The following is a 57,671-nucleotide window of genomic DNA, read 5'->3' as shown; positions in this document are numbered from 1 at the left end:
GGCGCGCAGCGAGGTCGCGAAGTACACCAGCGTGGATTCCAGCCCGTGCAGCTCCATCAGGTCGCTGTCGCGCAGGTCGCCGGCCAGGTTTTTCTCAATGGCCATGCGGCGGCGGTCGATCAGGCGCAGCTCCTGCTGATACATGGTGGCCGCGCGGTACAAAAGCTGGTAGACGAAGCGCATTTTTTTGCGGGTCGAAAACCCGCGCACACGGCAGGCGGCAAAGTCGGCCAGCACGGGGGTGTCGGCGCTGCACACCGTGACGATGACCTGCTGGGTCAGCAAAATGCCCAGAGGAATGGTGGTGTACACACCCTCGGCCGCGTCGGCGACCTTGACGGGGATATCCACGATGATCAAGGTGTAGCCGTCCTCCAGGCTGATGCGGGCAGATTCCTCAGGGTCGGTGGCGGCAAACAGGTCGGCAGGCTCAATGTCCAGCGTGGTCGCCACCTGCCGCACCTCGTTTTCGGTGGGGGAAGTCAGGCAGATCCAGACCCCCTCGTTCATATCGTCGGCGCGGGTCAGTAGTTTGTCCTGCGTGCGGTAAATTTTCATCATAGAAAGTCACACCCAAATCCGTAATATACGCTTATAGTATACGATGTTTGGCGCAAAACCGCAAGTAAAATCCTGCTGTGCGGCGTCTGAAAGGAAAAAGTATGACGTATGACCGCCGAAAACGTGCCTTTTTGCAAATTTTTGAAAAAACTTTGAAAAAGTGCTTGACATTTGGAGGGGTCGGTGGTATTATAATATACGTTCCGCGGCAAACGCGATGGACAAGCGCCGGTAGCTCAGCTGGATAGAGTGTCTGACTACGAATCAGAAGGTCGGGAGTTCGAGTCTCTTCCGGCGCACCAAGGTCACTTACGAAAGTAAGTGACCTTTTTCTTTTTGTAAAAAGCGGGATGGCTTGCGGTTGTGACTTTTTCGTGGTATAATAATACCACGAAAGGAGATGGTTTTGTGCCGGAGATTATTCCCATCCGCGATTTAAAAAACACAAATGGTATCTCACAGCGCTGCCATGAAACCCAAGAACCGATCTTTGTAACCAAAAACGGGTACGGCGATATGGTCATTATGAGCATGGAAGCCTATGAGCGTCAGATGGTGATGAACGAGGTTTATGCAAAGCTGGCGGCAGCGGAGGCGCAGCACGAGATGGGCTTGGGACGTCCGCTGGCGGATATCCTGCGGGAAACGGGCGAGAAGTATGGCGTATAAGGTTTTTATGCTTCCCGCTGCGGAGGAGGATTACCGGGAAATTCTGCAATATTTTGAAAAACAGTATGATTCCCGGCAGGCGATTCAGGGCTTTGTAAAAGAGTTTGGGGAGATTCTGCCCCGGCTTTCGGAAATGCCGACGATGTATGGGTATTCCCGCGATGAAGGGCTTCGGCTGCGCGGATATCGAAAATTTCTGGTCGGCAAATTTGTGGCACTGTTCAAAATTGACGAGCCAAAAACCACCGTGGAAATCTACCGAATTTTCCACGGGTCGCAAAATTATGAGAAGTACCTGTAACGCGGTGCGGGATGGCTTGCATTTTGCGCGCAAAGGACTATAATATAAGCCAAACAAAGCAAAGGAGTGCCGAACCATGAACCAACGTATTGTGCGGGTGCGCGCCGCCATGCAGGCGCAGGGGCTGACCCAGATTCTTGTGTCTGACCCCAAAAGTGTGTGGTATCTGACGGGTGTGGAGGTCGAGCCGTATGAACGGCTGCTGGCCTTGTATCTGCCGCTAAACGGCGAACCTACGCTGTTTTTGAACCGTCTGTTCAACGTGCCGAACCCGCCCTGCAAGGCGGTGTGGCACGACGATGCGCAGGACCCCGTGGCGCAGATCGCCGCTGTGGTCAACACCGCCGAGACTCTGGGCATTGACAAGGAGTGGCCGGCCAAATTTTTGATCCCCCTGATGCAGCGCTGCCACGGCATGGACGTGGTGCTGGCCAGCGACTGCGTGGACGACTGCCGTGCCTGCAAGGACGAGACCGAGCAGACCCTGATGCGCGAGGCCAGCCGCATCAATGACGAGGTCAACGCCGCCGTAAAGCAGTATATCCGCGTAGGCATGACAGAAAAGCAGGCCGCCCGCTTTGTGGACGAGCAGTACCTTGCCCACGGGTGCGAGGGCAACAGCTTTACGACCATTGTCTCCTTTGGCGCCAACGCCGCCGACCCCCACCACGAGCCGGACGACACCGTTTTGCAGCCCGGCCAGTGCGTGCTGGTGGACATGGGCTGCCGCAAAAACCGCTATTGCAGCGACATGACCCGCACCTGGTTTGCGGGTACCCCCACCGAAAAACAGGCCGCCGTGCACGACCTTGTGCGCCGCGCCAACCTGGCCGCCGAGGCGCTGGTAAAGCCCGGTGTGCGGCTGTGCGATGTGGACGCCGCCGCGCGGCAGGTGATCGCACAGGCAGGGTACGGGCCGTATTTTAACCATCGGCTGGGGCATTTTATCGGCCAGACCGACCACGAAAAGGGCGATGTCAGCAGCGCCAACACGGCGGTAGCCAAGCCGGGCATGATATTTTCCATCGAGCCGGGGATTTATCTGCCGGGAGAGTTCGGTGTGCGCATTGAGGACCTGGTCTTGGTGACCGAGACGGGATGCGAGGTTTTGAACCGAGAGGACAAAAACTGGGCGTGCGTAGGGAATGACGAATTAGATAATAGATAAAAGATAATAGATAATAAATAAGGTGGAGTTTGCGCCGTGCGGCGCAAACAAAACAAAGAGGGACGCTGCCGTGGGCAGCGTCCCTCTTTGTTATTTATTTTTACCGCCCTTTGCGCGTCAGCTGCAGCACCTCCACCGTGATGTCGTCCTGTCGGTCTCCTGCGCGGCGCACGGCGGCGTCGGCAATGGTTTCGGCGGCGCGGTCGGGGGTGTGGTCCAGCTTGGCGCAAAGCTGCAGCTGCTGCAAAAGCCACTCGCTGCCGTCGGTCAAAACGCCGTCGCTGACCAGCACCACCCAGTCCCCGCTGTCCAGCGAAAACGCCGTGCTGCGCCCCACCAGCGTGTCCACCACGCCCATGGGCAGGCTGTTGCCCTCCAATGCGTAGGGCGTGCCGCCGCGCACCACAAAGCTGGGCGCCGCCCCCGCCTTGAACAGTCCTGCCCGCCCCGTGTACAGATCCACCGTGAGCAGGTCCAGCGTTGCGCCGGATTCGCGGTCGGCGCTTTTCAGGTTCAGCGCCACGTTGACAAGCCGCGCGGCACTTTCGGCGGCAAAGCCCGCGCGCAAAAGCTGGGCGGTCAGCTTGGCGGCCATGCGTCCGTCCACGGCGGCGGGGCGGCCCGTGCCCATGCCGTCGCACAAAAGCATCTGCGCCCGCCCGGCGGTGTCGCAAAACTGGTCAAAGGCGTCCCCGCTGACCGTCTGCCCCTTGGCGGGGCGGGACGCTGCGCCGAACTGCACGGCAAACAGCGGGCGCTCGCTGAAGGTGAGCGTTGTCACCGTGCGGCAGTGGGAAATTTCCGGCAGGGCCATGTCACGGCGGCACAGGCGGCTGATTTCTGCCGTTAAAGCGTCGGATTCTGTTTCGGTAAAGCGGGTGCGCGGCAGGGTGACGGTAAGGCTGAGCCGCCCTGTCAGGTCGGTGGCGGCGCAGCATTCCAGCGTTTCCAGACCCAGCTCGGCAAAAAAGCGGGCGACCTTTTCCCCGCGGCGCGGGTCGGGCAGCCCCGCCTGGCTCAATTTGGCCGAAAGCTGCGCCAGTGCCCCCGCCAGTGCGCTGTACTGCTCGGTCAGGGCGGTGCGCAGCATGGCGGCCCGCGCCCGCGTCTGGCGGCGGCTGCGCCACAGCCGATACCCGTGGTTGGCGGCCAGGCACAGGTCGCCCGGGTGGATGCAGGACGAAAGCTGCCCCGGCAGGTTTTCGACCTCGACCTTGCCCTGTGTTTCCAGCGTGGGCTTGAGCTGGTACAGCCCGTCCATGGCGGTGGAATACCCGCGCACCCAGCACGCGCTGCGGCGGGTACAGCCCTGGCAGGTGGTGCGGGCGACATGCTCGACCACGAAGTCGAAGTTTTCGCCCTTGGGCGGGGCCTGGCGGTCACAGACGGCGGTGACGGTGTCGGCAATGTCGCTCAGGGCGTCGGCCACCCCCGCCAAACGGCGGGCGGCGCCGTTCAGCGGCTGGGTCTGCAGGGGCGGCGCGGGCGGCGGAAACAACCCCTGCAGCAGGGCTTGCGGCAGTGCCAGGGCGGCCGCAAGCCCCGCACCTGCGGCGGTGGCCAGCGGCAGCAGGGCGGAAAGCTCCGGCAGGGCCAGTGCCCCCACACCGCACCCTGCCGCAAACGCGGCGGCACAGCGGCGGCGGTCCCCGTGGAACATACAGCCCGCTGCCAGCCCGCCCAGCGCCACGGCACAGGCGGCGGGGCACAGGGTACGGTCGGCGGCAGTCAGCGCCGCGCAAAAGGCGATGCACAAAACGGCGGTCTGCTCCAAGGTGCCGTACACCGCACAGCAGAACACGGCGGCGGCAAACAGGGCCAGACCCGGCGCAAAGGCGGCTGCGGCAAAACGCTGCGCACAGCAGGCGGCGACCGCCAGCGCCAGACACAGCCCCTTGGGCTGCTGCAGCGGTAATTTGGCAAACCCCGCGCCCAGCAGGGCGGCCAGCAGGGCCGTGCAAAGCAGCCCTGCCACCTCGGACGGGGCGACCGAGCCGCGCAAAAACCAGAAAACAAGCGGTATGGCCGCCAGCACGGTAAGCCCCGCCCCGACGGCTGCGCGCCGATTGTTTACGGTACAGCGTATTATTGCGGCGCAAAGCGTGCTGCCCGCCAGTGCAATGCCCAAAATGCCCGGCTGCAGCAGCAGGGAGGACGTGGCCGCCCCCAGCCCCGCCGCCAAGGCGTATCCCGACGGGCAGCCCAGCACAAGGGCCGGCCCGAACGGTGCCGCCCCGCCGTACACCTGCCCGGCCCCCAGCAAAGCACCCCCTGCCGCCGACGCGGCCTGCCACAGCCACACCGAGGTGCGAACCCCCGGCACCCACCGCGCGGACGGCGCACCCCCCGCCGAAAGCCGCAGCCGCTGCCTGGTAAAAACAGCCATACAAATGCCCCCTTTATTGGTATGTTGGTTACGGGAAAACTATACCATGCGGGGGATGTTTTTTTGGTGGAAATATGAGGGCTGCGAAGAGTTGAGAGTTAAGAGTTTAGAGTTTAGATAGGGTGTGTCCGCTAGGCGAACACGGTTTTATGGGGGCGGTTTGTTTTTGTTGCTGCGGTATTTCCGGCAGGTTTGTAGGGGACGCATATATGCGTCCCGTGCAGTTTGCCCGTCAGGTCGATTTGCCGGGATGGCTGCGGCGGGCGGCATATATGCCGCCCCTACGGAGTACCCGTTATGTTGTTGCAGCCGTAAGGCGGCAAGGAGGGGTCAAGACCCCTCCCTACATTACTACCCAGAAAAGAGCTTTTTGGGGTGACAGCTTCCCCCAGAGGGGGAAGCCATAGAGGTGGTTTACCATCCTAAAAACTATACAAACCGTATAACTGCCCCTAAAATTATACAAAAAGTCCATAACTTAAATAAAGCCCCCGAAAATCGGGAGCTTTTATACAAAATGTTGAAGTTTTGGGGTCGTTTTACAAATAGCTCATTTCTTCGCGCCGCTGGGTGACAAGGGCGGGGTTATCCAGCACGGCACCCGCGCCCAGCGCCACGCAGTCCAGCGGACTTTCGGCAATGTGGACGTCAATGCCCGTTTCGTTGCGGATCAGGGTATCCAGCCCGCGCAGCAGCGCGCCGCCGCCCGAAAGCATAATGCCGCGGTCGATGATATCGCTGGAAAGCTCGGGCGGGGTGGATTCCAGCGTGTCCTTGATGGCATCCACGATGCGCATCAGGCAGTCGGACATGGCGTCGCGCACCTCGTCGGAGCGGATCATAATGTCCTTGGGCAGGCCGTCCACCAAATTGCGCCCCTTGATCTCCATACCGGTTTCGGGGTCCTGCGGGCAGGCGGAGCCGATCTCAATTTTAATTTGCTCGGCGGTGCGCTCGCCCACCAGCAGGTTGTATTTGCGCTTGATAAAGGCAATGATGCTCTGGTCCAGCGCGTCGCCGGCGCAGCGCACACTGCGGCTGGACACCGTGCCCGACAGGCTGATGACAGCCACCTCGGCGGTGCCGCCGCCGATATCCACGATCATGCTGCCCACGGCGTCGGTGGTGGGCAGACCCGCACCGATGGCGGCGGCCATCGGCTCCTCGATGACGGTGACCTGGCGCGCGCCCGCCTTGGCGGCGGCCTGGCGCACGGCGCGGCGCTCGACCTCGGTGACGCCGGACGGCACGCAGATGACCACGCGCGGGTGGGCCAGCAGTGTGTTGCCGCAGGCCTGGCGGATAAAGCTCTGCAGCATGGCGGCGGTGATGTCAAAGTCGGCAATGACGCCGTCCTTTAAGGGGCGCACCGCCACAATGGAGCCGGGCGCACGGCCGATGACCGCCTTGGCCTCCTTGCCGACGCAGCGCACGCGCAGCTCGTCGGTGCGCGGGTCGACCGCCACAACGCTTGGCTCGCGCATGATGATGCCGCGCCCCTTCATGTACACAAGGGTATTGGCGGTACCCAGATCAATGCCGATATCTTTGGTAAACATAGTGCGAAATCTCCCGATAAAACGTGTAAAAAACTGCGTAAAACGACCCATGGCGGCCTCCCCCGATGCGGGGCGGCCCTTAGCCCAGACGCTGCAAAAGCGCGGCGGTGCGGTAAACGGGCAGCCCCATAATGTTGTAGTAGCAGCCCTCTATGCCGGTACACCACAGCGCGGCGTGCCCCTGAATGGCGTAGCCGCCCGCCTTGTCGTAAGGTTCGGGCGTGCGCACATAGCGCAGCAGGTCGGCCTCGTCGATGGGGGCAAAGTGCACGGTGGTCGTCTCGGCACAGGCGAGTTTATGCCCGTTTTGGCAGACACAGACCCCCGTGTGCACCCTGTGGCTGCGCCCCGAAAGCGCGCGCAGCATACGCAGGGCGTCGGCTTCGTCGTGCGGCTTGCCGAAAACCGCGCCGTCACATTCCACCACGGTGTCAAACCCGCAGACGGTGTCCGTCGGGTGGGCGGCGGCGACGGCCTCGGCTTTGGCGGTGGCCAGGCTTTGCGCCAGATGCGCCGGGGTGTCGGCGGCGATCTCGCTTTCGTCCACGTCGGAGGTGATGACGGTGTAGTCCCGGGTGATCAGCGCCATCAGTTCACGGCGGCGCGGGCTGCCGGAGGCTAAAATCAAGGCCATAGAGGATTGCTTCCTTTCTAAACCAGTATACAGGGGCGGGGTGTCGAAACGGCACGATGCGGGGCGAGACTGGAAAATTTTGGTAATTACAGCTTGCCCGTGGAGCCGAACCCGCCCGCACCGCGCTGGGAGTCGGACAGTTCCTCGGCGGGGGCAAAGTTTGCCTGCCACACGGGGGCGATGCACAGCTGGGCGACGCGCTCACCGGGCTGGATGGTGTAGCTTTCGGTGGAAAGATTAACCATAGGTACGCGCAATTCGCCGCGGTAGTCGCTGTCGATCACGCCGACGCCGTTGGCCATGCAGACACCGTGCTTGATGGACAGACCGCTGCGGGCATACACCAGCGCAACGCAGCCGGCGTCGGGCAGTTCGATGGCAAGGCCGGTGGGGATCAGGGCGCGCTGCATCGGGGCAAGGGTGAGCGGCGCGTCCAGCAAAGCGCACAGATCGGCCGCTGCCGCGCCGGGCGTGGCGTAAGCAGGGACCTGGGCGCGGGGGTCAAGTTTTTTGTATTTTACGGTAGGGGACATGGGGGACCTCCGAATTTTAAGATAATAGATAAAAGATAATAGATAAAAATTATGGTGGCGCGCCGCGCAGCGGCGCTGAAATTTTGTTTTTTGCCGCTGCGCGGAAAAAAACACCACCTTATTTATTATCTTTTATCTTTTCATTTTTATCTAACTAAAATTTTTACAATAAAAATTTTAGTTATTTGTATAGTATAGCCCTCTGGTGAACTCCGCGTCAAAGGGTTGGCGGGCAAAAAGGGCTGCCAATATCTGGGCGGCGCGGGCGGGGGATTCGGTGGTGAAGGCGGCAACCGCGTAATCCACGGGCATTTCGGTCAGGCGTTCGCCCATATAAAGCGGTACGGGGTTGAACACCGTGCGCAGTCCCGCACCGCCGGGGGCGGAGCAGGTCACCGTGAAATCCCGCCCCTTGCGGTCGCGCAGGGTGCCGCCGCCCGTACATTCGGCGCAGGTGTGCACATTGCGCAGCGGGCAGGCGCGGGTCAGCATCAGCGGCAGGTGGCCGTAGCAAAGGGCGGCCGTCGGTACACCGGGGGCAACCTCCTGCATGGCGGAAAGCGCGGTTTCGGGCTGCAAGAGCATCCCCTGCAAGCCCAGCGCCGCATAGCGGGCGGCGCTCATCGGGTTGGTGACATTCAAGCCTAAACCGCCGTACTTACGCCAATTTTTTGTGTAGCGCAGCTGGGCGGGGTTGTTGATGACCAGCCCGCCGAACTCGTCTGGGTCAAGCGAAGCCACGGCGGCCGCGGTCTTTGCCTCGGCAGCGCCAAAGGTGATGCGCGGCAATTCCAGCAGTGTCTTTTTGCGCCAGGCGGCGGGCACGGCGGCGGCCTCGCTTAAGGGAAACACCAGCAGGCTCAGCGGCTCGGCGTATTCGGCGGGGCACTGGGCCACCGTGGCAAACCGCGCCATCAGCGCGGGCAAGGCGCCGACGGGGTGGGCGGCAAAATCGGGCAGGGTGTAGGGCTGCACGGCGTGGGGCGCGGCGGCGCTGCGCTTTTGCAGCAGCTTATCCAGCGCGTCGCGGCGCAGCTCGTTCCAGGCAGAACCCGGCAAAAAGCCGGGGTCATCGGTTTTGACGGCAAGCTCCGCCATCACAAACGGGGTGCCGCCGGTCTTGGCCAGCGCGCGCTCGATGCCCGGCAGCGGGTCCTTTTGGGCGGGCTGCGGCTCGTCGGCGCTGTACAAAATGACCTTGTTGCCGTCCTCGTCGGCGGCGGTCAGCTTGATGCCCCCGTCCTCGACACCGCCCTCCAGCGTGTAGTGCACGGGTACGCGGGGCAGTTCGCGGCGGAACAGCTCGCGCGCCTTGGGCGCGGCGGCCTTGGTGGCGGCGGCGTCGGCCTCGGTGCGCACACCGAACATCGCGCCGTCGTTGCGGTTGCGCAGGTAGCCGTCGGTAAAGCCGGAACGGGAGAAGATATCCCGCACCAGCTGCTCGTCATAGGGCTGCCCCTCGCGCGCGCAGCGGCAGGCCGTCACGGCTGCGGCGGCGTATTCCGGTGTGCGCAGGCGGCCTTCGATCTTTACGCTGGCAACGCCCGCGTCCGTCAAATCCCTGAGGTAGGGAATTAAATCCATATCCTTCAGGCTCAAATGGCAGGCTTTGCCCGGCTTGCCGGGGCGCAGCGCGGGCGAGGCGTCAAACGGCAGGCGGCAAGGCCCGGCGCAGGCACCGCGGTTGCCGCTGCGTCCGCCCAGAAAGGCGCTCATCATGCACTGGCCGCTCACGCTCATGCACAGCGCACCGTGGATAAACACCTCCACCTCAATGGGGCTGGCGGCGCAGACATCGCGGATCTCCTGCAGGGACAATTCGCGCGCAAGGATCACGCGGTCGTAGCCCAGCTCTGCCAGCTCTCTGGCACCTTCGGGCGTATGGATGCTCATCTGGGTGGAGCCGTGCAGATGCAGCGTGGGCGCGATGCTTTTGATCAGCTGCGCGGCGGCAAGGTCGTCGGAAATGACGGCGTCGGCGCCCGCCTCGGCCACGGCGCGCACGGCATCGGCCAGGCCGGGCAGCTCCCTGCCGTAGACCAGCGTGTTTAAGGTCACATGGACCTTTACGCCCCGCGCATGGCAGAACTGCACCGCCTCGCGCAGCTCGTCGGGGGTAAAGTTGCCCGCCGTGCGGCGGGCGTTAAAGCCTGTCAGCCCCAGATAAACAGCATCAGCGCCGCTGAAAACAGCAGCGCTGAGCATCTCACGATTTCCTGCCGGGGCTAAAATTTCCGGCGCGCGGCTCACAGTTCTTCCTGTTCCGGCTTGGGGTCAAGCTCGGCGTCGGGGTAGTTCATGCGGCGCTTCAGCTCGTCGATGCGGCGCTGCAGGCTGGCGTTTTCACGGCGCAGCTCCTCGGCGGCCATCTTGGAGGTGGCGGCGTCCTCCAGATAGTTTTTGATCTGGCGGCGCATATTGTCGGCGCTGCCGCTGGCCTTTTCCAGCTCGTCACGGTAGGACAGGGCGGTCATAACGGCAGCGGTGGTAATGCTGACGGTCTTGGAGGACGACATCAGCTCGTTCATATCCAAATTCAGGCGGTCCGCCAGATTCTGCATATACTCGGCGCTCTCGGTAGTGTTGACAACATAACTGGAACCGCAAATTTCCAGCCGCACCTTGGAAGTGGTCATGCCCATGATAAGATTGAACTCCTCTCGAAAATGTGTGTAATGTCTGCCGACACGCGGCGGGGCAATCTTATAGATTAAGATTATTGTAATACAAATTCACTGCAAAAGAAAGACCTTTTTTATGAAAATTAAGGAATTTCTTTAAGAAACAGGCAAATTTTGCTTGCGCAAACGGCAAGGATTGGCTATAATTGGTAATGTGGCGCAAAACCACATGGCATTGCAAAAATCGGAAACATCCGAATGGCAGCCAATCAGGGAGGAGAAACGATTTTGAAATACACGAAACGCGAGTTTGAAAAACTGCTCAAAGACAAGCTGATGAGCGAGTGCAACGTCACGCTGGATACGGCCTCCGCCGACCAGATCTACCGCTGCCTGGCAGGTGTTACCCGCCAGATCATGTCCGACAAGCAGAAACGTTTCCAGTCTAAAACGCTGGGTGAGGGCAAAAAGCAGGTCTATTACCTCTGCATGGAGTTCCTGATGGGCCGCAGCCTGCGCACCAGCTTGTTCAACCTCGGCCTGAACGAAGTGGCCGAGAGCGTCCTGGCCGACGCCGATATTAAGATCGATACCATCTATGACTGTGAGCCGGACGCCGGCCTTGGCAACGGCGGTCTGGGTCGTCTGGCTGCCTGCTATCTGGACGGCATGGCCACCGACTGCATCCCCGGCACCGGCTATTCCATCCTGTATGAGTACGGCATCTTCAAGCAGAAGATCGTGGACGGCTGGCAGCAGGAGACCGCCGACAACTGGCTGCCCGGCGGCCAGGTGTGGATCAAGAGCCACCCCGATCAGGCGCAGGAAATTCGCTTTGACGGCCAGGCCATCGAGACCTGGGAGGGCGGCTTCCACCACGTCAAGTACGAAAACTACAACTCCGTCATCGCCGTGCCCAACGATATGTACGTTGCCGGTTACGGCAGCGAGGGTGTCAGCAAGCTGCGCCTGTGGCAGGCCAAAGCCCCCAGCTTTGATATGAGCAGCTTCAACGCCGGCAACTACAACACCGCCATCAGCCAGTCTGCCTCTGCCGAGCTGATCTCCAAGATCCTGTACCCCAACGACAACCACACCGAGGGCAAGATCCTGCGTCTGCGCCAGCAGTATTTCTTCTCTGCCGCGTCCATTGCCGACATTCTGCAGAACCACCTGAACCAGTACGGCACGCTGGACAACCTGCCCGACAAGGTCGCTATCCAGCTCAACGATACCCACCCGACCGTTGCCATCCCCGAAATGATGCGCATCCTGCTGGATGAGTGCAGCTATGAGTGGGATGCAGCCTTCGACATCTGCCGCCGTGTGTTTGCCTACACCAACCACACCGTCATGAGCGAGGCGCTGGAAAAGTGGAACGCCGATATCTTCCGCTCCACGCTGCCCCGTATCTGGCAGATCGTCTGCGAGATGGACCGCCGCTGCCGCGCCGACTTGGCAAAGGCATTCCCCGGCGATCAGGGCAAGATCGACTATATGGCCATCGTAGGCGACAACCAGGTGCGCACCGCCAACATCTGCGCCTATGTCTGCCACGCCATCAACGGCGTTTCCAAGCTGCACAGCGAGATCATCAAGGACAGCGTGTTCCACGATTATTTCCTGTACAAGCCCAAGGCATTCACCAACGTCACCAACGGCATCGCCTACCGCCGCTGGCTGCTGGCCTCCAACCCCGGCCTGACCGACCTGCTGGAGGAAACCATCGGCGAGGGCTTTAAGACCGACGCCTCCGAGCTGAAAAAGCTGGAAAAATTTGTGGACGACAAGACCGTGCAGGAAAAGGCTGCCCAGGTCAAGCGCGCCAACAAGGTGATTTTTGCCAACTACCTGCAGAAAGCCACCGGTCAGGTCATCGACCCCGATTCCATCTTTGACTGCCAGGTCAAGCGTATGCACGAGTACAAGCGCCAGCATCTGAACGCGCTGAACATCGCTGCCGAGTACCTGTACCTGAAAAACAACCCCAACGCCGAGTTCACCCCCAAGACCTATATCTTCGGCGCCAAGGCTGCCCCCGGCTACTATATGGCCAAGCAGATGATCCGCATGATCTGCAAGCTGGGCAAGATGATCGACGAGGATCCCGCCGTGCGCGGCAAGCTGCGCGTGGTCTATCTGGAGGATTACTGCGTCACCCTGTCCGAGCGTCTGATGCCCGCCAGCGAAGTGTCCGAGCAGATCTCCCTGGCCGGCACCGAGGCTTCCGGCACCGGCAACATGAAGTTCATGCTGAACGGCGCGATCACGCTGGGCACGCTGGACGGCGCGAATGTTGAGATCGCCGACGCCGCCGGTCACGAAAACGAGATCATCTTCGGTATGCTGACCCCCGAGGTCAACGCGCTGAAGGGTATGGGCTACCATCCCAACGCCTTTATTCAGGGCGACAACACCGCTATGGCGGTGCTGGACCTGCTGGAAAAGGGCTGGAACGGCGAGAACTTTACCGAAATCACCAGCAACCTGCGCAACTCCGACCCGTATATGGTCATGGCGGACTTCAAGGATTACCGCCGCGCCCAGCACGATTTGCAGGAGCTGTACCGCAACAAGCAGAAGTGGAACCATATGAGCCTGATGAATATCGCCAACGCCGGTATCTTCAGCGCCGACCGTTCCATCATGGATTACTCGCGCGACATCTGGGGTGCCACGCCGGTGAAATAAGCCAAAATTGCTGCCAAAGCCGTGCCCCTGCGGGCACGGCTTTTTATTACAAAGGATCAAACCTATGTCGATTTACTTCAACAGCTACGATGCTGCTTACAAAACGCCGTTTGGCGCGGTGCCTGCCGGGCAGGAGGTCACGCTGCATCTGACCGTGCCCGAGGAGATGGGCTATGTGGACCCGCATCTGGTGCTGACCAAGGACCGCGAGCAGCCCGTGCATTACCGTATGCACTTTGACGGGCAGACCCCGCAGGTCAACCATTTCAGCATCACGGTGGCGCCGGGCACATCCGGGCTGTACTTCTACTATTTTGATTTGTACACCGATTTCCGCAAGATTTTCCGCGGTGCGGATAACGAGGGGGTGCTGAGCTGGACGGGCGGCGACTGCTGGCAGCTGACCGTGTATGAGCCGGATTTCCAAACCCCCGACTGGTTCAAAAACGGAACGATGTACCAGATTTTCCCCGACCGCTTCTGCGAGGGTGTTCCCGATAAGCCGATGCCCTTTGCCGACCGCATCTACCGCGCCGACAAAACCGGCGAGCCGTATTTCTGGCCCACCGAGTGGGACGACGGCTATCTGAATATGGACTACTACGGCGGCGATTTTGCGGGCATCCAACAAAAACTGCCGTACCTGCGTGATTTAGGTATAACCTGCATCTACCTGAACCCCATCTTTGAGGCCCACGCCAACCACCGCTACAACACGGCCAACTACCTCAAGGCCGACCCGCTGCTGGGCACCAACGAGGAATTTGCCGCCCTGTGCGCGGCGGCGGCCAAGCAGGGCATCCGCATTATTCTGGACGGTGTGTTCAGCCATACCGGCTCGGACTCGGTGTATTTTAACCGCGAAGGTCGTTACGGACCGGGCGGCGCGTACCGTGACCGCAATTCCCCCTACCGCAGCTGGTACGATTTTGATTCGGGCTATCCCGGCGGCTACCGCAGCTGGTGGGGCTTTGAGACCCTGCCCGAAGTGCAGGAGGAGGACCCCTCCTATGCGGAGTTTGTCTGCGGCAAGGGCGGTGTCATTGACACATGGCTCAACCTCGGCGCGTCGGGCTTCCGGCTGGACGTGGCGGACGAGCTGCCCGATGATTTCATCGAAAAAATTCGTACTGCCGTGAAATCTCACGGCGAGGACAAGCTGCTTCTGGGCGAAGTGTGGGAGGACGCCACCACCAAGGAGGCGTTCGGCCGCCGCCGCACCTACCTGCGCGGCAAAGGGCTGGACAGCGTGATGAACTACCCGTTCCGCAACGCGACGCTGTGCTACCTGCGCGGGGCAAGCGCCGCCGCCGTGGCAGGGGAGCTGATGTCCATCTGCGAAAATTACCCCGCCCCGGCGCTGAACTGCGCGATGAATTTCCTGTCCACCCACGACACCGAGCGCGCACTGACCGCCATTGCGGGCGAGCCTGCCAACGGGCGGGACCGCAACTGGCAGAGCAAGCGCCGCATTTCGCCCATGGAAATGGACGATGCTGTGCATAAATTGCTGCTGGGCTATGCGATGATCTACACGCTGCCGGGCGTACCGTGCATTTATTACGGCGACGAGATCGCCATGCAGGGTTACCGCGACCCCTTCAACCGCGCGTTCTATGACTGGAACTCCACCGAGCAGCGCCTGCGCGGGCCGCTGGCCACGCTGGCGCGTTTGCGCCGCGAGTGCGACGCCTTTGACGGCGGGCGGTTGGAGATCGTTTCCGCCAAGGGCGATGTTTTGCATTACCGCCGCATCGGCAAGACCCAGACGGCGGAAATTATCCTGAACCGCGGGCGGCACCTGATTGCCGAGCAGGCGTTCGGCAAATTTGCCGAGGTCAACCCCGGCGGGTTCACGGTTTTGGTGGAGGAAAACCACCCCGAACATGTGGGGTATTTTTCGGTGTATTAAAACGTGCCCAATTAGTGTACTTTCTTTGGACGCCCAAAGAAAGTACCAAAGAAAGGCGCCGCTACTTCCGAGGCGCGGGGCACGGCCAAGGGGCTACTCGCCCCTTGGAACCCCGAAGTTGTAGGTCACGGACGGGCGGGGCTAAAAAATCGTCAAGACACATTTTTTGACGCCCCGCCCACCCGCTCCCGTCTTACGGCTCCGCCGAAAAATTCACCACCCGGTAGGGGCGGGGCATGCCCCGCCCGCGACAAAACGGCAACGTGAACATTACGGGTTGGCTTGTAGGGGCGGCATATATGCCGCCCGCGGCAGCCACCCCGACAAACCGACCTAACGGGTAAACCCCACGGGACGCATATATGCGTCCCCTACAAACCTGACGAAAATGTCGGGCAACAACAAATAGGAATCGCCATTTATAATACCGTGTCCGCTTTGCGGACACACCAAATCTCAACTCTCCACTCTTAACTCTAGGCAGGGGCTTTACCGCCCCTGCTTTTTTCGCGCAGAATTTTACAATTCCCTGTATTGACATGTGAAATAAAAAACGATACAATGTTGACAAGAACTTGAATTCGTCCCGCAAAGGAGGCGTTTGTCTATGTGGTGGGATACAATTTTGTGGCTGGTGGCCATCGTGCTGTTTATTGCGGTCGAGGCCGCAACCACGGCGCTGGTGTCCGTGTGGTTTGCTATCGGTGCGGCGGCTGCCATGGCGGTCAGCTTTTTCTCGGTCTCGCTGGGGCTGCAGCTGCTGGTGTTCGCCATCGTTTCGGCGGTGGCGCTGGGCGTTATGGTGCCTTCTCTGGCAAAGCACCGCAAGGAGCATCAGCCGCCCGTCACCAACGGCTCGCCGCTGACCATCGGCAAGCAGGGCGTTGTGCTTACCGCCATTGAGCCGGGTCTGCCCGGCCGCGTGCGCGTCGATGGGCTGGACTGGCAGGCGAAAGCCGGTGTCGCCCTTGCCCCCGATACGCGCATTGTGGTAAACGCTGTGGACGGCGCGGTACTTATCGTCAGCCCGGTCACTGAAAAAACAACGGTATAACGAAAATAGGAGGGTCTATTATGCTGCTGGTCATTGCCATTCTCTTGGTCATTATCCTGATTCTTCTGGTGCGGTGCATCGTCATTGTGCCGCAGGCCAACGCCTACGTCACCGAGTGGCTGGGCGTCTACAAGGACACCTGGGGCGCGGGTCTGCATCTGCGCACCCCCTTTGTCGAGCGCGTTTCCCGCCGCGTTTCCTTAAAAGAGGAAGCCGCCGACTTCCCCCCGCAGCCCGTCATCACCCGCGACAACGTCACGATGATGATCGACACCGTCGTGTTCTTCCAGGTGTTTGACGCCAAAATGTACACCTACGGCGTCAACCGCCCCATTCAGGCCATCGAGAACCTGTCCGCCACCACGCTGCGCGACATCATCGGCTCGATGACGCTGGACGAAACGCTGACCAGCCGCGACCTCATCAACACCAAAATCACCGCCAGCCTTGACGAAGCCACCGACCGCTGGGGCATCAAGGTCAACCGCGTGGAGCTGAAAAACATCGAACCCCCCGTGGAGATCCGCCAGGCCATGGAAAAGCAGATGAAGGCTGACCGCGAAAAGCGCGCCTCCATCCTGCTGGCCGAGGGCGAAAAGCAGGCCGCCATCACCCGCGCCGAGGGCGAAAAGGAATCCGCCATCCTGCGCGCCGAGGCTGTCAAGCAGCAGCGCATCCGCGAGGCCGAAGGTGAGGCCGAGGCCCTGCTGACCGTGCAGAAGGCCCAGGCCGATGCCATCCGCATGATCAACGAGGCCAACCCCAACCACAACTATCTGGCCCTGCGCAGCATGGAAGCCATGGAAAAGGTGGCCGACGGCAAGGCCACCAAGCTGATCGTGCCCAGCGACATGCAGAACCTCGCCGCCACGGTTTCCGCTATCAAGGAAATCTCCGGCGAGACCGAATAATCTACAGACACCAAGCCGCCCCGCATTTAAGAGCGTTGACATAGGAAAACAAGCAGAAACCCAGTAAAATCAACGCTTTTAAGGGCAGAGGGCAAACAGGTTAGCTCAAAAATTGAATAACCAAGCGACAAAAGGGATGTTACCGCAAGGCAGCATCCCTTTTCGCATACGCCCACGCCGTAGATTTTGAGAAAAGTCTACGGCGTTTTTTTCTGCCCAAATCTGAGAGGAGGTGCAGCCACAATGTACTTTACGAACGGCAGCAGCCGTGCGTTTGAAATGCTCATGCGGGGAAAGCCCGGCTTTGACCGCTACGAAAACGGCGGCTGTGCCGACTGTGAGGATTGCAATACCTGTCACTTTTACCGTCCGCATTGGAAGTACCAGTTCTGTGTGTACGCGGAATGTCCGTATGAGCCGGGCAAGCTGACCGTCCTCCGGCGCGGCACGGCGAAGTGAGCGAAAGGAGCTGATAACCTATGGCAGTATTTCGGGTGGAGCGCAACAGCGGGTACACCGTCATGTCAAACCACCATCTGCGAAACAAGGAACTGACCTTGAAAGCCAAAGGGCTGTTGTCGCAAATGCTGTCCCTGCCGGAGGATTGGGACTATACCCTTGCAGGGCTGTCCCATATCAACCGTGAGAGCATCGACGCGATTCGCACCGCCGTATGGGAGCTTGAAAAAGCCGGATATATCCTGCGGCGGCAGGGGCGCGACGAAAAAGGCAAAATGACTGCTATCGAATACACCATCTATGAGCAACCGCAGCCGATGTTGGAAAATCCAATACCGGGTAAACCGATGTTGGAAAATCCGACAACGGATAATCCGACGTCGGAAAATCCAACGCAATTAAATAAAGATAGAACAAGAACTAACTTACCAAAGAAAGAAAAATCAATTACGGATCTATCAAATACCGATTCCTTTCCTATCCTTTCCCCTGACCCCTCACCTTGCAGGGCTGCGCCGGAACGGAAAGGAACGGAAGCGTTCAAACAGAGTGCCGTAGATATTTACCGTGAAATCATCATGGAGAATATCGAGTACGACGCGCTCATGCAGAACCCGAAAATGGACAAGGAGCGTTTGGACGAGATTGTAGACCTCATGCTGGAAACTGTCTGCTCTGCGCGAAAGACGCTCCGCATCGCTGGCGACGATTACCCCGCCGAGCTGGTAAAGAGTAAATTTTTGAAGCTGAACAGCAGCCACATTGAGTTTGTCATGGACTGTATGCGGGAGAACACCACGAAGATCCGCAACATCAAGCAATATCTGCGGGCGGTGCTGTTCAACGCTCCGTCTACCATCGACAACTACTATACCGCCCTTGTCGCGCACGATATGGCAAGCCCTGATTGGGGAAAGCCAAAATCAGGCATCCCGGACTATTCCTGTTCGCCGGACGAGAGCCTATGAGAATATGGCTGATTTGGCGGGTGCGCCCGCCCTGACTGCGGCAGAAAAATCGAAAGGAGTGATAACCGTTGCAGGAAGAAGTGACCCGAAAGACGATTGCCCTTGCAATCAAGACGGCAAAGCTGGACGGAAAGATGCTGCAAGCCGCGCTGCGAAAGCTCTTGCAGCTCTACCGCAAGGCGAGGGACACGCCCCATCGCGGCAAGCAAACGCTGAAACAGCTTATGCGGCACGGCACGGGCGTTTCCAATATCGAAATCACCGATGCGAATATCAAAGCCTTTGAAAGCACGGCGAAGAAATACGGCATTGACTTTGCGCTGAAAAAGGCAGATGACCGATACCTTGTGTTTTTCAAGGGACGGGACGCGGACGTGCTGACGGCGGCGTTTCGGGAGTTTTCCAAGAAAAAGCTGGATAAGGAGCGCAAGCCCTCCGTGCGGCGCGACCTTGCCGAGAAGAAAGCCGAAGCCGCGCAGACCGCCAAGCGGGACAAGGTGAAAAATATGGACAGGGGGATTGACCGATGAAGCCGGAAATCAAAAAGCAAGTCATACTCCATCTCCCGTACCTTGCCTTTGTCTATCTGTTTGGAAAGGTCGGACAGGCGTTCCGGCTGGCGCAGGGTGCGGACCTGTCTGCAAAGCTGCTGCATATCGGACAGGGCTTCTCCGCTGCCTTTGCAAGTGCCGCCCCCAGCTTTCATCCCACCGATCTGCTGATGGGGCTTGCCGCAGCCGTCATTATCCGGCTGGTGGTCTACTCCAAGCAGAAAAACGCCAAGAAATACCGCAAGGGCATGGAGTACGGCACGGCGCGTTGGGGTACAGCGGCAGACATCAAGCCGTTCATTGATCCCGTCTTTGACAACAATGTGCTGCTGACGCAGACGGAACGGCTGATGATGTCCAACCGCCCCAAAGACCCGAAGAACGCAAGAAACAAGAATATTCTTGTCATCGGCGGCTCTGGCAGCGGCAAAACACGGTTTTTCTGCAAGCCCAATATCATGCAGCTTCACAGTTCGTATGTCATTACTGACCCCAAAGGCAGTTTGATTTGCGAGGTGGGACAGCTTTTGCAGCGGGCAAAATACCGCATTGCCGTTCTCAACACCATCAACTTTTCCAAGAGTATGCACTATAACCCCTTTGCGTATTTGCGCACGGAGAAAGACATTTTGAAACTGGTCAATACCATCATCGTCAATACCAAGGGCGAGGGCGCACAAAGCACCGAAGATTTTTGGGTGAAAGCGGAGCGCCTTTATTACACGGCGCTGATCGGCTATATCCACTACGAAGCGCCGGAGGAAGAAAAGAACTTCATCACCCTGCTTGACATGATAAATGCCAGCGACACCCGCGAGGACGACGAGGATTATAAAAATCCCGTGGATCTTCTATTTGACCGATTGGAGGAACGCGAGCCGGAGCATTTTGCCGTGAAGCAGTACCGCAAATACAAATTGGCTGCGGGAAAAACCGCCAAGAGCATCTTGATTTCCTGCGGCGCACGGCTTGCACCCTTTGACATCAAAGAGCTGCGCGACCTGATGGCGTATGACGAAATGGAGCTTGATACCATTGGAGATAAGAAAACGGCGCTGTTCCTCATTATGAGCGACACCGATTCAACCTTTAACTTTGTCATTGCCATTCTGCAATCCCAGCTCACAAATCTGCTGTGCGATAAGGCCGACGATGTGTACGGCGGGCGGCTGCCTGTTCATGTGAGGTTCATCCTCGACGAATTTGCGAACATTGGACAAATCCCGCAGTTCGACAAGTTAATTGCCACCATCCGAAGCCGTGAAATATCGGCTTCTATTATTTTACAGTCGCAAAGCCAGCTCAAAGCGATCTATCGGGATAACGCCGATACGATTGTAGGCAACTGCGACACAATGCTGTTTTTAGGCGGTAAGGAGAAAACCACCCTGAAAGAAATCTCGGAGATATTGGGCAAGGAAACCATCGACAGCTTCAATACCTCAGAGAATCGGGGCAAGGAAATCTCCCACGGCTTAAATTATCAAAAATTAGGAAAGGAGCTGATGACGCAGGACGAAATCGCAACGATGGACGGCGGAATGTGTATCTTGCAGCTACGCGGTGTGCGCCCGTTTTTCTCCAAGAAGTACGACATCACCAAGCACCCGCGCTATAAGTACCTGTCCGACGCCGACAAGAAAAACACCTTTGATGTAGAACGCTACATTCAGGTACAGCGAAAAAAGAAGAAACATCCCTCGGCGGTGATTGCGCCGGAGGAACCGTTTGACCTCTATGAGATTGAGTTGTCCGACAAGGACGCTGATTTTACCGCCGCAGAATAACGCGGCAAAAAGGAGCTGTTTATGGAACTCTCGAATTATCAGGCATTTATGGAATGTATGCGCAAGTGGGAAAAGATTGGCTGCAACATTCTCTGCGGTCTTGCCCTTTGGGAGCAGATGCAGGATTGTGACAGGCGCGGTGTTCCCTATACAGACATTGACATTGAAGCGGTTTCGCAGGATGTAGCCTACCGCCTTATGATGTCGCATGACAGGCTGTATGCACTCGCCCTGTACGAATGGACAGAGCAGCACTTCGCCCAGAACAGCGATACTTCCGATGCCGCAGCCGGAGAAAACGGCTGCGATTTTCCTACACACAACAATTCAACATGATTTTATGGAGGTACGAATATGGCATTTTTCAATAGCGCAGTTGGTGTTTTGCAGACCCTCGTGATCGCGCTCGGCGCAGGCCTTGGCATTTGGGGTGTGATTAACCTCTTGGAGGGCTATGGCTCGGACAATCCCGGCGCTAAGTCCCAGGGCATGAAGCAGCTCATGGCAGGCGGCGGCGTTGCCTTGATCGGCGGCGTTCTTGTCCCGCTGCTCTCCGGCCTGTTCAGCTAACCGATTCTGAAATACACCGCCGCGCCGTCCCTCTAACCGGGGCGGCGCGGGAAAGGAGGTGCTGCCTTTTGATTATTGATTGGCTGGAGGAATGGTTTAAGGGCGTTCTGATTGACGGAATCATCGGCAACCTATCGGGGCTGTTCGATACGGTGAATACAAAGGTGGGTGAAATTGCCGCTGATGTCGGAGCGACGCCGCAGGACTGGAACTCCGGCATTTTCAATATGATCCGCAATCTGTCCGAATCCGTCATTATCCCGATTGCGGGTGCAATTCTCGCATTTGTAATGACCTACGAGCTGATCCAGATGGTGACAGAGAAAAACAATCTGCACGACATTGACACCTTTATGTTCTTCAAATGGGTGTTCAAAACCTACGCGGCTGTTTTGATCGTCACGAACACTTGGAATATCGTCATGGGCGTTTTTGACGCGGCGCAGCAGGTCGTCAATCAGAGCGCAGGCGTGATAATCGGCAATACCAGCATTGACATAGATTCCCTTGTGGGCGATCTGCAAACGTCGCTGGAAGCTATGAGCCTTGGCGGATTGATTGGGCTGTGGTTTCAATCCCTGTTTGTCGGGCTGACCATGAACATTCTTTCCATCTGCATCATGCTGGTGGTCTACGGGAGAATGATTGAAATATATCTTGTGACCTCGCTGGGACCCATCCCGCTTGCTACCATGACAAACGGAGAATGGCGCAATGTCGGGCAAAACTATCTGAAATCTCTGCTGGCGCTGGGCTTTCAGGCGTTCTTGATTATGGTGGTCGTGGGCATCTACTCGGTCTTGATCCAGAGCATTTCCGCGACGGGCGACGTGTCCGGCGCGATCTGGCTGGCAATGGGCTATACGGTGCTGTTGTGCTTCTGCCTGTTCAAAACGGGCAGTATGGCAAAGGCCGTGTTCAGCGCCCATTGACGGAGGGCTTGCCTATCGGAACGTACAACATCATTTACGCAGACCCGCCGTGGCGCTATGAACAGAGAAAGGTACAGGGCGCAGCAGAAAATCACTATCCCACCATGAGCATTGACGAGCTTTGCGCCCTGCCCGTGCCGGAGCTGGCGGCGAAAGACTGCGCCCTGTTCCTCTGGGCGACCTTTCCGCAGCTTCCCGAAGCCCTGCGGCTGATCCGCGCATGGGGCTTTCGGTATAAAACCGTTGCGTTCGTCTGGCTCAAACGCAACCGTAAAAGTCCGTCATGGTTTTACGGCATGGGCTACTGGACACGCAGCAATGCGGAAATCTGTCTGCTGGCGACCAAGGGCAAACCCAAACGGCAGTCGGCAGGCGTACATCAGTTTATCATCAGTCCCATTGAGCAGCACAGTAAAAAGCCGGATGAAGCGCGGAACAAGATTCTTGCGCTCATGGGCGATCTGCCCCGCGTGGAGCTGTTCGCCCGGCAGAAAACGCTGGGCTGGGACGTATGGGGCAATGAAATTGCAAGCGATATTACGCTTGCGGAAAGGAGTTAGCGCATGGCCTATGTGAACGTGCCAAAGGATTTGACGAAAATTAAATCCAAGGTGCTTTTCAATTTAACAAAGCGGCAGCTTATTTGTTTTGGGCTGGCGGCGCTCATGGGAGTGCCGCTTTTCTTTTTGCTCAAAGGCGGCATCGGAACGACGGCTGCGGCAATGGTGATGATCGTTGTCATGCTCCCCGGCTTTCTGTTCGGGGTGTATGAGAAGAACGGACAGCCCCTTGAAGTGGTAGGGCGGCAGATCATAGAAAGCTGCTTTCTGCGCCCCAAGGAACGCCCCTATCAGACCGTCAACGCATACGACGCCCTTGTGCGTCAATATCAAATGGAACAGGAGGTAAAGGCGATTGTCGAAAAGAGCAGGCAGCGCGGAAGCAAAAAGCATGGCGGACAAGCCCAAGCTCACCCGCGCCGAAAGAAAACAAATTGAAGCCGTCATTCGTAAATATCGCGGCGACGGCAAACCCCACACCGCGCAGGACACGATACCCTATCAGCTGATGTACCCGGATGGCATCTGCTATCTCGGAAATAGGCGCTATTCGCAGAGCATCGAGTTTTACGACATCAATTATCAGCTTGCCCAGCAGGACGACCAGACAGCGATTTTTGAATATCTCTGTGACCTGTATAACTATCTGGACGCTTCCATTCATGTGCAGCTCACCTTTGTCAATCGCAAGACTGACCGGGAGCAGCTTGCGCGGAGCTTTGAGATCCCGCCCTGCAATGATGGCTTAGACCCGATCCGGCAGGAGCAGACGGACATTCTCAAACGGCAGCTCGCCCGCGGCAACAACGGCAATGTGAAAACCAAGTACATCACTTATACCATTGAAGCCGATAACCTCAAGGCGGCGCGGGCAAGGCTGTCGCGTATCTCGCTGGATATTCAGGGCTACTTCAAAATCATGGGTGCGGTGTCCCGTGTGCTGGACGGCAAGGAGCGTTTGGAGGTGCTGCACGGCATCATGCACCCGGATGGAGAACGCTTCAACTTTGACTGGAAGTGGCTTGCCGCTGGCGGGCTTTCCACCAAGGACTTTATCGCGCCGTCCTCCTTTGCGTTCAAGAACAGCCGTATGTTCCAGATGGGCGGCAAGCTCTGTGCAGCGAGCTTCCTGCAAATCCTCACGCCGGAGCTGAATGACAGGGTGCTGACCGACTTCCTTGATACGGAATCCGGCCTTGTGGTCAATCTCCATGTGCAGGCTTTGGAGCAGACGGAAGCGGTGAAGATGGTGAAGCGCAAAATCACCGACCTCGATGCAATGAAAATTCAGGAGCAGAAAAAGGCTGTCCGCGACGGCTACGATATGGATATTCTGCCGTCCGACCTTGCCACCTACGGCGGCGAAGCCAAAAAGCTGTTGAATGAGCTGCAAAGCCGGAATGAGCGGTATTTTCTGCTGACATTCCTTGTGCTGAATTACGGCGATACCAAACGTAAGCTGGAAAACGACGTGTTCCGCGCCGCTGGTGTGGCGCAGAAATATAACTGCACCCTGACGCGGCTGGACTTCCAGCAGGAGCGTGGGCTTGTGTCCTCGCTGCCGCTGGGGGAAAACCAAATCCATATCACGCGGGGCATGACGACCTCGGCCGTGGCGATCATCGTTCCCTTTGTGACGCAGGAGCTATTTCAAGGTGGCGATTCCCTCTATTACGGGCTGAACGCCAAATCCGGCAACATGATTATGCTTGACCGCAAAAATGCACGTTCGCCCAACGGCCTTGTATTCGGCACACCGGGCGGCGGCAAATCATTCTCCTGCAAGAGGGAAATGATCGGCGTGCTGCTGAAAACCCACGATCATGTGCTGGTATGTGACCCGGAGGGCGAATATGCGCCGCTGGTAAAGCTGCTGCATGGGCAGATCATCAAGCTCTCGCCCACCAGCCGCGACTACCTGAATCCGCTGGACATCAACCTGAACTATTCCGAGGACGAAAACCCGCTGGCTCTTAAATCCGACTTTGTGCTGTCCCTCTGTGAGCTGATTATGGGCGGCAAGACCGGGCTGGAAGCCATTGAGCGCACCGTGATCGACCGCGCTGTGCAGCGTATCTATCAGCCCTACTTTGCAGACCCGCGCCCGGAGAATATGCCGATTCTCTCCGACCTCCACGCCGCGCTGACAGCGCAGCATTTGCCGGAAGCCGACCGCGTGGCGCAGGCGCTTGACCTGTATGTGTCGGGATCGCTCAATTTCTTCAACAACCGAACGACGGTAGACATTGACAACCGCTTTGTCTGCTTTGACATCAAGGAGCTGCCGAAGAACCTGAAAAAGCCGGGGATGTTGGTGATTCAGGATCAGGTTTGGAATCGCGTCACCCGCAACCGCAACACAGGCGTATCGACGTGGTACTACGCAGACGAATTTCACTTGTTACTGAAAGAGCCGCAGACCGCAGCATACAGCGCGGAGATCTGGAAGCGTTTCAGAAAATGGGGCGGTGTGCCGACAGGTGCGACGCAGAACGTCAAGGATCTGCTGTCCAGCCCGGAAATCGAAAATATTCTGGAAAATTCAGACTTCATCTGTATGCTCAACCAAGCGGCGGGCGACCGCAAAATTCTTGCTGAACGTCTGAATATCTCGCCGGAGCAGCTAAAGTTCGTCACCAACTCCCCACCCGGCGAAGGACTGCTGTTCTTTGAAAATGTGATTCTGCCCTTTGCAGATAAGTTCCCACGGGACACCGAGCTTTACCGCATCATGTCCACCAAACCGAGCGAGGTGAACGGCGTATGACGATGGAGCTTGATACCATTCTCTGCGGAGACAGTCTGAATGTGCTGAAAGCCCTGCCGGAGAGCAGCGTTCATTGCTGCGTGACCTCGCCGCCCTACTACGGACTGCGGGATTACGGCATGGACGCACAGATCGGGCGGGAAGCCACGCCGGAGGAATACATTTCGCGGCTGACAGCGGTATTCCGCGAGGTGCGCCGAGTGCTGCGCCCGGATGGAACCTTGTGGGTAAATATCGCGGACAGCTATTGCGGCACAGGTAGCAAGGGCGATACCCGCGACCCCAAATATCCGCAGGGACGCAACGGGCAGAACATTTCCCTCTGCCAAGCGGTGCGGGGCTGCAAACAAAAGGACATGATCGGGATTCCGTGGATGCTGGCTTTTGCGCTCCGCGCCGACGGCTGGTATCTGCGCAATGACGTGATTTGGGCAAAGGGAAATCCCATGCCGGAGAGTACCAAAGACCGCTGCACCCGCAGCCATGAGCATATTTTCATGCTCACCAAGAGCAGGCGCTATTTCTATGACTGGCTTGCCATTGCCGAACCCATTGCCCCCACGACCGCCCTGCGCAAAAAGGCAGGGCGCGGCGTGGGCAAATATTCCACTCCCGTGCCGGGACAGCCGCAGACGCAGAATATCAATAAGCCGAGGGAAAAAGGCAGCATCACCGACGACATGATCTCGCCCGTCCGAGCAAAGCGCGATGTGTGGTTTATCAACACCGTGCCTTACAAGGGCGGGCATTTTGCCGCCTATCCGCCCCTGCTGGCAGAAACCTGTATTCTGGCAGGTTGTCCCAATGGCGGCATTGTCCTTGACCCGTTTATGGGCAGCGGCACAACGGGGCTTGCGGCGAAGCGGCACGGCAGGCATTACATTGGCATCGAACTGAACACGGAGTTTTGTTCCCTTGCACGGGAACGGATCGGAGGTGATACCCATTGAAAGAATTTAAGCCCCGCGATAAGCTCACCCAGCGCATGACCCGCGACGGCGCAGTGCTGGACAATCAGACCACGGGTGAAGAAATCTATATTTCCGAGCGCGACGCGGAAAAACAGCTTTCCCCGGATGGGCAGCCCGTCCAGATGGGAAAACGCGACACACCTATGAATCCGGCAGAGGATGCCCCAAAGCACGGGCGGCAGCTCCGCCCGCAGGAGCAAAAAGAGCCGGAAAAGGAGCAGCCAAAGCCGCAGCAGCCAAGCGCCGAGCCGTTTCAGCCGCAGGGCGGCAGCCCCATTTCTCATATCCCGCAGGACATTCCAACGTCCGCTGTGCCGGGCGGTACAGCGGAAAAGCTCATTGACCGTGCGGCCGCAGAGCATGACGCACACAAGGCGCGGCAGACAGCGCGGATGTCCCGCGATGCGGCGCAGCAGCGGTATTCTGCGTCCCGTTTGCAGTTTTCCGAGGAAGAACGCGCCGTGCCGGAGCTGCACAAGCATATCCACCGTGCGGAAAAGGCCGCTGACAAGCTGGATGCGGCGCAGGCAGCGATCCCCAAGAAACGGGTGCTGCGCAAGGAACGTGTCTTTGATGAAGCCAGCGGCACAGCCAAGACCAAGCTGCGCTTTGATACCGTGGATAAGTCCCCGCCCAAGCTGAAACCGAATCCGTTAGGCCGTCCGCTGCGGGAGGTCGCAGTACAGGCGCACGGAAAAATCCATGAGGTCGAGCATGAGAACGTCGGCGTGGAAAGTGGGCATAAGGCAGAGGAACTTGCCGAGCATGGCGCAGGCGGTGCAATTTGCTGGGGGCGCCGTCACCGCAAGCTGAAACCCTACCGCGCTGCGGAAAAGGCCGAGCGCAAAGCCGTAAATGCCAATGCAGAATATCTCTACCAAAAGGCGCTGCATGATAACCCTGAAATGCTCTCCGGCAATCCGCTTAATCGCTTTTTCCAGAAGCAGCGTCTAAAGCGTGAGTACGCCAAGGCTGCACGAACGGCAAAGGCTGCGGGCAGCACCGCGCAGGCAACCGCCAAAAGCGCCGAAAAAACCGCAGAAGCCACGGCGACGGCAGCGAAAAAAGCGGCAGAAAAGGCAAAGGAAGCAGCGGAGTTTGTTGCCCGCCATTGGAAAGGTGTGCTGGTCGTTCTGGCTGGTTTTCTGCTGATTGTCATGCTGATCGGCGGGCTGCAATCCTGCTCTGCGCTGGTGGGCGCGGCTGGCGGCGGTGTGGCAGCATCCAGCTACCAGTCGGAGGACGCGGACATTCTTGCCGCCGAAGCCGCCTACTGTGCGCTGGAAGCCGAGCTGCAAGAATATCTCGACACCTATGAACGCACCCATGATTACGACGAATACCACTATGACCTTGACGAAATCAAGCACGATCCCTATGTCCTGGCATCTATCCTCTCCGCGTTGCATGACGGCGCATGGACGGCAAGCGAGGTGCAAGGGACGCTGCAAATGCTCTTTGAAAAACAATATATTCTCACGGAAACCGTCGTGACCGAGGTGCGCTACCGCACCGTCACCCGGACAGACAGCGAGGGCAACGAGTACGAGGTAGAAGTTCCGTATAACTATTACATCTGTACCGTCGAGCTGGAAAACTTCGATCTCTCGCATATCCCCGTCTATATCATGGACGAAGAAACGCTGTCCAAATATGCGCTGTATATGTCGGTGCTGGGCAATAAGCCGGAGCTGTTCGGGGATAGCGAGTATATCCCCAAGTACATCACAAACCGCCCGGAGGGATATGAGATTCCGCCCTCTGCAATGGAGGACGAAACCTTTGCCGCCGTTATCACAGAAGCCGAAAAGTATTTGGGGAACCCCTATGTGTGGGGCGGCAGCAGTCCGTCCACCTCCTTTGACTGCTCCGGCTTTGTGAGCTGGGTGCTGACAAACAGCGGTGTGTGCAATACGGGCAGGCTGGGCGCACAGGGACTTTACAACATTTCCACCCCTGTTTCCAACCCGCAGCCGGGTGACCTCGTGTTTTTCGTCGGAACATACGATACACCGGGCGTTAGCCATGTGGGAATCTACGTCGGCAATTCCATGATGATCCATTGCGGAGATCCGATCTCCTATTCCAACCTGAACAGCAGCTATTGGCAGGCGCATTTCTACGCCTACGCCAGACCGCCGTATAACTAAGGAGGTCGGTCATGCTGACGCTGATTCCTGTTTCTCTTGCGCAGGCGAACGAGTTTGTGCGGCAGCATCACCGCCACCACAAGCCCGTTGCCGGACACAAGTTTTCCATTGGCTGTGCTGAAAATGGGCGGCTTTGTGCCGTTGCCATTGTGGGACGGCCTGTGAGCCGCTATTTGGACGACGGCTTTACGCTGGAGGTCAACCGCCTGTGCAGCGATGGCACGAAGAACGCTTGCAGCATCCTCTATGCGGCAGCGGCACGGGCTGCGCGGGCGATGGGCTACCACAAAATTATCACCTACACCTTAGACACCGAAAGCGGCGCGAGCCTACGCGCCGCAGGCTGGACGAACGCCGGACTTGCGGGCGGCAAGGCATGGACAGGCAGCCGCCGTCCTGCCCAGCCGCTCTATCCGGCACAAATGAAATACCGCTATGAAAAGCGGTTGAATGAAAGGAGCTGCTAACCTATGGCTATGAGTAAAATTGACCGCATTGACCGTGAGATCGAAAAGACCCGCGGCAAAATCACCGAGTATCAAAACAGGCTGAAAGAGCTGGAAGCTCAGCGTACCGAGCAGGAGAACTTTGAAATCGTTAATCTTGTCCGCTCTATGTGCATGAGCCGCGACGAGCTGATGAACTTCCTGCGCGGCGGCGGCAACGACGCGCCGCCCGTGGAAACTGCCTATCACGAACAGGAGGACATGACCGATGACGAGGAATAAGCATTTTCGCTCTGTATTCGCCGCGCTGCTCTGCGCGGTGCTGTGCATGACGGCCTTTGCCACCGTCGCCTATGCAGACGGCGGCGACTACTACGATGACGAGCTGCCGCCCGAAACGTGGCAGGAGGAAACGCAGCCGGAGGACAATACGATTGTCCCCGGCGCTCCGTTCACCGAGGACGGCATCGCCACGACCCGCGATCTTCTCTATGATAAACACACAAACAAGCAGTTTATCACCGTGGAAACCCGAAATGGGCATACGCTGTATATCGTCATTGACTATGACAAGCTGCTGGACGAGGAAGAAGAACGCTATCAGACATATTTCTTAAATCCCGTGGACGAAGCCGACCTGATGGCGCTGTTGGAGGACGACAGCCAGAATACGCCCATTGTCTGCTCCTGCACCGAAAAATGCACCGCTGGCAAGGTCAATACGAACTGCGCCCTCTGCAAAACGGATATGACGAATTGTGCCGGAAAGGAAGCGACGCCGGAGGAACCCGAACAGCCCGACGAGCCGACGCCGGAGAAGAAAAACAATGCGGGCGGCATCCTGATCCTTGTACTGTTCCTTGCTGCGGGTGGCGGCGGTGCGCTGTGGTACTTCAAGCTGCGCAAGCCGAAATCCAGCGTCAAGGGCGGCGACGAGCTGGACGAGTTCGATTTTGACGAGGATGATGAAGCCGAAGAATACGGGGATGATGAGGACGCAGACAGCGCCAACAATCCCGATGAACAGGAGAATGAAGAATGAGCGTTTTGATTATTTGTGAAAAACCATCCGTGGCAAAGACTGTTGCCCTTGCGTTGGGCGCTGCCGAGCAAAAGGACGGGTATCTTTCCGGCGACGGGCTGCTGGTGTCGTGGTGCATCGGGCATCTTATCAGCATGGCAGACGCAGGCAGCTATGACGAGCGATACAAAAAATGGCGCTATGAGGATCTTCCCATTCTGCCGCAGACGTGGAAATATGCCCCTACTCCCGGCAAGGAAAAGCAGCTTGCCGTTTTGAAAGAGCTGCTGCACCGCAGCGATGTTTCCGAGGTGGTGAACGGCTGCGACGCCGGGCGCGAGGGTGAGCTGATTTTCCGCTTTGTCTATGAGCAGGCCGGATGCACGAAGCCCTTTTCCCGTCTTTGGATTTCCTCAATGGAGGACAGCGCCATCCGCGAGGGCTTTGCCGGACGCAGAGCCGGAACGGAATACGACGCGCTGTATCAATCGGCGCTGTGCCGTGCGCGGGCAGATTGGCTTGTAGGCATCAATGCGACGCGGCTTTTCTCCGTGCTGTATCACAAGACCCTGAATGTGGGACGGGTGCTTTCGCCTACGCTGAATCTGCTGGTGGAGCGCGACGGAAAAATTACGATGTTCCACAAGGAGAAATACCACATCGTGCATATCGGCTGCGGCGGCGTGGACGCGGAAAGCGGACGCATTTCCGACGCTGCCGCTGCGGATGCGCTGAAAACGGCTTGCGAAGCGTCGCAGGCCGTTTGCGTTTCTCTCAAAAAGGAAAGGAAAACTGCGCTGCCGCCGAAGCTCTTTGACCTTACCTTGTTGCAGAGGGAAGCCAACCGCGTTTACGGCTTTACCGCCAAGCAGACCCTTGACTATGCGCAAAGCCTGTATGAAAAGCGCTTCCTGACCTATCCCCGCACCGACAGCAATTATCTCACCGAGGATATGGCGCAGACGGCAACCGATCTCGTTGCGGCGCTGCTGCCAGTGCTTCCCTTTATGCAGGGCGCAGAGCTTGCGCCGGAGATCAGGCGCGTCATCAACAGCGCCAAGGTTTCCGACCACCACGCGATTATTCCCACGACGGCCTTTGCAGGCAACGGCTTTGACGGACTGCCGGAGAGTGAAAAGAAGCTGATGTCCCTTGTCTGCTGCAAGCTGCTGTGCGCCGTTGCCGCGCCGCAGGAGTATGAAACCGTTACGGCGGTTTTTGACTGCGGCGGCAAGCCGTTCACCGCCAAGGGCAAAACGATCCTGACGGCAGGCTGGAAAGACATTGACGCCCGTTTCCGCGCCACGCTCAAAGCCAAGCCGGACGAGGACAGCGCAGAGGATGCGGCGCTGCCGGAGCTTGCCGAGGGGCAGATTTTTGAAACGGTCACGGTATCCGTTTCCGAGCATTACACCACGCCGCCCAAGCCCTACACCGAGGATTCGCTTCTGTCCGCAATGGAGAACGCGGGCAAGGAGGATATGCCGGAGGATGCAGAGCGGCAAGGGCTGGGAACTCCGGCAACGCGGGCAGCGATGATTGAAAAGCTGCTCTCTGCCGGATTTGTCGAGCGCAAGGGCAAAAGTCTTGTGCCGACCAAGGACGGCATCAATCTCGCCGTTATTCTGCCGGATATGCTGAAATCGCCGCTGCTCACCGCTGAATGGGAAACCCGCCTGACGGAGATCGCCAAGGGCAGCGACGACCCGCAGAGCTTCATGCAGGGAATCGAGGATATGACGCGGGAACTGGTGAAGCGGTATTCCCACATCACCGAGGACGGCAAAAAGCTGTTCGCGCCGGAAAAGGAAGCAGTCGGCATCTGCCCCCGCTGCAAAAGCCATGTCTATGAGGGCAAGAAGAATTTCTACTGCTCTGACCGCTCCTGCCGCTTTGTCATGTGGAAGAATGACAAGTTCTTTGAAAGCCGGAGAACCGTCTTTTCCAAGAAGATCGCCGCCGCGCTCCTAAAGGACGGCAAGGCAAAAGTCAAGGGGCTGTACTCCGAGCGCACGGGCAAGACCTATGACGGGACGGTGCTGCTGTGTGATACGGGAGAAAAGTATGTGAACTACCGTATCGAACAGAGAAAATGATTCGGCTGAATGACGCGCAGCATCGCAGAGTGAAAAAGCTGACCCGATGCCATTGCGCCAACAATGTGCGCGGGTGCTGTCTGCTGCTGGACGACGGCGAGCCGTGCGTCTGTGTGCAGGCCATCAGCTATTCGCTGCTCTGCCGATACTTCCGGGAAGCGGTGCTGCCCGCAGACCGGGAGCTGTGCGCGGATATTGCAGCCACGGCGGACACCCGCAAGAAATGCGAGCTGTGCGGCAAGCCCTTTCCCGCCCGCAGCAACCGTGCAAAATACTGTGACCGCTGTGCGCCCTATGCTGCCCGACGCAATGCAGCCGAGCGCAAGCGCCGCCAGCGGGCAAAAGCGCGGTGTGTCACGGTTTAGGGGCTTCAAAAGCCTTGCGGCAAGCGGTTTTCCAGACACGCTTTTGGAGTACGCAGGGTATTCCTATGGAAACTGCGGAAAACGGCTTTGAAAGCGTGACAGAACGCATTTTACGGAGATAAAAGAACGATTCAGTAACGCAGCAAGCATAGGGAGTGTGGCTACAACTCCCGAAAATCGCCGTCCGGCACAGACCGGGCGGCGATTGCTTGTTGGGATAGTCCCAAACCCTTATGTTAGAAAGGAGCGCAGACGTGGACGAACACCTTTTGGAAGTATATCTTATCAACACTGCACGGCACACCGAGGAAACGCCTGTTGCGGAATGGGTATCGCTGCCCACCGACGCCGAAACGATGAAAGCCGTTTTTGAACGGCTGGGCGTAGACGGGAGCGATACGGAACAGTATCAGGTATCTGCCTATCAATCCTCTCTGGACGGGTGGAGCGAAGCCTTGAAGCCCGGCGAAAGTCTGGATGATTTGAACTATCTTGCCGCGCTGCTCACCCAGCGCAGCGACGAGGAACGCGACAAATTTGCCGCTGCCGCGCAGTACGGCGACCATGCGGCAAGCGCGGCGGACTTAATCAACCTGACGCACAATCTGGACTGCTACTGGCTTTATCCCACCGTACACAATTCTGATGATTACGGGCATTACCTCATTGACGACCTGGACGAGCTGGAATTGCCGGACGCTGCTAAGAGGTTCTTTGATTACAAGAGCTACGGGCGCGAAGCGGTCAAAGAGGATCGCGGTATTTTTACCGATTATGGCTATGTCTACAATAACGGCAACGATTATGCGGAGTGGTACAAAGCCAACCAAGTGCCGCAGGAATATCGCCTGACTGCGCAGCCCAGCCCCCAACGGGATATGGACGAGCTGCCGCAGGGCGCGGCGCTGCCCGCAGAGCCAATCCCCGTGCGCCCATTGGTGCTGAACGCCACTGACACGCAGGGCAGGATCAAGGAGATCACCGAGCATTTGGAACAGGGCGTACAGGAGGTTTTTGAAAGTGAACGGTATCGGGATTATCTGAAAGCCATGTCCCGCTTCCACAATTACAGCTTGAACAATACGCTGCTGATTGTCATGCAGAAGCCGGACGCATCCCTTGTCGCAGGCTACGGAAAATGGCGCGACGAATTTGAACGCCATGTCAAATCCGGTGAAAAGGGCATCAAAATTCTTGCGCCCGCGCCCTATAAAATCAAAAAGGATGTGGCGAAAACTGACCCGGACACCGGGCAGCCTGTGATTGGCGCAGACGGTAAGCCCGTCACGGAGCAGCAGGAGGTGACGATTCCAGCGTTCAAGGTGGTGTCGGTATTCGATGTGAGCCAGACCGAGGGCAAGGAACTTCCCGACATTGCCGTGGACGCGCTCACGGGCAATGTGGAACAGTATGAAGATTTTTGGCGAGCCTTGAAGCTGACCTCTCCCGTTCCTGTGACGCTTGAAAAAATCGACGGCAGCGCACACGGCTATTATGACCTTGCAGAAAAGCGCATTGCCATTGACGACGGCATGAGCAAGCTGCAAACCATCAAAACGGCGATCCATGAGATTGCCCATGCCAAGCTGCACGATATTGACCTGAACGCGCCGGAGCAGACGGAGCGCCCCGACCGCAGCACCCGCGAGGTGCAGGCGGAAAGCGTCGCCTATACGGTGTGTCAGCATTTCGGGCTGGACACGTCGGACTACTCCTTTGGCTACGTCGCCGGGTGGAGCAGCGGCCGCGATATTAAGGAGCTGAAAGCATCTCTTGAAACTATCCGCACCGCCGCCAGCGAGTTTATTTCCGAAATCGAGGGGCATTTTGCAGAGCTTCAGGCGCAGCACACCGCAGAGCAGGAACAGGCTGCTGCGCAGGACGTGCCGGAGAACACCTTTTCCATTTATCAGCTCAAAGACGGCGACGCAACACGGGATCTCCGATTTGAGCCGCTGGAACAGGTAAAGGCCGCCGGGCTGCGGGTTGACCGTGAAAATTATGAGCTGGTCTATACCGCGCCCCTCTCCGACACGGACACGCTGGAGGACATTTTTGTTCGCTTCAATATGGACAGGCCGCAGGATTTTACCGGGCATAGCCTTTCCATGTCCGATGTCATTGTGCTGCATCGCGGAGAACAGGAAACGGCGCACTATCTGGATCGTGGCGGTTATACCGAAGTGCCGGAGTTTTTACAGCCGGAGCAGACCGCGCAGCAGGAAGCACAGGCTGACGCCCCGCCAGCGGAACGGCCGCTGACAGAGTTACAGAAGCAGGCTGTTGAAATTGCCAAGCGGTATGAAACGCTTTCCATGCAGGAGAAAATCGGCGTGATCGCGCAGGCGTTCGGCTGCACATCCGGCACGATTGAAACCTCGCCCTGCACGGGAAAATGGCGCGGCACAAGTGATATTTCCATTCGCTTTGATAATGGCGGCTCTCTGTTTTTGGGCAACCACATAACGCGGAAAGCCAGAACCAAAAAGGTGCGGCAGGAGCTTGTCGATAGCGCGTTGGTGCGGTATAACCCTGAAATCATCCGCATTGCAAAGGAAACTGCCTATACCGCCCTCAAAGAGCGCGAGCTTCAGGACAATGCTATTGCCGAAGCAAAAGGCTTAAAGCCCTACACACTGCTGAATGTGGAGTTCAACGACGGCGCAGATCAGCAAAGCAGCGGTTACATAGGTTGGTACTATGCGACGCTGGCGGTGGACGGAAAAATCTGCACGCATTTGGAAACAGGCTTGAATCACGACATTGCATCCGGCAGCGTAAGCCCGACGCCCACGCGGGAAAATTACTACGCAGCCGGAGCGCTGAAAGAAAGTGATGTGGACTATGTTTTCAACAACGTCGGCTTTTCCTCTGCTTCCGGCCTTTACTCTCTGCATCTCAGCGACGCCGCACGGGGACGCGCCGAATTGGAGTTTGCGAAAAAGCTGATCGACGATTACTGCCGCGAAGAATTTCATTCCGGCGCAGATTTCAGCGACCTGTCCGCCGTCGGCATTGGACACACGACCGTTACGGATGATGAAATCCCCATTCAGGCATACGCAAACCTGACGGACTTCCGCATTGAAAAATATTTGGGTGACGTGCAGATTGAAAGCCGACAGTATGAATCGCTGGCTACGCTGATTCAAGGTGAGCTGAACGATTTGGAGTTTGACGACCTGACCTATGCCAGCGACGAGCAGCTTGCCATGTTCCACGACCAAGAGGAAGCATCCGGCAAGGAAGCACCCTCCCTTGATCCTGCGATGCAACCCGTCGTGACGATTCTTTGGAGCGAGAGCGATAAACTGCAAGAGGGTGAACAGCTCCCGCTTGCCCGTGCCGACGCGCTCTTTAAGGCGCTGGACGATGAAAAGCGTTCCGAGCGTGAGAAGCCCGGTTACACAGGCGGCTGGTACGATAAAACCAAATTCCGCATTGACTGCACATTCCGCGGGGAACGCGACAGCTACGAGGGACGGCAGGACTTTGGTGATGGGGACGGCGCTCTGATCGACCATATCCAAGCCTATCACGAATACTACGCCAAGGACGAAAACTGGAAAAACTTTGTGCTGCACAACGAGGGCGCGGAAGCGTGGGAAAAGGACAAGGCCGAGCGTGAAACGCTCCTCACCGAGTTTGTACCGTATATGCGCCTGCATTGCAATCTCTCCGAGCAGGAGCGCACTGCTGCGGATATGCTGGAAAATGGAGAAGCCCTGACGCCGGAGCAGACAGCATATTTTCATGCGGTTCTTGCCCATGTAGACGCTTGCCGGGAAAAGCTGAACGCGGGCGATTATCACTTGCCCGACCCGCCGCAGCTTTCCGATTTTGATAAAGAGCTTCAGGACTACAAAGCCCATGTGGAAAGTGAGATTGCACAGGAAGCCGAAGCCGCAGGCATGACCGTGGAGGAATATGCCGCCAATGGCTACGAGCAGCAGGAGCAGCCAGAGGAAGCGCCGCCCGCAGATACCGCGCCGGAGCAAGCCTCCGTCAGGTATTATACCATCAATGAGGGCGCTGCCCGACGTGCCAACGATGCAAACAGCTACCGCGACTACGCCGCAGGCAGCGCCACCGCCGAATATCAGCAGATGGTGGATCAGGCAGCGGCGATTGCGCAGCGGCAGAAAGAGCGCGTCGATCCCATGTACCATGAGAAAATTGACGCGCTGCTGGACACCTACGCCCGCAAGCTGGCGGAAAATCTGAACGACCACTATGCCATTGAAGCCCGTGTTCCCTCTATCCTCGTTGCAGGCGGCAGCAATTTCCCTGTTCGCAAGAAAGAGAAGCAAAACGCCGCCCGTGACCGCAATATGCAGGAATGGCAGGATGTTCAGGGGATTTTGGACAAGATCCGCAGCACAGGCATGGGCGGTATCAGCATGGACGACCCGCAGGCAGCGGCGAAGCTGGAAGCCAAGCTCGTCAAGCTGGAATCGGCGCAGAAAACTATGAAAGCCGTCAACGCCTATTTCCGTAAGCACAAAACGCTGGAGGGCTGCCCCAGTCTGACGCCGGAGCAGATCACCAAATTGCAGCAGGAAATGTCGCAGTCCTGGCATCTGGATAAGAGCCGGCCGTACCCCGCCTATATGCTCTCCAACAACAATGCCGAGATTCGCCGCATCCGTGGGCGCATTGAACAGGTGCGGCAGCATGAGGACACCCATTTCGCCGGATGGGAATTTGACGGCGGGCGCGTGGAAGCCAACAAAGCAGATAACCGTCTGCAAGTGTTCTTTGACGGCAAGCCGGATGAAGCAGCACGGGACGAGCTGAAAGCAAACGGCTTCCGCTGGGCACCCAGCGTCGGCGCATGGCAGCGCCAGCTTAACAAAAACGCATACTACGCCGCAGGGTACATTTCCTGTATTCAGCCTATCTCCGGGGAAAAGCCCATTGACGTGCAGCGCAGCGCCCAGCAACACGAATCCGCTGCCCCTGACGCCCACCTGACTGGGGAGCGCGTTTCAACGCCGCGGGGCAACTTCCATGTTGCCGATATGACCCGTGAGCAGATGGAAGCCGCAGGCTATGGGTATCACCACAGCACCGATGACGACAAGTACCTTATCATGGGCAACGGCACACAGGCCTTTGCCATTGCCGCCGAGCAGCGGGAGCAGGAAAACTATATGCGCACGGCGGAGCTATCCACCGAGCAGAACTGCAACATGATTGACGGACAGATCAACAACACCCCGTCCGTGGACGATCTGGAAGAAAAGGCAAAGCGCGGCGAGGTGATTTCGCTCTCCGCGCTTGCCGCAGCGGTCAAGGCCGAGGACGGCAGAACGCCGCAGCGCGACCCGGACGGCAAAAAGCCGTCTATCCGCGCACAGCTCAAAGCAGATCGTGCGCAGTCCGGCAAGCCGCAGCAGCGGGAAAAGGAACAGGAAGCCAAACGAAGCATCCGGCAGGCTTTGGAAATGGAGTGACCTATGAATAAATTTGAAAATGTGGATGTGCTGGCATCCCTGCAACAGATCATGCAGCAGAACACAGCCGCCTTTCAGAATGATTTTGACATTGATAAGAAGATTCTGACGCGGGCGGCAAAGAGTAAAAACGCCGAGGATAAGGTCTATCTATGGTTTTCCCGTCCCAACGGAACGCATTGCCTGCGGGAACGGGACGTGTTTCTGCGCGGAACGCGAGAGCATAATACGTTCCGTTTCTACCATGAGCAGACCAATGAGCGTGTGCTTGCCTATGCCGTGGTACTGTCCGGCATGGAAAGCGGCAAGGTAAAAGGCAGCATTTATGAGCTGGACTATGCGGCAAAAGCCGAGCTTGCAATCCAGACCGCCTTGCGGACAGACAATAACCGTCTGATCTATGAAAACGGCTCGCGGGAGCTGCCCAAGGAATACCGCTTTGAAGCGACGCCGGATCGGGAGTATGGAAAATTCGTGCGTTATGAAGCCGTGCCGCATGACCCGGACGCGCTGCGGGATCTGCTGCGCGACGAAAGCCGGAAGCGTGAGCGGCTGAAACCCGGTAATTTCAAAGAACATATCGGACGGCTTTCCGACGAAAAGGTGCTTGCCGAAGCACAGCGCCTTTCGGCGGCGTTCCAATCCCTGCAAGCGCCCAACAGCCCCAACGGAACGCATTTTGTCGCAGAGGTGTCGCCGTGGTTTGAGCGTATCGCATCCAGCAAGGAGCATGAGCGGCTATTTGCGCTGCTTCCGTATAAGACGCTGTATCTTTCCTCGGTCAAGGACAGACACGGAGTTTTCGCTTTTATCAGCAAGGACGAGCGGCGTGATCTGCCGCTGCGCAAGCAGCGTCCCTCTGTCCGGGCGCAGCTTAAAGAGGGACAGTCAAAAAAGACCGCTGCACCGAAAAAGGCAGCGGCAAAGGCGAAAGACAATGATTTGGAGGTATGAGCATGGGCAATGTTTCGTTCACCATTGAGGAAGAAAATCTGATCTGCATTTACCACAAGCACGACCGCCGCAGAACGATTGCGGCGATTTCCGACGCGCTGCCGGATATGGACGCAGATATGCGCCCGCTGGCAGAGCAAACGATCCATAAGCTGCACAACATGACCGACGCAGCATTTGAGGAAGCGCAGTTCACCATGACGCTTTCCGACGCAGAGTAAAAGACGACGCGGGGCGCGGCAGCCGATAATGGCTGCTGCGCCCCGCGTTTTTATTTCTTGTAATGAAATTCAATGGAGTTTCCGCTGATTGGGGAAAACTTTACATATTGCCCCACAAGATTTCGAGCCTTTTCTCCTATGATAGAGCTATCAACTCCCGAAATAGTAGGCACAACTGAATACAAATCGACTGCGTAAACCTCGGATATTTTATCAGAAAGAGGTATTTGGGCGTTTCCACTCTTAACAACGATGTTGTTGAATGAATACCTGCCATTTATCTTTCCAAAAAGCTGGTAGTTATCTGGTAGATTTGTTGAAATGTATATCCCATCATGCTTTATATTGAGCTTAAAATCAACTTCAATTTCTTTTCCAGCATCCGGCATAGGTTTTTGCATATCTAATGGCAACGGTGGGATTTCTCCTAATCTTATAGGTCGTCCTCGGTATTTCCATGTATAAAACTCATCCTGCTCTAAACCGTTCCCCAACATTCCCCAAAATGCAATTAGTTTTTTGTGGCTTTCTGAAAGGCTATCGGTAACGTGGCATCGTTCTGCATCAAGTTTTTGAAATTTATAGATTGCGTCTAATACACTGATACCACAATATTGTGCTGCATCTATGAACACTAAGTCATCTCCTGCAAAGGGACCATATTTATCAACATACATATCGCCATAGTGATCCACAAACTGCAAAACCAAATTTCCCACTTTATCGTGGTCGGCCTGTTCGTTCAAAGAAATATCACTCATAAACCCGTTTACGCTGTTTGATATTTGTCTGCCGTGTTTCAAATAGAGAGCAGCCCGCACATCAGTAAACAGTCGATCAACCGAGATGTTCGGAGTTAAGATATTGTCGCATAACGCTTCTGTAAAATAGCTTATTGCTGGAGTGCAACCAGAGTAATCTCCAAATTGTGTGGCGTAGGCTATGTATGTATCTTGTGGCGCGACCATTTCCGAATAATTACAAGCATAATCTGGCTTTAATTTGTCGCGGCAGGCATCAACAATTATCAAGAGCTTCACTTTTCTTTTGAAAAGCGGTTGGATTCGTTTGAGATTAAATGCGCTATCTTCAATAGACATTCTTGCATCCAAGCTATTCCCAAAATCCACAGGATACAAATAGTTCTCGCCTTTGCTGTGGCCGCCATGTCCAGAGAAATATACTACATTCAGAGAATCACACGGAGCTGTATCTGCAAATTCAGTTATCTTTTGCTCCATATCTTTCAAGCAAAGATCCATATATGAAACGGTTTCAAACTGTAACTGCTTTAATCTCTTTTCTAATGTCTTTACATCAATTTCTGTGCTTGGTAGATCGTTTGCTGTAATTGAAGCGCTTCTATTGTAGTGGAACATTCCAAAAAGAATTGCTCGTTTTTTCATAAAACCCCTCCGTATTTTGAGAAGAACCAACTTGTTTATGCTGTACTTGCATTTTCCGGTCACGCATTCAAACTCATTTTTCATAACTGGCAGGAAAACATACTCCCCTTGTGTTTCCCGCACTGTAAAGCCGCTCCCAGCAAGGCATACAGGCACTCTAAGCCGTGACCTTGCACTTACTTTTAGTTATCCCGTGCGCGTAGGTGCAGCGCACCGACCACGAGGAACACCAGACCGAAAATCACCCAGCCCCAAATGGGATCATGCTCCGAAATGAAGTAGGCCAGCAGCCCGAACACCGCTGCATAAATCAGCGTGAGCAGCCCGCCGACGAGCCAGAAGCCAATGCTGGTATTTTGCAGCCACAACAGCAGCAGAAATGTTGCGATGCCGATCACAAGGCAGAGTGCCGGATGAATTGCGGTGAACTGGTTGCAGCACACTCCGGCGGCGATGCCAAGAGCAATGCTGTCAAAGAGAATGATATGCCCAAAGAATAGTCCGATCACCGAGCAGACAAGCCCGATGAAAAGCCCAATCGCCATAATCGCGCCCTGTGCTGCCAGCCAACCCATAAAGAAGCCTCCTTTCGTTTACACCATGATTGCGTCCATAATCGTCTGAATGGTATTACAGGTATCATCAAAGGAAATGTCCTTTGCGTACTCATACTCGCGGCTGTATTTCTCCCACAGCCTACGGAGCGTATCGCTTTTGCGGATCTCTTTCATAATCTCCGGGTAGTCTGTCAGGATCATGCCGCTGCCGCGTTTCTGCGTCGTTCGTTCCAGCGCCCGGCGTAGCGTCGCTTTGTCGCACTCCGCGCCGCGCAGCGCATACAGGATATGTACGTCGTAATAGTCTCTCGGACGGGTATTCGCAATGTTGCGGGACAGCACAGTTTCCAGCTTTTCCGCCAGCACCGTTTCAAGGTTGTAGGCAAGAATACTGATCGTGCGGTCATCGAACAGCAGGGAGAATGTGTATTCCACCTCACGGGGAGTTATCATGTCGCCCGTGGTGACATCCACCGTCAGCGGTACGCTGATCGGCGGATAGTTCGCTTTCAGCGCGACCCGGATGCCGGGGTAATCGTCGGTTTCCCGAATGTCAGAGATACCGACGACCTCAAACTGCACGTCGTCGGCAATCTGGACAGCGCAAATCTCTGTAAAGATTTTGCGGATTGCTTCATGCGTCAGGGTGAAGCCCTTGATCGTTGTGTCCAGATCCATTGTTGCCCGCGTGTCCAGTCCCACAATGGCGGAAATCAGGAATCCGCCTTTGAGAATGAAATTGTTCTTATAGGGCGAGAGCGAAATCCGTTCCAGCAGCCGTTCGAGCATATAGTTTTGCATGACGAGCTGTGCTGAGATATGCTTCTCTGCCGCTTTGTTCTTGATAAAGGCTTTCAGTTGCATCGGATTTTTTGTAATCATAGCAAAACCTCCATGTATCGCAGCACCTTAGGCTTCACGCGAAGCTGGTCTGCGTACTGCATCAGTTTGTGAATGTTCTTATCCTTGGACGCTGCATAGCGTTTCATGGCTTCTCCGACGATCTGAACATCGCTGCCGCTGCCGCGCAGAATGTCACACAGCGTCCGTTCCAAATCGTAAACACGAATCGGATTGCCGGAGGGGGATTCAATTTCAATTCTGCCGAACTCGTAGTTCTCCGGCACAACGCGCTTGATGATTAAGTTCTCCTGCTTCAAGGACGGGGCATTGTAGCCCTTGGGAAAGGTCATCGTATATTTCGCCGGGGTACGGTCTGAATAGCCCAGCAGATACAGGGCGGTATCGTGCGAGTAAATCCCGCGCCCATACTTGCGCTGCAAGAGGTAAAAATCGTCCTCCCATGCGCTGCTCCGCACATACAGGCCGCGCCCGAAGCGGTACATCTCGCCGCTCTTAACAAACTCCTGTAAAACGCTGCGGTGCAGTCCGGCTTCCGTCACCTGCGCTGCGGTGATCGTGCCGTCCTCCGACGCTTCCAGCAGTTCTTCGATTTTCTCCTTGGCGTTCATGCTTCTCACCTCGCTTTGACAATCACACATTATATTATACGGAAATAATGTGCGGTTGTCAACCGCGAAACGACGAACACACATTAAATTGCTTGAAAATAATGTGTGAACGTCAGAGAATCTACAGGGCTTTGTCCTGTTCCTGCCCACGATTGGAGGACAGGATGCTGTCGATGTTCTGCTTGACGGCATCGTATTCCCGCATACGTTTTTTCAGGCTTCCGTACTCAGCGTACAGCCGATCCTTTTCTTCGGACAGTCTGAAATATTCCTCGCGCAGCTTGGCAAGGTCGGGGAGCTTATCACCGACACCCGCCGCTTTCAGCGCCCGCACCGACGCTTCAAAGAGAATGATTTCACGCTCACGTCCGCGCAGATACTTTTCCTTGTCACGGGATTTTTTGTATTCGCTATACAACGGCTTTAGCTCCTTGTAGGTGGCGGTATGCTTTATCAGCAGCGCCAGATCAGACAGGCGGCGTTCCGCCGTTTTCAGCGCAGCGGCAGTTTGCTCGTTGCTGTCCTGAAGCTCCGTGATCTTCTGCTCCAAATCGGTATAGTGGGAAATGCCGTGCTGGTCGAGAAATACCATTGTGCGGGCGGCGCGTTTCAGGTTTTCAATTTTTGCCCAGCGTTCATATCCTGCGGATTGCTGCGCCTTGATGCAGTTTTCAATATCAATCAGCAGCGACACGCCGCTGCGTTCCGGCTTCGGCGTTTTCAGAATGACCTTGCCCCTGATGCGTTCGTCTATGGCTTCCTCGGTGTAGGCTTCACCCAACGTCTTTGCACGGGTAAATCGCTCCTGACCGGGAGCGCGGAATGAGATATACTTTCTACGCTTGATTTCATACCCCTCGGCTTCCAGCCGACGCAGGAGGTCGTCAAGGTCTTTGGAAATGGGAATGAGCCTGTCGATGGTGATTTTCAGCTTTTGCTTATAGCTTGTCCCTTTCCGCTGCGCGTCCCATTCGGCATACTGCTTGCCGCGCTCCGCGCCGGGCGTGACAACGGACAGCCCGTTTTCCCGGCACAATCTGTCGCTGACGCGGCGGATCTGTGCGTAGCTTTTGCGGTTGGAAATGTACTTCTTATGTTCCGCAAAATCCACGGCGCAGAAAATAATATGGTTATGGCAATGTTCCTTGTTGATGTGGGTAGCAATGACATACTCATACTTGCCGCCGAGGATTTCATCGGCAAGCTGCCGCCCGATCTCGTGGGCTTGCGCATAGCTGATCTCGCCCGGCTCAAAGGCCTGTATCAGATGGTGAGCGAGATTGTTGCCTTTCTGCATGGCAAGCAGCCGTGTTTTCTCAAACTCAAGGTCTGCGGTTTCCACGGCGCAGCCGAACGAGGACACCAGCAACTTATCGTCGGTCTTTGCAGGATCAACGATGTAGTCAATGGCTTTTTTTAAGGTGCTTTTGATAGGATGGATCTTTGTAATTGCCATATCTCCGCCATCGCCCCCTTGATGTCCTCAATGTCCTGCGCATAGAGCGTTCCCGTAGCGTTCACGCGCTTTGCAATCTGATTGATGTTTGTGCCGATTTTTTGCAGCTCGGCGGTCATTGCTTTCACGTCGCTGTAATCCAGCCGGATCACATAGCCGTCTATGAGCATTTTCCGCGCATAAACGGAAAAACAGCCCGTTCCCATCTGCTGCATTTTACGCTCGATCATTGCCCGTTCCCCGGCAGTCACAGGAACGCGCAGCACGATATTCCGCGTTCGGTTTGCCATTTGTTCACCGTCCTTTCCGCTCCGAATAAGGGTTTGGGATTATCCCAACAAGCAAAGCACAGACAGGTGCTTTTTCGGGAGTGTGGCTACACTCCCTATGCTTGCTACGGTATCTCCCTCACTACTACAACGGCGGCACAGCCGCAATTTGGCAAACCGCAGGCAAACTTTTTCAAAAGAAAAACGCCATGAACCACCTGTTCATAGCGTTCCTTATACCGTATTCAATTTTCTCCCTCGCTGTCCAATCTTGCGTCCAGCAACGCTTGCGCGGTTGCTGTGAGGATTTTGATTTCAGCGTCCGTCAGCTCGTCCAACAGCGTTTCAAACTGCATACGCTCCGTAGACTTACCCTCCATAGTATCACTATGAAGAATCTGATCCACAGAGATATGATAGCGGGACATCAGCTCTAAGAATACCTGTACGCTGGGATGCTGTCCTTTATTCTCGATGTTGGCAAGATAGCGCGGCGAAATAAACAGCGCGTCGGCTGCCTTATTCCGGGATTCTTTCTGTTTAGTGCGCCCAGCTTTGATTGCTGCGCCATACGGCTTAAAGTCGATTTTCGCAACAGGGCGCTTCTCTTTCTTGGCTCTTTTGGACATATTCAATCACCCTATTACATTCTACAGTTCAGCCTTCTTTCAGAATATGACTTATATATTCATGCTATTAGCTTAAATAATTCGCATTTCGTTTCTTGCAATCATTCGTCCGACCGTATATAATAATGACAAAGGAATTTTTGCAGGAGGGTAGCAAAATGCTTGAATATATTTCCGCTCCAGAAGCAGCAAGAATATGGGGTATTTCGGAACGGAGAGTGCAAAAGTTATGCGAAGAAAATCGTATACCAAGGGTAGCAAAACTTAGCCGAATGTGGTTGATTCCCCGATATGCAGAAAAACCATTCGACCAAAGATTGAAGGGAAATAAAGAAAATGAAAGAGAAAATACTGGTTGTCGATGATGAAAAAGAGCTTGCCGACTTGTTAGAGGTATATCTTAAAAATGATGGCTACTCTGTCTATAAATTTTATAATGGCATGGATGCTTTGAAGTGTATTGAATCAAACACGCCTGATTTGGCGATTCTTGATGTGATGCTTCCAGATATTGATGGATTTCGTATTTGTCAGAAAATCAGAGAACAGTATTATTATCCTATTATAATGCTGACGGCAAAAGTTGAGGATACTGATAAAATTATGGGACTTACCATTGGAGCTGATGATTACATTACAAAACCTTTCAATCCTTTGGAGGTTGTAGCAAGAGTAAAAACGCAACTTCGCCGTTATGTTCGTTATAATAATGCGGCTAATACCAAGGAAATAGATGCTCCCATTGCAGAACATGATGTAAGAGGACTTATTATAAACAAGAATACTCACAAATGTACTTTGTATGGAAAAGAGGTTACTTTGACACCTATTGAGTTTTCTATCCTCTGGTACTTATGTGAGAACAGAGGAAAAGTTATACCGTCTGAAGAATTGTTTGAAAATGTTTGGGGCGAGCAGTACCTTGATAACAATAATACTGTTATGGCTCATATCGGAAGATTGAGGGAAAAGCTTAATGAGCCTGCAAAAAAACCGAAATTTATAAAAACTGTGTGGGGAGTGGGATATACCATTGAAAAATAAAAGAAATAGCGAAAGAGATGATTATCGTCTTCTTAAAAACAAATTATTGATTAGAACTTTTGGAATGTTGTTTTTTGCGTTTGCTTTTTTAGCAGCCTTGTACTCTCTATTTTTAAAAGGGCACATAGCAGACACTTTTGTGGGTTTTTTGGATAATTTTGTCTACCATGATTATGACCGAGCTTATAATGTATATTCAATATATATTAGAGGTTATATGAGTCTTTTCTTCGTAGTGCTTTCCTTACTGTTATTTGCAATTATTTTGCGCTTTTATCTAAATGAATTTTCCAAGTATTTCAAAGAAATTAACCGTAGTATAGATGCTCTGATAGAAGAAAATTCAGGAGATATTGTTTTGCCTTCTGAATTAACTGCAATCGAAAAGAAAATCAATCATATTAAGCATACTCTTGAACAACGAAAACTGGCAGCAGAGCTTTCAGAACAGCGGAAAAATGACCTTGTTGTTTATCTTGCCCACGATTTGAAAACCCCACTCACCTCAGTAATTGGGTATTTAACTTTGCTGCGGGACGAAAACAAAATTTCCGAAGAATTAAGAGAAAAGTATTTGTCAATTTCTTTGGAAAAAGCAGAACATCTTGAGGATTTAATTAACGAATTTTTTGAAATCACGCGGTTTAATCTTTCTAATATCACTCTTGAGTACAGCAGGGTCAATTTGACCCGTATGCTTGAACAACTTACATACGAGTTCAAACCAATGTTTTTAGAGAAGAATTTAAAATGTGAGCTTGAAATAGCCCCAGACACTATGATAAAGTGCGATGTCAATAAGATGCAGCGCGTTTTTGATAATCTGCTGAGAAATGCAGTGAATTATAGCTTTGATGACAGCACGATTCATATTACTGTAAAACAAAACGGTGAAAATTTGTGTATTCAGTTTACCAATTGCGGCAATACCATTCCAAAAGAAAAGCTTGTACGCATTTTTGAACAGTTTTATCGTCTTGATGTTGCACGAAGTTCCAGAAGCGGAGGTGCAGGATTGGGTCTTGCAGTCGCAAAAGAAATCGTTGAGCTTCATAACGGAACAATTACCGCAAAAAGTGAAAATGAGCAAATCGAATTTACAGTCACTCTTCCGCTCCTGTAGGAAAATCGTAAGAAATTCCGCAGGAAAACAGAGGAAACCTGTGTGGACAAACAAATAAATGAAACTCTTGTTTCTGGTACGATAAAAGTACGAGAAACAAGAGTTTTTTGTTTTTGTGATGTCAATTCAAGGAGTGACCCCTATGGCAAGAAAACGGTTGACACAGCTTTTTCCGTTTCTGCTCCCACTGCGGCAGTGGCAGAGGAAAAAATGCTGTTATTTGAAAATGCGTCTGGACAAAAACCACTACGCAGACACTATATCCGATGAACTGCTTCCAAATAAGATTTTTGAAACTTCGGCTTTAATGGTAAATCAAAGCAGTGGCTACGATATTCAGTATCAGTATAACAAGGTTCACAACCTTAAACTGGCTGGAAAAGCCATCAATAAAGTTCTGATACGCCCGAAGGAAACCTTTTCGTTTTATTGGCTTGTGCGCAATGCCGACAAGAAAGAGCCTTATAAAGACGGCTTAAATCTTGTGGATGGAAAAATTATAGGTTCATACGGAGGGGGACTTTGCCAGCTCAGCAACCTGCTGTTTTGGTGCTTTCTGCACACGCCGTTGACGATTGTCGAGCGTCACGGACACGCCGTAGAGTCCTTCCCTTCAACAACAGAGGATTTGCCCAAAGGAACGGACGCAACGGTCAGTGAGGGCTGGTGCGATCTTCAGGTTCGCAATGATACGGACAACACATTCCAAATTGAAGTCGCTTTTGACGAAAGCAATATTTATGGTCGGATTTATACGGCAGAACCTGTCACGAAGGAGTATTCAATTTACAACTCGTCCGTAACCTATGTTCGCCAAAACGGGAAAATTTTTCAGATGGCCGAGGTGTGTCGCACCGAAACAGATACGATCAGCGGTAAAACGATGAAGCATCTGCTTTATACGAATAAATGCGAAATTACTTATTTGTTGCCGGAAGGGATGGAAGTACAGGAGAAGTAAAAAATGTTCAATTACAATCAAGAAACAATATATAGTCTCCTCTGTGCAGTGCTGCCGTGTTTTATTTATCTGCTGGTATGGGGTAGAAAAAAACCTCTATTACACTCGGTTTGGGTGATGATTTTTGTTCTGTACTGCTGGCAGGTGTACGACATAACGGGTGCCGGAGGGCTCAGTGATATTCTATATCGACCAGAAGGGTCCATCAATCCTTCCTTTATTCAGGGAACCGTGAATCTGATCCCTTTTCAGAATTTCACCACGGGATTTTTCTTGAATATTCTTATGTGTGTGCCACTTGGATTTTTGCTTCCGTTTGTATGGAAGGCATATCGAAAATTTAGGGTAACTGTTTTGTCCGGGGCAGGGTTTTCGGCACTCATTGAGGTTTCACAGCTATTGACGACGCGAGCAACAGATATTGATGACTTGATCGCAAATACGCTTGGAACAGCAGTCGGGTTTGCAGTTTGGTTCGCTTTTGCAAAATTATTCGGTCAGCGGATGAAAACAACCGTAGATGGAAGTAAAGAAGCATGGATTTATATTGCCATAAGTTTTTGTGGCATGTTCTTTCTCCATTATCCATTTTGGTTTGCATTCAAGGTTGCACCGCTCATTTGGCACTAAAGATTGGAGGAAAATATAATGAGAAAAATTGCGATTATTTTCGGAGGTCATTCCACCGAATATGAAGTATCGTTGCAGTCCGCCGCGGCTGTTTTTGAAAACATCAATACCGAAGAATTTGAAGTATTTCCGATTGGAATCACGAAAGCGGGTGACTGGTATCACTACACCGGAGAGCTTTCAAAGATCGCGGCAGGCACATGGTGTAATGATGCTTCTCATCTGAATAAAGTCGCTTTTTCACAGGATCGGTCAGTTGGCGGATTCTTGGAACTACTTGACGGACGATATACTGTTCAGAAAATCGACCTTGCATTTCCTGTTCTGCATGGCAAGAACGGAGAGGACGGAACTGTGCAGGGGCTTTTGGAACTTGCAGGTGTTCCAATCGTCGGCTGCGGCACACTGGCTTCTGCTTTGTGTATGGACAAAGACAGAGCACATAAGCTGGTTTCGCTTGAGGGGATTTCTGTACCCAAATCGGTTGCTTTCAAAAAATCGGAGGTCAACGATGCGGTACAGAAAATCAAGGACTCCCTATCTTTCCCGATTTTCGTAAAGCCGGTTCGTGCCGGGTCGTCTTTTGGCGTGACGAAAGTATCCGAACCCGAAAAATTAGAGAATGCAATTCACCTTGCCTTTGAGAATGATTCGGAGGTTATTGCGGAGGAAGCCATTGACGGATTTGAAGTCGGCTGCGCCGTTCTCGGTGTAGAAAAACTAATGGTCGGACGGGTTGATGAAATTGAGCTTTCCGGTGGTTTTTTCGATTATACGGAAAAGTACACACTGAAAACTTCAAAAATCCACATGCCCGCCAGAATTGACGCTGCAACAGAGCTGCGTATTCAGGAGGCTGCAAAAACGATTTTCAAAGCGTTGGACTGCTCCGGTTTTGCACGGGTAGATATGTTTCTGACTCCGGCCGGAGAGATCGTTTTTAATGAGGTCAATACGATTCCCGGATTTACCTCTCACAGCCGCTATCCGAATATGATGAAAGGAATCGGCCTGTCCTTCTCGGATATGCTGGACAAGCTGCTTGGACTATACACAAAAGAATGCGCAAAATCACTTTAAGCAACAACAAAAACATCGCTTGACAAGGGCACACAGAGAAAAACAACTGAAAATGAGCTGCCAAGCCTTACACAATGCACCGCCTAACAGGACATAGGCGGTGTTTTTGTATGCAGACAGCGTTTTCTCTGTGTGCCGATATGGGCCAGCCGTGCGGCATGGCCTAAATTCTTGTCAAGGAGGTTATTCGTGTCATGGCAGAAGAAAACAAGCATCCCCCTACCACGGAGGAACAGACCCCGCCTGAAATGCCGGGAAAGGCCCCAAAAATGGAGCAGGCCGAAATCCCTGATGTGGGCGGCGGCCCTGCTCCGTCCGCAAAGGTGATTGACCTTTCCGCTGTGCGTTCCACGCCGGAAAAGGATGCTCCGACGGACATCCCCAAGGAGCCGGAAGCCCAGCCTGTTTCCGTCACCGAGTACAGCAAGCAGGAATGGGAAAAGCCCATGCCGGAGCCAGAGAAGCCCAAGCCCAAACGGGGCCGCCCTGCAAAAGCCGAAAAAGCTACGCCCACCGAGCCGGGGGTCAAGAAAGAGGTAAAAGCGGAAAAGCCCCGCCGAGGCCGCCCGCCCAAGACGGAAAAAGCGTCCCCGGAGCAGGCCAAGCCGCCCAAGGCTGGCAAGACCCATGCGGCCCCCGAGGAAAAGGCAGCGCCCCCGGCCCCGGAAGTACCGCCTACGCCCCGTGACGCTACCCGCGCCGAGAAAGAGGAAATCGTCTATCTTGACCTTTCCGACCTGCACCCGTTCAAGGATCATCCTTTCGGCGTCCGTGACGATGCGGAAATGAAATCTCTGGTGGAGAGCGTCCGCAACGGCGGCGTCAACCAGCCCGCGCTGGTGCGTCCCCGTGAGGGCGGCGGCTATGAGATCATCGCGGGCCACCGCCGCCAGATGGCCAGCCAGCTTGCCGGGTATCGCAATATGCCCTGTATCGTCCGCAATATGACGGATGACGAGGCCATTCTCGCTATGACGGATGACAACCTCCGTCAGCGTGAAACGATTTTGCCCAGCGAAAAGGCCCTGTCCCTGAAAATGCAGTATGAGGCCATCAAGCATCAGGGAGCGCGTGGCGACAGCGCCGAGGCCGGAAAGCTCTCTCTTGAAAGCGTGGGCCAGCGCAACGGCATGAGCGTGAAAACCGTACAGCGGTATATCTGGCTCAATGATCTTGTGCCGGAATTGAAGCAGACGATGGATGACGGAAAGCTGTCTTTCACCCCGGCTGTGGAAATTTCCCGTGTGCGCCCCAAGCACCAGAAGTATATCGCCGTGTCCATTGAGGGCCAGCAGGCTTCGCCCTCCAAGGGTCAGGCAAAGCGGCTCCGTGAGCTGGACAAGGAAAACAAGCTCTCCCCGGACGTGATCGACGGTATTTTGTGTGAAGAAAAGAAAAAGGAGGATCGTGACGTGATCATTACTGGCGCTGAACTGGAAAAGTTTTTTGGCAAGGAGGCCACGCCCCGGCAGATGAAAGACCAGATCATGACGCTGCTGGAGGACTGGAAAGAGCGGCAGCCGCCCGAGCTTGCCAAGCCCGACAAGAAAATGGATATGGAAAAGTAACGACCTCTGGCCACCATGACCAGAGGCTTTTTGCTGCCCCGGTAGGATATGGCTCTTGCGGTTATATCCCCCGTCGCCGCCCGTAATTGAGCACAGGCGGGAGCGGGCTGTCAAGGGGGTTTCGCCCCGCCGTATGCGGCGGCTTTGCCCTTGACCGCCTGCCCCGGCTGTGCTTTTTCTCCGGCAAGCGGCGGGGGTATATCCTCCAGAGCCGCCCCCTTTTCCAAGATTGGAAAAGGGCGGGGGAAAAAGGTTGACCCACTACATTATATAAAAACGGAGGTTTTCACAATGAAACGACCCCTTGCGTATATCACCGCCGCGTGGAGCGGCGATCCCTGCGAGGCGACGGAGCAGGCCGCCAAGTATTGCCGTGCTGTCTATGAGGCGGGCTTTTCGCCCATCTGCCCCACGCTCTATCAGCCCCTTTTCCTGAACGACGCCGTTCCCGAGGAGCACAAGAGCGGCATCGACATGGGCCGTGACCTGCTTCGCCGCTCTCATGTGCTGGTGGTGTGCGGCAGTATCTCCACGGAAAGCATGAAAAACGATGTGGCCGTGGCCCAGCGGCTGGGGATCACGGCAACCACGCTGGACGGCATCCTGACCGTAAAGCGTCAGGGCCGCCGCTGATATGAACGAGATCCGGCTGGGGAGCCTGTTTGACGGGATCGGCGTGTTCCCGCTGGCGGCGGTGCGCTGCGGTATCGTGCCTGCATGGGCCAGCGAGATCGAAAAAGCGCCTATCTCCATCACGAAACGCCGTTTTCCCGGTATGGCGCATTTAGGAGATGTGACAAAGCTGAACGGCGGCGACATTCCGCCTGTCCACATCATCACCTTTGGCTCACCCTGCCAGAACCTCTCACAGATCGGCAACAGGGCCGGTCTTGCCGGGGAAAAATCCAGCCTGTTCTTTCATGCGATCCGCATTATCCGTGAAATGAGGGAGGCGACAAATGGTATATTTCCAGCAATCGCTGTTTGGGAGAACGTCATGGGAGCGTTTTTTTCAAATGACCGGATGGACTTTAGAGCCGTGCTCTCAGCGTTCACAGCCGCCGACATTTCAATGCCTGCTTCTGGAAAATGGGCAGGAGCCGGAATGGTGCGAGGGCACACGCCCGATCTCTCATGGCGGCTCATGGATGCCCAGCATTGGGCAAGCCCCCGATTGGCACGACGGCAGCGCGTCTTTGTTGTGGCAGACTTTGGAGGACAATGTTCCCACGAAATACTTTTTAAGCCCCGCGCAGTGCAGTCAATTTCTGCGTCTGGCGGAGATTGCTGGCTGTCCGCCGCCTGCGGAGATCGAGGCTCTTTTATTGAAGCAGGGCGGCGTGTACCGATCACCAGACCCTTTCAATGCTACCGTATGCGGGCATCGGCAAAGGAGCGGACAACGGAGGCGTTCCGAAACAGCTTCGGACTGCCAACTGACCCTTTTCCCACTCTGTTAGCCAGCACGGTCAGTCCCTTTGCCTTTTGGTATGAGGACGATCCTGCCGGGGGCTGTGTCCGCTTTCCCACGGAAAGAGAATGTGAACGGCTCATGGGGCTGCCGGAGGGCTGGACAAGGTACGGCGCGGATGGTGAGGAAATCCTGCCCGCCCACCGCTACCGGACGCTGGGAAATGCTATCGCGCTGCCCTGCGCCGAGTACATTATGCGCGGCATATATGATGTTCTGACAAGGAGGTGCTGAAAATATCATCCCTGTTTGAAGCCTACATTACCAACCTCGGCAAATACAACGAGGGGCGGCTTGTGGGCGAAACGCTGAAATTCCCGGCCACCACGGAGGAGGTGCAGGCCCTTTTGAAGCGCATCGGCGTGGATGGGGTACGGTATGAGGAAATCTTTATTACCTCATTCGACGGTGATGTGCTGGGCCTGTATGACCATTTGGGCGAGTATGAAAGCATTGACGAGCTGAACCATCTGGCCCATGTGCTGTCTGACCTCGACCAGAGCGACATTGAAAAGTTTGAGGCCGTCATTGACAGCGGCGAATACACAGGCAGCGTCCATGACCTGATCAACCTCGCGCAAAATCTGGATTGCTATGACTTCTACCCCGGTATCGACAGCGAGGAGGCGCTGGGCCGGGTCTATATCGAGGAAATGGAAATGCTGGATGTGCCGGATAATGTGCTGCCCTACTTCGACTTTGAAGCCTACGGGCGGGACGTGCGGATCAACGAGGGCGGCCATTTTGCCCCCGGCGGCTATGTGTTCAATAACGGCGGCAGATTTGTGGAGCGGTATCACGGGATGGAGGATATTCCCCCGGAGCACCGCATCTTTGCCTATCCCAAGCTGAATATCCGGGAGCAGATGGCGGCGTATCAGGAGGTCATAGACCGTTCGGCGCTGAACGAGGAAAAGCAGCGGCTCCCCGCCAGCCGCGAGGACAGATAGGCCGCTTCTGGTCACGGTGGCCAGAGGGCAAAGGAGGTGTAAGCTATCGTCGGAGATGAAGTGTCCCGGCAGACCATCGCCGTCAGCGTCAAGGCGTCCAAGCTGACCGCCCGTGCGCTGGCCTATGTGGTGGCCGCCGTGGGTCGGAAGATCGCCAAGGAGCACCGCAAGGCGCAGATACCCCACGGCAAGCAGAGTGTGCGGAAACTCATGGGCCACGGCGGGGACACCAACGCTATTGAGGTGGATACGCCCAAGCTGTTTGACAAGGTGGCCCGGAAATGGGGCGTGGACTACGCCATCCGTCGTGTGGGGGATGAAAAATATTTGCTTTTGTTCAAGGCACGGCAGGCCGATGCCATCACAGGCTGCTTTGCCGAGTATTCCCGTTTGGAGCTGAAACGGGCCAAATCCCGGCAACCGCCGATCCGGGAGCAGCTCCGGCAGGCCGAGGAACAGGTGAAAAAGCAGCCCCAGCGGGAATTGACAAAGGAGGCGGCGCATGGCGACAGATAAAATCAGGAAGTATGTTCTTCCGAATATCCCGTACCTGTTCATCGGCTGGTTTTGCCTGAAAATCGGCACGGCGTACCGTCTGGCCGCTGGTGCGGGCTTCGGGGAAAAGCTGCTGGGGCTGGGCCAGACCATCGGCGCGGCCTTTGGCAGCTTTGCCCCCGGCCTTGCCCCGCTGGATTGGTTTGTCGGCATTGTGGGCGCAGTCGGTTTCCGGCTGCTGATCTACTGCAAGGCGAAAAAAGCAAAGAAATTTCGCCGCGATGCCGAGTACGGCACAGCCCGCTGGGGAAACGAAAAGGACATCAAGCCTTTTGTCGATCCCAAGTTTGAAAACAATATGCTGCTGACCGCCACAGAACGGCTCACCATGAATACCCGCCCCAAAAATCCCGCCAACGCCCGCAATCTCAATTTCTGCGGGATCGGCTCGTCCGGCTCCGGCAAGACCCGCTTTTGGCTCACGCCGCAGCTTTTGCAGGCCCATTCTTCCTATGTGGTGGTAGACCCCAAGGGCGGTGTGCTGGGGCAGGTCGGGGCCTTTCTCCAGCGCCGGGGCTATAAGATCAAGGTGTTCAACAGCATAGATTTTTCCAAGTCCATGCACTACAACCCTTTGTCGTATATCCGCAACGAGGCCGACATCCTGAAATTCGTGAACGCCCTGATCACCAACACCAAGGGCGAGGGCAAGGAGGGCGATCCGTTCTGGACGAAAGCGGAAACGCTTCTGTACTGTGCCCTGATCGCCTATATCATTTTTGAGGGGCCTGCCGAGGATCGGAATATGAATACGCTGGTGGACATGATCTCCGGCATGGAGGTCAAGGAGGATGACGAAAACTATAAAAATGCCGTGGACTATATGTTTGACGGCCTTGCCAAACGCAAGCCGGATTGCTTCGCCGTGAAGCAATACCGCAAATTCAAGCTAAGCAGCGGCAAGACGGCAAAAAGCATCCTCATTTCCTGCGGTGCGCGTCTGGCCCCCTTTGACATCCCCCAGCTTCGGGAGATCATGTCCTATGACGAGCTGGAGCTTGACCGCATGGGAGATCGCCGGACGGCTACTTTTTTCTGCATCAGCGACACGGACAGCACCTACAATTTCCTTGTGGCGCTGGCCTTTTCGCAGATGTTCAATCTACTGTGCGAACGGGCGGACAATGTTCACGGCGGACGGCTGCCCCATCATGTGCGGGTACTGTGGGACGAGGCGGCCAACACGGGACAGGTGCCCCAGCTTGAAAAGCTGGTAGCTGTTATCCGCTCCCGTGAGATCAGCCTGTGCCTGCTGTATCAGCAGTTGGCTCAGTGCAAGGCCATCTATGACAAGAACGCGGAAACCATCCTCGGCAACATGGATAGTGTGCTGTTCCTCGGCGGACGCGAAAGCTCCACCATCAAGGAAATATCCGAGAACTGGCTGGGTAAGGCCACCATCTCCATGCAGACCGAGGGACGCTCACGGGGCCAATCCGAAAGCTACAGCCAAAATACCCAGCGGCTGGGCCGGGAGCTGATGACCCCCAGCGAGCTTGCCACCATGCCCGGAGATCGGTGCATTTTGCAGCTCCGAGGGCTGCCGCCGTTCTACTCCAAGAAGTACGATTTGAAGCAGCATCCCAACTACAAATACACCGCCGAGGCCGACAAGGTGAAAAACGCTTTTGACCTCAACAGCCTTGTGACGCGGCGGATGGACAAGCTCAACCCCAACGAAACCTATACCGTTTACAAGGTGGACGTGCCGGACGAGGCGCTCACAGGCGAGGACGAGGACATCCTCAACTATGACGACCTCGACGACCCGGACGCCTTTGTATAACCTCTGGTCACGGTGTCCAGAGGATCAGCTGCCGCCAGAAATGGCGGCTTTTTTCATAGCCGGGGCCTTGCCCCGGAGAAATGGAGGACTTATGCAGTTTTTTGCTTCTGCCGTTACTACCCTGCAAACTCTCGTCGTGGCGCTGGGCGCTGGCCTTGCCGTGTGGGGCGTGGTCAATCTGCTGGAGGGCTACGGCTCGGATAACGCAGCGGCCAAAAGCCAGGGCATCAAGCAGCTCATGGCGGGCGGCGGCATCATCGTGCTGGGCACGACCCTGATCCCTCTGCTGTCTACCCTGTTTTAAGGGTAGCTGCCGATGGGTATTCTCACCGAATGGATCACGGAATGGCTCAAAGGGCTTTTGATCGAGGGCATCATGGGAAACCTCGAGGGGCTGTTTGACACGGTGAATACCCGCGTCGGGGAAATATCCGTACAGGTGGGGACTACCCCGGCGGCATGGAACGCCGGGGTGTTCTCCCTGATACGGCAGCTTTCCGAAACGGTGATATTGCCGATTGCCGGATTGATCCTGACCTTCGTTGCCACCTATGAGCTGATCCAGATGATACTGGAAAAGAACAATATGCACGAGTTCGACGTGGCGAATATCTACAAATGGGTATTCAAAACCACTTGTGCCATCCTGATCCTGTCCAACACGTTCAATATCGTCATGGCAGTCTTTGACGTGTCCCAAAGCGTGATCGCAAGCGCGGCGGGCATTGTCACAGGCGCAACCAACATCACGCCGGATATGCTGGCCGATCTGGAAATGACCCTTGAAACGATGGAGCTTGGCCCTCTGCTGGGCCTGTTCCTGCAATCGTTCCTCATTAAGTTTACCATGCTGGCACTGAACATTTTTATTTTCGTGATCGTCTATGGCCGCATGATCGAGATATATCTGCTGACCAGTTTAGCCCCCATCCCCGTGGCGACGCTCTCCAACCGGGAACTGGGCGCGATGGGCCAGAACTATCTGCGCTCCCTGTTTGCCGTGGGCTTTCAGGGTATGCTGATCCTCGTCTGCGTTGCCATCTATGCGGTGCTCATTCAGGGGATCGCCACAGGCGGAGATCCCATCGGCGCGATTTGGGGCTGTATCGGCTATACGGTGCTTCTGTGCTTCATGCTGATGAAAACCGGGACGATCTCAAAAAGCATCTTCAGCGCCCATTGAGAAAGGAAAGGTGATTTTATCGCTGATACCGCCGCTTCTGGTCACGGTGGCCAGAGGCCGATCCCGGAGGGTCTGCACCTCTCCGACGGCATCGAGGGCCTGCGCTCCCTGCCAAAGCATAGCGTGGATATGCTTCTGACCGATCCGCCCTACGGCACGACCCGGAACTTTTGGGATGTACCGCTGCCGCTCCCGGAGCTGTGGGAGGCGGTGAAATGGGCCGTCAAGCCGGAGGGCGCGGTGCTGTTTTTCGCACA

Annotated in this window: 55 protein-coding genes, 1 tRNA gene and 1 pseudogene (1 of these 57 running past the window's edge); 43 read left to right on the top strand and 14 right to left on the bottom strand. The window is 55.5% G+C overall.

Annotated elements, in window-relative coordinates; genetic code table 11:
- On the bottom strand, positions 1-561 hold the 5' portion of the coding sequence (locus tag Q0I19_RS08370) for a magnesium transporter CorA family protein (RefSeq protein WP_294761419.1). It extends 381 nt beyond the left edge of the window; only the first 561 of its 942 coding nucleotides appear in the window; it begins with the start codon at positions 559-561; its stop codon lies off the left edge, out of view.
- Between the two features lie 225 nt (positions 562-786).
- Here Q0I19_RS08370 and Q0I19_RS08365 point away from each other — a divergent pair.
- From Q0I19_RS08365 to Q0I19_RS08350, 4 genes are all read left to right on the top strand, one after another.
- Positions 787-863 (top strand) — tRNA-Arg (locus Q0I19_RS08365).
- A gap of 106 nt (positions 864-969) precedes the next feature.
- Entirely contained in the window at positions 970-1,230 is a 261-nt protein-coding gene (locus Q0I19_RS08360) for a type II toxin-antitoxin system Phd/YefM family antitoxin (protein ID WP_294761421.1), read from the top strand.
- Entirely contained in the window at positions 1,220-1,531 is a 312-nt protein-coding gene (locus Q0I19_RS08355; protein WP_294761424.1) for a type II toxin-antitoxin system RelE/ParE family toxin, read from the top strand. Before Q0I19_RS08360 ends, Q0I19_RS08355 begins: the two co-directional genes overlap by 11 nt.
- Positions 1,532-1,607: 76 nt before the next feature.
- Positions 1,608-2,699 carry a Xaa-Pro peptidase family protein gene (locus Q0I19_RS08350; RefSeq protein WP_294761425.1) on the top strand — a complete coding sequence of 364 codons (1,092 nt, stop codon included), beginning with the start codon at positions 1,608-1,610 and terminating at the stop codon, positions 2,697-2,699.
- 100 nt (positions 2,700-2,799) lie between these two features.
- On the opposite strand, the gene Q0I19_RS08345 is transcribed toward Q0I19_RS08350, so the two are convergent.
- The 6 genes from Q0I19_RS08345 to Q0I19_RS08320 form a co-directional block, all read right to left on the bottom strand.
- Complete coding sequence (locus tag Q0I19_RS08345; RefSeq protein WP_294761428.1) at positions 2,800-5,085, bottom strand: SpoIIE family protein phosphatase; 2,286 nt, start codon at positions 5,083-5,085, stop codon at positions 2,800-2,802.
- Positions 5,086-5,624: 539 nt separating this feature from the next.
- Positions 5,625-6,644 (bottom strand): rod shape-determining protein, encoded by a 1,020-nt coding sequence (locus Q0I19_RS08340; RefSeq protein ID WP_294761430.1) that lies wholly within the window; start codon positions 6,642-6,644, stop codon positions 5,625-5,627.
- Positions 6,645-6,723: 79 nt separating this feature from the next.
- Entirely contained in the window at positions 6,724-7,278 is a 555-nt protein-coding gene (locus Q0I19_RS08335; RefSeq protein ID WP_294761433.1) for a Maf family protein, read from the bottom strand.
- A gap of 86 nt (positions 7,279-7,364) precedes the next feature.
- A complete protein-coding gene (gene dut, locus Q0I19_RS08330; protein WP_294761434.1) occupies positions 7,365-7,811 on the bottom strand; it encodes a dUTP diphosphatase in 447 nt (148 codons plus the stop codon).
- Positions 7,812-7,988: 177 nt separating this feature from the next.
- Positions 7,989-10,061, bottom strand: a complete 2,073-nt coding sequence (locus Q0I19_RS08325) for a U32 family peptidase (protein ID WP_294761435.1) — start codon at positions 10,059-10,061, stop codon at positions 7,989-7,991.
- The gene (locus Q0I19_RS08320) at positions 10,058-10,453 is read right to left on the bottom strand and encodes a cell division protein ZapA (RefSeq protein ID WP_294761437.1); all 396 of its coding nucleotides are present in this window, start codon (positions 10,451-10,453) and stop codon (positions 10,058-10,060) included. Before Q0I19_RS08320 ends, Q0I19_RS08325 begins: the two co-directional genes overlap by 4 nt.
- 237 nt (positions 10,454-10,690) lie before the next feature.
- Here Q0I19_RS08320 and Q0I19_RS08315 point away from each other — a divergent pair, with 237 nt between their 5' ends.
- The 24 genes from Q0I19_RS08315 to Q0I19_RS08200 all read left to right on the top strand — a co-directional run bounded on the left by Q0I19_RS08315 (position 10,691) and on the right by Q0I19_RS08200 (position 39,274).
- Complete coding sequence (locus tag Q0I19_RS08315; RefSeq protein ID WP_294761438.1) at positions 10,691-13,123, top strand: glycogen/starch/alpha-glucan phosphorylase; 2,433 nt, start codon at positions 10,691-10,693, stop codon at positions 13,121-13,123.
- 64 nt (positions 13,124-13,187) lie between these two features.
- Positions 13,188-15,035 (top strand): glycoside hydrolase family 13 protein, encoded by a 1,848-nt coding sequence (locus Q0I19_RS08310; protein ID WP_294761440.1) that lies wholly within the window; start codon positions 13,188-13,190, stop codon positions 15,033-15,035.
- Positions 15,036-15,642: 607 nt separating this feature from the next.
- Entirely contained in the window at positions 15,643-16,089 is a 447-nt protein-coding gene (locus Q0I19_RS08305) for an NfeD family protein (protein ID WP_294761514.1), read from the top strand.
- 20 nt (positions 16,090-16,109) lie between these two features.
- Positions 16,110-17,000: an SPFH domain-containing protein gene (locus tag Q0I19_RS08300; RefSeq protein ID WP_294761517.1), complete on the top strand. Its 891-nt coding sequence runs from the start codon at positions 16,110-16,112 to the stop codon at positions 16,998-17,000.
- Positions 17,001-17,243: 243 nt separating this feature from the next.
- Positions 17,244-17,459 carry a hypothetical protein gene (locus Q0I19_RS08295; protein WP_212821602.1) on the top strand — a complete coding sequence of 72 codons (216 nt, stop codon included), beginning with the start codon at positions 17,244-17,246 and terminating at the stop codon, positions 17,457-17,459.
- Positions 17,460-17,479: 20 nt separating this feature from the next.
- Entirely contained in the window at positions 17,480-18,427 is a 948-nt protein-coding gene (locus Q0I19_RS08290) for a DUF6017 domain-containing protein (protein WP_294761521.1), read from the top strand.
- A 68-nt stretch (positions 18,428-18,495) separates the two neighbouring features.
- Positions 18,496-18,957 (top strand): PcfB family protein, encoded by a 462-nt coding sequence (locus tag Q0I19_RS08285; protein WP_294761523.1) that lies wholly within the window; start codon positions 18,496-18,498, stop codon positions 18,955-18,957.
- A complete protein-coding gene (locus Q0I19_RS08280) occupies positions 18,954-20,765 on the top strand; it encodes a VirD4-like conjugal transfer protein, CD1115 family (RefSeq protein WP_296023576.1) in 1,812 nt (603 codons plus the stop codon). Before Q0I19_RS08285 ends, Q0I19_RS08280 begins: the two co-directional genes overlap by 4 nt.
- A 21-nt stretch (positions 20,766-20,786) precedes the next feature.
- On the top strand, positions 20,787-21,101 hold the full coding sequence (locus Q0I19_RS08275) for a hypothetical protein (RefSeq protein WP_294761529.1): 315 nt from the start codon (positions 20,787-20,789) through the stop codon (positions 21,099-21,101).
- An 18-nt stretch (positions 21,102-21,119) separates the two neighbouring features.
- Complete coding sequence (locus Q0I19_RS08270; protein ID WP_173849741.1) at positions 21,120-21,335, top strand: Maff2 family mobile element protein; 216 nt, start codon at positions 21,120-21,122, stop codon at positions 21,333-21,335.
- Between the two features lie 68 nt (positions 21,336-21,403).
- Entirely contained in the window at positions 21,404-22,267 is an 864-nt protein-coding gene (locus Q0I19_RS08265; RefSeq protein ID WP_294761533.1) for a VirB6/TrbL-like conjugal transfer protein, CD1112 family, read from the top strand.
- An 8-nt stretch (positions 22,268-22,275) separates the two neighbouring features.
- Positions 22,276-22,827, top strand: a complete 552-nt coding sequence (locus tag Q0I19_RS08260) for an MT-A70 family methyltransferase (protein ID WP_294761536.1) — start codon at positions 22,276-22,278, stop codon at positions 22,825-22,827.
- A gap of 3 nt (positions 22,828-22,830) precedes the next feature.
- Entirely contained in the window at positions 22,831-23,265 is a 435-nt protein-coding gene (locus Q0I19_RS08255) for a PrgI family protein (RefSeq protein ID WP_294761537.1), read from the top strand.
- On the top strand, positions 23,219-25,594 hold the full coding sequence (locus tag Q0I19_RS08250) for a VirB4-like conjugal transfer ATPase, CD1110 family (protein ID WP_296023596.1): 2,376 nt from the start codon (positions 23,219-23,221) through the stop codon (positions 25,592-25,594). The genes Q0I19_RS08255 and Q0I19_RS08250 overlap by 47 nt, the downstream gene beginning before the upstream one ends.
- Positions 25,591-26,544, top strand: a complete 954-nt coding sequence (locus Q0I19_RS08245) for a site-specific DNA-methyltransferase (protein WP_294761540.1) — start codon at positions 25,591-25,593, stop codon at positions 26,542-26,544. The genes Q0I19_RS08250 and Q0I19_RS08245 overlap by 4 nt, the downstream gene beginning before the upstream one ends.
- 35 nt (positions 26,545-26,579) lie before the next feature.
- Positions 26,580-28,715, top strand: coding sequence for a C40 family peptidase (locus Q0I19_RS08240; RefSeq protein ID WP_294761600.1), 2,136 nt, complete (start codon positions 26,580-26,582; stop codon positions 28,713-28,715).
- Between the two features lie 11 nt (positions 28,716-28,726).
- Complete coding sequence (locus Q0I19_RS08235) at positions 28,727-29,182, top strand: XF1762 family protein (protein WP_294761543.1); 456 nt, start codon at positions 28,727-28,729, stop codon at positions 29,180-29,182.
- A 3-nt stretch (positions 29,183-29,185) separates the two neighbouring features.
- Positions 29,186-29,443, top strand: a complete 258-nt coding sequence (locus tag Q0I19_RS08230; protein WP_173849605.1) for a DUF4315 family protein — start codon at positions 29,186-29,188, stop codon at positions 29,441-29,443.
- Complete coding sequence (locus Q0I19_RS08225) at positions 29,430-30,203, top strand: DUF4366 domain-containing protein (protein ID WP_296023573.1); 774 nt, start codon at positions 29,430-29,432, stop codon at positions 30,201-30,203. Before Q0I19_RS08230 ends, Q0I19_RS08225 begins: the two co-directional genes overlap by 14 nt.
- Positions 30,200-32,278 carry a DNA topoisomerase 3 gene (locus Q0I19_RS08220; protein ID WP_294761546.1) on the top strand — a complete coding sequence of 693 codons (2,079 nt, stop codon included), beginning with the start codon at positions 30,200-30,202 and terminating at the stop codon, positions 32,276-32,278. The genes Q0I19_RS08225 and Q0I19_RS08220 overlap by 4 nt, the downstream gene beginning before the upstream one ends.
- Positions 32,275-32,643: a cysteine-rich VLP protein gene (locus Q0I19_RS08215; protein ID WP_294761548.1), complete on the top strand. Its 369-nt coding sequence runs from the start codon at positions 32,275-32,277 to the stop codon at positions 32,641-32,643. The genes Q0I19_RS08220 and Q0I19_RS08215 overlap by 4 nt, the downstream gene beginning before the upstream one ends.
- 254 nt (positions 32,644-32,897) lie before the next feature.
- Positions 32,898-38,099, top strand: coding sequence for a YodL domain-containing protein (locus tag Q0I19_RS08210; RefSeq protein ID WP_366012648.1), 5,202 nt, complete (start codon positions 32,898-32,900; stop codon positions 38,097-38,099).
- Between the two features lie 3 nt (positions 38,100-38,102).
- Positions 38,103-39,053, top strand: a complete 951-nt coding sequence (locus Q0I19_RS08205; RefSeq protein ID WP_294761552.1) for a hypothetical protein — start codon at positions 38,103-38,105, stop codon at positions 39,051-39,053.
- Positions 39,054-39,055: 2 nt separating this feature from the next.
- A complete protein-coding gene (locus Q0I19_RS08200; RefSeq protein ID WP_294761554.1) occupies positions 39,056-39,274 on the top strand; it encodes a transposon-transfer assisting family protein in 219 nt (72 codons plus the stop codon).
- A gap of 50 nt (positions 39,275-39,324) precedes the next feature.
- Here the strand turns inward: Q0I19_RS08200 and Q0I19_RS08195 are convergent, their stop codons facing one another.
- The 7 genes from Q0I19_RS08195 to Q0I19_RS08165 form a co-directional block, all read right to left on the bottom strand.
- Positions 39,325-40,680 carry a caspase family protein gene (locus Q0I19_RS08195; RefSeq protein ID WP_294761557.1) on the bottom strand — a complete coding sequence of 452 codons (1,356 nt, stop codon included), beginning with the start codon at positions 40,678-40,680 and terminating at the stop codon, positions 39,325-39,327.
- A 182-nt stretch (positions 40,681-40,862) separates the two neighbouring features.
- The gene (locus tag Q0I19_RS08190; protein ID WP_227250010.1) at positions 40,863-41,255 is read right to left on the bottom strand and encodes a hypothetical protein; all 393 of its coding nucleotides are present in this window, start codon (positions 41,253-41,255) and stop codon (positions 40,863-40,865) included.
- A gap of 18 nt (positions 41,256-41,273) precedes the next feature.
- Positions 41,274-42,119, bottom strand: coding sequence for a nucleotidyl transferase AbiEii/AbiGii toxin family protein (locus Q0I19_RS08185; RefSeq protein WP_296023569.1), 846 nt, complete (start codon positions 42,117-42,119; stop codon positions 41,274-41,276).
- Positions 42,116-42,709, bottom strand: a complete 594-nt coding sequence (locus Q0I19_RS08180; protein ID WP_117940489.1) for an AbiEi antitoxin N-terminal domain-containing protein — start codon at positions 42,707-42,709, stop codon at positions 42,116-42,118. The genes Q0I19_RS08185 and Q0I19_RS08180 overlap by 4 nt, the downstream gene beginning before the upstream one ends.
- A 121-nt stretch (positions 42,710-42,830) precedes the next feature.
- Positions 42,831-44,165: a relaxase/mobilization nuclease domain-containing protein gene (locus Q0I19_RS08175; RefSeq protein WP_294761570.1), complete on the bottom strand. Its 1,335-nt coding sequence runs from the start codon at positions 44,163-44,165 to the stop codon at positions 42,831-42,833.
- The gene (locus tag Q0I19_RS08170) at positions 44,126-44,455 is read right to left on the bottom strand and encodes a MobC family plasmid mobilization relaxosome protein (RefSeq protein WP_195320744.1); all 330 of its coding nucleotides are present in this window, start codon (positions 44,453-44,455) and stop codon (positions 44,126-44,128) included. The genes Q0I19_RS08175 and Q0I19_RS08170 overlap by 40 nt, the downstream gene beginning before the upstream one ends.
- A 224-nt stretch (positions 44,456-44,679) precedes the next feature.
- Positions 44,680-45,063, bottom strand: coding sequence for a helix-turn-helix transcriptional regulator (locus tag Q0I19_RS08165; RefSeq protein ID WP_294761573.1), 384 nt, complete (start codon positions 45,061-45,063; stop codon positions 44,680-44,682).
- A gap of 158 nt (positions 45,064-45,221) precedes the next feature.
- Between Q0I19_RS08165 and Q0I19_RS08160 the strand changes: the two genes are divergently transcribed.
- From Q0I19_RS08160 to Q0I19_RS08090, 15 genes and pseudogenes are all read left to right on the top strand, one after another.
- On the top strand, positions 45,222-45,428 hold the full coding sequence (locus Q0I19_RS08160) for a helix-turn-helix domain-containing protein (protein ID WP_294761575.1): 207 nt from the start codon (positions 45,222-45,224) through the stop codon (positions 45,426-45,428).
- Positions 45,400-46,107 carry a VanR-ABDEGLN family response regulator transcription factor gene (gene vanR / locus Q0I19_RS08155; protein ID WP_294761577.1) on the top strand — a complete coding sequence of 236 codons (708 nt, stop codon included), beginning with the start codon at positions 45,400-45,402 and terminating at the stop codon, positions 46,105-46,107. The genes Q0I19_RS08160 and vanR overlap by 29 nt, the downstream gene beginning before the upstream one ends.
- Positions 46,097-47,230 carry a vancomycin resistance histidine kinase VanS gene (gene vanS, locus Q0I19_RS08150; protein WP_294761580.1) on the top strand — a complete coding sequence of 378 codons (1,134 nt, stop codon included), beginning with the start codon at positions 46,097-46,099 and terminating at the stop codon, positions 47,228-47,230. The genes vanR and vanS overlap by 11 nt, the downstream gene beginning before the upstream one ends.
- Positions 47,231-47,372: 142 nt before the next feature.
- On the top strand, positions 47,373-48,191 hold the full coding sequence (gene vanW, locus Q0I19_RS08145) for a glycopeptide resistance accessory protein VanW (RefSeq protein ID WP_294761584.1): 819 nt from the start codon (positions 47,373-47,375) through the stop codon (positions 48,189-48,191).
- 3 nt (positions 48,192-48,194) lie between these two features.
- Positions 48,195-48,821, top strand: coding sequence for a VanZ family protein (locus Q0I19_RS08140; RefSeq protein WP_294761587.1), 627 nt, complete (start codon positions 48,195-48,197; stop codon positions 48,819-48,821).
- Positions 48,822-48,839: 18 nt separating this feature from the next.
- Complete coding sequence (vanG, locus tag Q0I19_RS08135) at positions 48,840-49,901, top strand: D-alanine--D-serine ligase VanG (RefSeq protein WP_294761590.1); 1,062 nt, start codon at positions 48,840-48,842, stop codon at positions 49,899-49,901.
- A 194-nt stretch (positions 49,902-50,095) separates the two neighbouring features.
- On the top strand, positions 50,096-51,469 hold the full coding sequence (locus Q0I19_RS08130; protein ID WP_296023564.1) for a ParB N-terminal domain-containing protein: 1,374 nt from the start codon (positions 50,096-50,098) through the stop codon (positions 51,467-51,469).
- Between the two features lie 291 nt (positions 51,470-51,760).
- Positions 51,761-52,102, top strand: coding sequence for a hypothetical protein (locus Q0I19_RS08125; protein ID WP_055060880.1), 342 nt, complete (start codon positions 51,761-51,763; stop codon positions 52,100-52,102).
- Between the two features lies 1 nt (position 52,103).
- On the top strand, positions 52,104-53,174 hold the full coding sequence (locus Q0I19_RS08120; RefSeq protein WP_296023561.1) for a DNA cytosine methyltransferase: 1,071 nt from the start codon (positions 52,104-52,106) through the stop codon (positions 53,172-53,174).
- Positions 53,175-53,176: 2 nt separating this feature from the next.
- On the top strand, positions 53,177-53,890 hold the full coding sequence (locus tag Q0I19_RS08115) for an antirestriction protein ArdA (protein ID WP_296023594.1): 714 nt from the start codon (positions 53,177-53,179) through the stop codon (positions 53,888-53,890).
- 60 nt (positions 53,891-53,950) lie between these two features.
- A complete protein-coding gene (locus Q0I19_RS08110; RefSeq protein WP_366012640.1) occupies positions 53,951-54,406 on the top strand; it encodes a PcfB family protein in 456 nt (151 codons plus the stop codon).
- Positions 54,393-56,231 carry a VirD4-like conjugal transfer protein, CD1115 family gene (locus Q0I19_RS08105; protein WP_296023559.1) on the top strand — a complete coding sequence of 613 codons (1,839 nt, stop codon included), beginning with the start codon at positions 54,393-54,395 and terminating at the stop codon, positions 56,229-56,231. Before Q0I19_RS08110 ends, Q0I19_RS08105 begins: the two co-directional genes overlap by 14 nt.
- Before the next feature lie 91 nt (positions 56,232-56,322).
- Positions 56,323-56,535: a Maff2 family mobile element protein gene (locus Q0I19_RS08100; protein WP_097785041.1), complete on the top strand. Its 213-nt coding sequence runs from the start codon at positions 56,323-56,325 to the stop codon at positions 56,533-56,535.
- 12 nt (positions 56,536-56,547) lie between these two features.
- On the top strand, positions 56,548-57,414 hold the full coding sequence (locus Q0I19_RS08095) for a VirB6/TrbL-like conjugal transfer protein, CD1112 family (RefSeq protein ID WP_055060870.1): 867 nt from the start codon (positions 56,548-56,550) through the stop codon (positions 57,412-57,414).
- Between the two features lie 60 nt (positions 57,415-57,474).
- Positions 57,475-57,671, top strand: a pseudogene (locus tag Q0I19_RS08090) (site-specific DNA-methyltransferase); the annotation flags it as partial.

The sequence above is a fragment of the uncultured Gemmiger sp. genome, assembly GCF_934561205.1.
In the GTDB taxonomy this organism is placed as follows: Bacteria; Bacillota; Clostridia; order Oscillospirales; family Ruminococcaceae; genus Gemmiger.
Note: the sequence above shows the minus strand (reverse complement) of the source record. Positions and strands in the feature narration are given on the sequence as shown.

Excerpts from the sequence above, each read along its gene's own strand:
- Q0I19_RS08180 (WP_117940489.1), bottom strand. The coding sequence starts at position 42,709 with ATGAACGCCAAGGAGAAAATCGAAGAACTGCTGGAAGCGTCGGAGGAC.
- Q0I19_RS08215 (WP_294761548.1), top strand. The coding sequence starts at position 32,275 with ATGATTCGGCTGAATGACGCGCAGCATCGCAGAGTGAAAAAGCTGACC.
- vanG (WP_294761590.1), top strand. The coding sequence starts at position 48,840 with ATGAGAAAAATTGCGATTATTTTCGGAGGTCATTCCACCGAATATGAA.
- Q0I19_RS08190 (WP_227250010.1), bottom strand. The coding sequence starts at position 41,255 with ATGGGTTGGCTGGCAGCACAGGGCGCGATTATGGCGATTGGGCTTTTC.
- Q0I19_RS08200 (WP_294761554.1), top strand. The coding sequence starts at position 39,056 with ATGGGCAATGTTTCGTTCACCATTGAGGAAGAAAATCTGATCTGCATT.
- Q0I19_RS08125 (WP_055060880.1), top strand. The coding sequence starts at position 51,761 with ATGAAACGACCCCTTGCGTATATCACCGCCGCGTGGAGCGGCGATCCC.
- Q0I19_RS08100 (WP_097785041.1), top strand. The coding sequence starts at position 56,323 with ATGCAGTTTTTTGCTTCTGCCGTTACTACCCTGCAAACTCTCGTCGTG.
- Q0I19_RS08095 (WP_055060870.1), top strand. The coding sequence starts at position 56,548 with ATGGGTATTCTCACCGAATGGATCACGGAATGGCTCAAAGGGCTTTTG.
- Q0I19_RS08320 (WP_294761437.1), bottom strand. The coding sequence starts at position 10,453 with ATGGGCATGACCACTTCCAAGGTGCGGCTGGAAATTTGCGGTTCCAGT.
- Q0I19_RS08350 (WP_294761425.1), top strand. The coding sequence starts at position 1,608 with ATGAACCAACGTATTGTGCGGGTGCGCGCCGCCATGCAGGCGCAGGGG.
- Q0I19_RS08195 (WP_294761557.1), bottom strand. The coding sequence starts at position 40,680 with ATGAAAAAACGAGCAATTCTTTTTGGAATGTTCCACTACAATAGAAGC.
- Q0I19_RS08315 (WP_294761438.1), top strand. The coding sequence starts at position 10,691 with ATGGCAGCCAATCAGGGAGGAGAAACGATTTTGAAATACACGAAACGC.
- Q0I19_RS08160 (WP_294761575.1), top strand. The coding sequence starts at position 45,222 with ATGCTTGAATATATTTCCGCTCCAGAAGCAGCAAGAATATGGGGTATT.
- Q0I19_RS08165 (WP_294761573.1), bottom strand. The coding sequence starts at position 45,063 with ATGTCCAAAAGAGCCAAGAAAGAGAAGCGCCCTGTTGCGAAAATCGAC.
- Q0I19_RS08225 (WP_296023573.1), top strand. The coding sequence starts at position 29,430 with ATGACGAGGAATAAGCATTTTCGCTCTGTATTCGCCGCGCTGCTCTGC.
- Q0I19_RS08340 (WP_294761430.1), bottom strand. The coding sequence starts at position 6,644 with ATGTTTACCAAAGATATCGGCATTGATCTGGGTACCGCCAATACCCTT.
- Q0I19_RS08275 (WP_294761529.1), top strand. The coding sequence starts at position 20,787 with ATGGAACTCTCGAATTATCAGGCATTTATGGAATGTATGCGCAAGTGG.
- Q0I19_RS08290 (WP_294761521.1), top strand. The coding sequence starts at position 17,480 with ATGGCAGTATTTCGGGTGGAGCGCAACAGCGGGTACACCGTCATGTCA.
- Q0I19_RS08295 (WP_212821602.1), top strand. The coding sequence starts at position 17,244 with ATGTACTTTACGAACGGCAGCAGCCGTGCGTTTGAAATGCTCATGCGG.
- Q0I19_RS08220 (WP_294761546.1), top strand. The coding sequence starts at position 30,200 with ATGAGCGTTTTGATTATTTGTGAAAAACCATCCGTGGCAAAGACTGTT.
- Q0I19_RS08140 (WP_294761587.1), top strand. The coding sequence starts at position 48,195 with ATGTTCAATTACAATCAAGAAACAATATATAGTCTCCTCTGTGCAGTG.
- Q0I19_RS08230 (WP_173849605.1), top strand. The coding sequence starts at position 29,186 with ATGGCTATGAGTAAAATTGACCGCATTGACCGTGAGATCGAAAAGACC.
- Q0I19_RS08335 (WP_294761433.1), bottom strand. The coding sequence starts at position 7,278 with ATGGCCTTGATTTTAGCCTCCGGCAGCCCGCGCCGCCGTGAACTGATG.
- Q0I19_RS08130 (WP_296023564.1), top strand. The coding sequence starts at position 50,096 with ATGGCAGAAGAAAACAAGCATCCCCCTACCACGGAGGAACAGACCCCG.
- Q0I19_RS08105 (WP_296023559.1), top strand. The coding sequence starts at position 54,393 with ATGGCGACAGATAAAATCAGGAAGTATGTTCTTCCGAATATCCCGTAC.
- Q0I19_RS08300 (WP_294761517.1), top strand. The coding sequence starts at position 16,110 with ATGCTGCTGGTCATTGCCATTCTCTTGGTCATTATCCTGATTCTTCTG.
- dut (WP_294761434.1), bottom strand. The coding sequence starts at position 7,811 with ATGTCCCCTACCGTAAAATACAAAAAACTTGACCCCCGCGCCCAGGTC.
- Q0I19_RS08170 (WP_195320744.1), bottom strand. The coding sequence starts at position 44,455 with ATGGCAAACCGAACGCGGAATATCGTGCTGCGCGTTCCTGTGACTGCC.
- Q0I19_RS08175 (WP_294761570.1), bottom strand. The coding sequence starts at position 44,165 with ATGGCAATTACAAAGATCCATCCTATCAAAAGCACCTTAAAAAAAGCC.
- Q0I19_RS08305 (WP_294761514.1), top strand. The coding sequence starts at position 15,643 with ATGTGGTGGGATACAATTTTGTGGCTGGTGGCCATCGTGCTGTTTATT.
- vanW (WP_294761584.1), top strand. The coding sequence starts at position 47,373 with ATGGCAAGAAAACGGTTGACACAGCTTTTTCCGTTTCTGCTCCCACTG.
- Q0I19_RS08250 (WP_296023596.1), top strand. The coding sequence starts at position 23,219 with ATGGCGGACAAGCCCAAGCTCACCCGCGCCGAAAGAAAACAAATTGAA.
- Q0I19_RS08245 (WP_294761540.1), top strand. The coding sequence starts at position 25,591 with ATGACGATGGAGCTTGATACCATTCTCTGCGGAGACAGTCTGAATGTG.
- Q0I19_RS08280 (WP_296023576.1), top strand. The coding sequence starts at position 18,954 with ATGAAGCCGGAAATCAAAAAGCAAGTCATACTCCATCTCCCGTACCTT.
- Q0I19_RS08310 (WP_294761440.1), top strand. The coding sequence starts at position 13,188 with ATGTCGATTTACTTCAACAGCTACGATGCTGCTTACAAAACGCCGTTT.
- Q0I19_RS08355 (WP_294761424.1), top strand. The coding sequence starts at position 1,220 with ATGGCGTATAAGGTTTTTATGCTTCCCGCTGCGGAGGAGGATTACCGG.
- vanR (WP_294761577.1), top strand. The coding sequence starts at position 45,400 with ATGAAAGAGAAAATACTGGTTGTCGATGATGAAAAAGAGCTTGCCGAC.
- Q0I19_RS08270 (WP_173849741.1), top strand. The coding sequence starts at position 21,120 with ATGGCATTTTTCAATAGCGCAGTTGGTGTTTTGCAGACCCTCGTGATC.
- Q0I19_RS08255 (WP_294761537.1), top strand. The coding sequence starts at position 22,831 with ATGGCCTATGTGAACGTGCCAAAGGATTTGACGAAAATTAAATCCAAG.
- Q0I19_RS08185 (WP_296023569.1), bottom strand. The coding sequence starts at position 42,119 with ATGATTACAAAAAATCCGATGCAACTGAAAGCCTTTATCAAGAACAAA.
- Q0I19_RS08235 (WP_294761543.1), top strand. The coding sequence starts at position 28,727 with ATGCTGACGCTGATTCCTGTTTCTCTTGCGCAGGCGAACGAGTTTGTG.
- Q0I19_RS08120 (WP_296023561.1), top strand. The coding sequence starts at position 52,104 with ATGAACGAGATCCGGCTGGGGAGCCTGTTTGACGGGATCGGCGTGTTC.
- Q0I19_RS08240 (WP_294761600.1), top strand. The coding sequence starts at position 26,580 with ATGACCCGCGACGGCGCAGTGCTGGACAATCAGACCACGGGTGAAGAA.
- Q0I19_RS08205 (WP_294761552.1), top strand. The coding sequence starts at position 38,103 with ATGAATAAATTTGAAAATGTGGATGTGCTGGCATCCCTGCAACAGATC.
- Q0I19_RS08345 (WP_294761428.1), bottom strand. The coding sequence starts at position 5,085 with ATGGCTGTTTTTACCAGGCAGCGGCTGCGGCTTTCGGCGGGGGGTGCG.